Here is a 57,671-nt window from a genome sequence, read left to right on the forward strand (position 1 = left end):
CTCAGTTGAAGGAAAATCCGGAGAAGGACACACTTTTGATGTCCATAAAGTAATAAATGAGTTACCTAGCGAAAACACAAATTATGACGGGAGCTTAGCAAACAAACTTGGCGCAGACGACTATGGCATGAAAAGCTATATCTTTGTTTTATTAAAAACCGGCCAGAATAATACTACGGATAAACAACTTATTAACGAAAGTTTTAAAGGGCATATGGAAAATATCGCCCGTTTGGTAAAGAATGGCCAGTTGATCGTGGCAGGCCCATTTGGCAAAAATGACAGCAGTCTTCGGGGGCTATTTATTCTGAATAATATCGCTACAATTGAGCAGGCAAAGGAGCTTCTACAAACAGATCCCACGATCAAAAATGGACTTCTGGAACCAACGTACTATACTTGGTATGGATCAGCAGCGTTAGCTGAGTACCTCCCTTTTTCGGAAAAGATATGGAAAAAAGCACATTAATTTAAAGCACCGGATAAAGTTTCGGTTGTATTTGATCGCCAACAATAATTTTTTATTTCAGTGATTCCTGATGACAAACAGTTGTCAGTTGGCCGATCTATTTTTGGAGAAAAGATAAAACGCATGAAAAACAGATCTATTCCTTCTTTTAATATTATTGGAATTGCAATCAGGACAAGCAATCAGGACAGTCAGGCCGCTAAAGATATTCCTGATCTCTGGGCTCGATTTTTTGAAAATGATATCATGAACCGGATTCCAAACAAAGTCTCCAATGCACTCTATTGTGTTTATACGGAGTATGAAAAGGATCACACGCTACCTTACACCACTTTGTTGGGCTGCAAGGTTGCCCACCTCGATGATGTCCCGGATGACATGGACGGCATACGTATTGAAGAAAATGTCTACCATCATGTCGAAGTTGAAGGAAATCTGGAAGCGGGCATTGTTTACGACGCATGGCTGAATATCTGGGAAGCCGATCTTCCGCGTGCATTTTCAGCAGATTTTGAAGTTTATGGAGAAAACGTACAAAATCCCGAACAAGCTAAAGTTGATATTTTCATTGGGCTCCAATAAGCAAATTCACTGAATAACACCCATCGGGACAATAACAGCTCAATTTGTTAAACCCTGGCAACATGAACGGCTCCGCCAACCAATGTAACAATAGGTATGTCGGAGCCGCCTCGCTTTTATTTTCGCCAAAATATCTTTTACCTTTGTGCCGATTTAAAGCAAAATAATATGCAGGCCACCACCACACATCGCAGGAAAATTGTTCGATATAGCTACCTTAAATTAATGGGAAGTTCGGTTTTTGTGAGCGTGATCTGTTGCTTATTGGCCTATAGCCTCAAACATATCACGGGCTATGTTCAGGAAAGAATAGCGGAAAGCGTTGTACAACTGGATCACCGACTATTTATCATCTTGCCCAGCATCGGCATCACAGCAATATATTTTCTCCGGAAATATGCTTTTCAAAATAGAAAAAATAAAGGGATCAAGGAGATTTACACGACACTTGAAACACGGAAAGATCATCTGCCTTTTTTTAAAATACCATCCCATTATATCAATGGCTTTTTGACCGTTATTTTCGGTGGATCAACAGGGATTGAAGTCTCGACGGTAGTAGCAACGGCAACTGTAGGAAATCAAGCCTATAAACGCCTTCATCCCGCCTGGGCCTATAAGACGGAACTGATCTGCGCCGGTGTTATCGCTGGAGTGACATTATTGTTTGGCAGCGCATTGGGCGGTCTGTTATTTGCCCTTGAAGTTATTTCCAGAAAATGCAGCAAAACACTAATGATAAGCGGTATCAGTTCCATGCTTGTCGCTTCTCTTTTTGTTTATTATATGGATGCAGCTCCCCTATTTCACTTCGCGGCAAAGCAATGGCGGTGGCAGGCAATCCCTTATATTATCATTCTGGCATTAATAGCCGGTTTATTGGCACTGTATTTCACTAAAATTGTAATCTATGCAAAATCGTTCTTTGCCGGAATAAAGAATAATTTTATTCGGGTCAATTTGGGAGCAATCACCGTGGGCCTACTGATTTTCTTTCTGCCGCTATTGTATGGTGACAGTTATCATGGTCTAGGGGAAATCCTGGAGCGTAGTTTGCATGGATCGGTCAATTGGTTATACATTCTCCCATTGCTTTTGTTAGTGCTGTTAAAACCGTTGGCGGCAGCGCTTACCTTGGGCGCTGGCGGTGATGGTGGCGTCTTTGCACCAAGTATTGTAACAGGTGCATTGTTTGGTGTCTTTTTTGCACAATTCTGCAACCATTATCTCGGCACCCAGCTCATTATCATTAATTTCGCCTTGTTTGGCGCAGCTGCCATGCTTTCGGCAGCCATCCATGCTCCTTTTACAGCAATTTTTATTGTTGCGAGTATTGTTCCTTCAGGCTATATACTATTTGCGCCGTTGCTGCTGTCCAGTCTTGTCGCTAAACTCCTTGCCAAAAAGATCTACCCTTATAATGTGTACACCTACAAGGAAGTTGCCCATAGTTAATGGCCAATTCCCTTTTATAAGGAAATAACAAAAAAGCAGTTTCATTGATAAATGAAACTGCTTTTTCAACAAAGTAATCCATGCTAGTCCTCACGGCTACCATCGTCTGCCATACGGACAATCTTTGGTGAGAACTTAGCCACGATATCCACCAATTCCTCTTGGGAGGCCATGACAGTATGAATGTCTTTGTATGCCATAGGCGCTTCATCCATCCCCGCACCCAACAAAGTAATGCCCTGTTCAGTCAGAATATTTTTCAGTTCAACGGACGAAAGCGTTTTGATCGCCTGCGTACGGCTCATCAAACGCCCCGCGCCGTGGGAAGCCGATTGGATCGCCGCCATCTCTCCCTTTCCGCGAACCAAAAACCCCGGCGTTGCCATGGAACCGGGAATAATCCCCATGACGCCTTTTGCCGCAGGAGTAGCACCTTTTCGGTGTACCACAACCTCTTGGTCATTCCAGCGTTCTTTCCATGCGAAATTATGATGGTTTTCAATTTTTGCCAGTAGCTCAGCGCCCAAAGCAGCTTTTATCTTTTCGTGGATAACTTCGTGACAGGCAGAAGCGTAATCACCGGCCAGATTCATTGCCAACCAATACTCCTGTCCTTCCATTGTATCTAAGTCCAGATAAGCCAGGTGTTGGGCTTGATAAGGCAGTTTACATAAAGACTTGGCCAATTTGGTATAGTGTGCAGCCACGGTAGCCCCCAATCCCCGGGATCCGGAATGCGTCAGTAAGCCCAGGTAAACTCCTTTCTCAATATTCAGTACTTCATCCTTTTCATTGAATTCCACAATTCCAAATTCCACGAAGTGATTACCGCCCCCCGAAGAACCTAACTGCGTCCATGCTTTATCTTTTAACGATGCAAGCAGATTATTCTCCGAAAACAAGTTGTTTTCCAACACTGCGTGCTCCACGCGTTCGTGCTTCAGATACCCATTACCGGCGCCAAATCGCGTATGTTTCAGGATAGTTTCCTTTAATGTATCGGTATGTGTGTCCAAAAGGGATGCCGGCAGATCAAATATGGACAGGGCCATTCGACAACCAATGTCAACCCCTACGCCATATGGGATCACCGCATTATTGGTGGCCAGTACACCGCCGATCGGCAGGCCATAACCTTGATGGGCATCCGGCATTAATGCACCGGCAACGGTAACAGGAAGCTTCATCGCGACTTTCATCTGCTCCTTGGCTCCCGCTTCAATTTCAGATTCTCCATAAATGGTATATCCCATGGGATTTTCATTTAGGGCAATCAGGGAGGCATCTACTGCATCCTGGCCTAATATGGCATGCGCAAGTACACTGAATATCGTATCCTCCACATATTCGGACGGATTTTCCAGCACAGCTTTAAATTTGTCCAGCATTTCCGTTTTCGTCAAACCATGTCGCTTGCTGTTGATTTTCAAAGCAGCGCCCAATGTATGATTTTCTTTATATCCCAATGCAATCAGGTCATTGCCGTTGATTCTTTTATTTTCCATTTTTTATCTTTTTGTTATTGAGGGGAATCAATCGAATTCCAAACAGGTGGCAATAACCTCTTTACAATTGCCACCTGCACCTCTTTTTTTCCACTTTATTTACTTTCTATGCCCGTTATTTAACAAACAATTGCTTTAACTGATCGACAATCTGTCCATTTCCTGAAACAGATATGCTATTGATCTTTTCCGCGATTTTTTCTACATATTCCATTTCTTTCAATTTAAACAACATGTTGTTTTCCTCCATAAGTTTCGCCGTGTTGAGCAAACTTCTTGTGGAGGCGGTTTCTTCACGCCGCATAATAATATTTGCCTGTGCCCGTTTTTCCGCGATCAGCACCTGATTCATAATATCACGGACATCTCCGGGAAGAATAATATCTTTGACACCGCAAGTCAATAAGCGTAGCCCTAATCCGGCGATATAAGCAGTGGTATTTTCTAAAATATAGCTGCTAATCTCGGTCTTCTTCTCCATCAGTTCGTCCAAAGTCATTTGCCCGATATAGGTACGCAGATTTAACTGCATCACCGCATACAATTGCTTCTCGTACTCTTTATGATCCAACAGCGATTTCACGATATCCACGATTTGATATTGTAACGTGAAATTGACCCGTATCTGTGCTTTGTCCCGCGATAGAATCTCTTGTCCAACCACATCCAAGGTCAACACACGCATATCCGCTTTTGAAACTGCGATTGTTTTTGCATTCTTCCACCAAAAATATGTTCCCGGATTCAAAATTTCCGTAAACACGCCATCAACAAAAAGTAAGCCCTTCTCGTTTGGCTCCACTTTATATTGGCGGATATAGTATGCCAAGGTTTGCTTTTCGAACAATTGACGGTTGACAGAAACCGGTATTTCGATTTCCGAAATATCCTCCAATTGAAATTTACGTGACTGCAGACCTTTCCAGAATATATGCCTACCTGCCGCCAATGTCTTCTCAAAATTATTGTTTAAGAAAACCAGTGCAATGGCGGTATCCTCCACTTCGACAATGTCAACCAGTTCACGAAAGCCCTCCAGCAGCAGGAGCACATCAATGTTGTGGTTGGATGGAAATGAATGCGCCCTATTGTATAGCTCCAGATTTTCGCCGAAACCCAACCAGTATTTACCGGTTTCCAATACACGGATGACTTGGTTATTCTTAACCACCAATCCAATTTCATTGACATTGACTTGTACTCTTTTCATACTATCTTTTGTTTTATACTATTATCTAATGAAAAAACCTGCTATTATTTGTCCATCGATGCAGGGCGGAATTAAAAAGAGCCCATACAGATCTTTACACTTAGAAACTTCAAGACGGCTAGCACCGCTAGCTGTTATCCGCTCTTCCTGTATCGGCTCTGTATGAGATGTTTCCGATCACAGGCCCATCATCAACTGTCCCGAAGAGAAACAAAGCACTCTCCGGAACCAGACAAATTATAGCAAGCTTTAATTAACTGACCTTTTTAAAGAAGGTTAACTTTCAAATCCAGAACCTAAATTCTGTGCAATACCCTTATGCTATTCCATCCGAAAATGGAAGTGGGATTCGAACCCACACGGTTGAGTTGTTGTTCTAACCAAGCTGAACTATCCTGATTGCTCAGGAGCAGGAGTCGAACCTGCGACCTACAACGACAATGCCATGCTCTACCCTTGAGCTACCCCTTTCGGGGGAAGGATTCGAACCTTCATCCCTGGCAATCTTCTCTCATGCTTTTCATCTTATCAGTATATTGAATTCCCATCGGATACAACACTATCCTGCTATACAGAAACAGGAGACCGGGATGCAAATCAAAACCTGAGAGTATTTTCGTGCTCCCTTCACAGAGAGGCACATATCTTAAAAGCATTTTGCTATCATTTTCATCAAAGAACATTTATCATCGCTGACATGACAAAGATCGCATGGCGAATATGCAGGTAAACTGCGCAGTATAATTAAACATCAAAAAAACAACAAATAAAATCACAACTTATTGATAATGAGTTATAAAAAATTAAAACCAAGATCTCATCTAAGAGCCACCAAGTGGTAATGCGCAATTAGAATGCGTAGACAAGAAGAAGACAAAGCATAGTTGACGCACATGAACGATTCGAAAGCAAAAAATATCACTGAAATCCATGAGAACGACTTCCGATATAAATACTAATTTTACGTCTGCATAAACAACATGAATTCATCCTAAAATGAGTATAAAAATATTTTCGGCGATATTGGCTATATTGCTTGTCACCGCAGGCTGTACGGGCTCAGACAATACAAATAACCCTGCTAGGGAAATGCATAGAAACGAAAAAAAAATCTTGTTATCGGACAGTACAAAAAACAATGATCGGGTCGCGTCAAAAACAACTGCAGATCCGGCCAAAGAATGGCTGGAAACCATTTTTCGCTGCGAAGACGGAAAGTCCGGGAAATATTGTTATTATTTAGACAAGGAAAAGATCATCTGTACGGCACGTTTCACGGAATTTCTACAGGATGCCAATGAAATTTATGGCCCTTCCAATCTGACAGATGCCGAATTACCCGAAGCGGAAGCGCGATATAAAGCCAAATGGAAAAATATTTATCCCCTCTATACACAGGAAATGTGGTTATTTGGCCGAGGCAATGATGATGCATTAAGAATCAATAGCGTCCTTATCAAAAAGTTAGACACAAATAAATACAGTATATTTATAGACTATGGTGATAATATAAAGACACAAAATGAAGTACAGCTAGTTATTGAAGAGAATAACTATAAAATTGATTATTGCAAGACAAGCTATGCACAATAATGGCACTATAAAAAACAGTTGAGCTGATCTAAAAAAAGCCACTTTCTATTTTTGCATATAAAAAGTGGCTACATCATATTATAAATAATTGTATTTAAGTCGATTGAATAGGCAGCGAATGATGCCATTTTACAATATTGCCCTTATGCAACAGTCCGTCTACAGCAGAGATCCTGGATACTGCCTCAGCGGAACAGCTCGCATCCAACAATAGGAAACTTGCCTCATCACCTACATTTGGCCATGTTCTATTGCCTTTATCATCTAAAGGTAATTTCCCATTTGTAGCATAACGCAAACAACGGGATAGATCATATTCCGTTTCATAGCCATACAACTGTGCAGCAAGATTCGCTTTTTGCAGCATATTTCCACTACCGAAAGTTCCCCAATGATCCTGTACATTATCATTTCCCGTCAGCACCTCTACTCCTGCCTTACGTAATTGCGGTAATGGCATGAGCATATTCCGAAAAGGAACCGAACTGGCAATGCCGACTTTGGCTGCCGCCAAACGCTCGGCAGTGTATTGTAGATCCTTTGGAGACATATAGCCCAACGCAAAGGCATGACTGATAAATGTACGTCCCTGTAGCTCCGGATTCTCAAGTGCTTTATCTATTAAATAATGAATGGTTTTAACACCTGACTCTCCACCCTCATGCAAGTGAATATCAATTCCTTTTTTGTTGTCCAAGGCTAACTGAACAGTAAAGTCCATCGGTTTTTCGATACTTCCGTCTATACTATAAGGATCTAAACCGCCTATAAAGTCAACTTTGTCCCAAGCGGCAATTTCACGCATCAGTCCAGTTGAATCGGTGTAATATAATCCATGTTGCGGGAAAGCAACCAATTCCGCACCAAAAGATGCTTTCACATGTTCCAGCGCCCTAAGCAGATGTTCCAGTGATTTAGTACCCGAAGTCGGGTCAACGTTAAAGTGTGTTCTTGCAAAATGAGTTCCATAGCCTTGTAACAGCATAATTAGTTTTTCCGCTCTTTCCACCGACGTCTTGAGGAGTTCGGGGATAATTTCCTGCTCACGTGCAATCATATCCTTCACCGTCCTGTTTTTAGGAAATACAGCTTTCCAAGGAAGACCGTATAACGTTTTATCCAGATGGATATGCATGTCCCTAAAGGTGGGTAAAGCAAGTTTTCCATTGGCATTGAATGGTCCTGTTCCATCACCGGTTTGGGCCGGCCGAATTTCCTGTATTTTTCCATCCGTTATCGTTATGGAAAAAAGCGCGGTATCAGTTCCGATAATTTGTCCTTCCCGGTAAAGAAACCCTGTTTCCAACCGTACATTTTCCAGTGTATACTGCTCGCTGCGCTGAATTAATTCGTTCATGAAAATATCATTTTTTTCAAAACTAGGCTATTTAAGGCTTTCCGCTTTGTAGATATTATCACATCATTTGTAAATATTATGGCTGAGCCCTAAACTGGCTGGGTGTCATGTTCGTATGGCTCTTGAAAAACTTACTAAAACTGGCATTATCATAAAAGCCCAGATCAAAAACAATATCCTTAACGGACTTATCCGATATTTTCAGCAACCTCTTGGCTTCCAGCAATATCCGATCCTGAATCAAAGCAGAAGCTGATACCTGAAAGATTCTGTTGCTCAGGACATTCAGATAATTGGCAGAAATATTTAATTTATCCGCATAAAATGAAACAGAGCGTTCAGCTTTATACCAACAATCGATCAATTGCACAAATTTCGCAATGATCGGGTTATCCTGATATTGGTCATAATCGTTAAAATTGTCCGCAACAAATTTACTAATCAGCAATGCGATTACTTTGACCCTGGCGTAGATGAGTTCCCATAGAATTTCTTTTTCTTTCAAGTCAGTGGAAACAGCCCGGAATTCCTGTTCCAATGCCTGATACCCCGGCTCGGATAAAGTAATCACCAAATGCCGCAAATAATAGGATACCGGAAAGCGCAATGCTGGTAAAAGGCTTTCAAACCACGACCTGCTGATCATCAATTGCAACCCTTGTGTAGGGTCTGTCATCGACCATTGATGTACCTGCCCCGGAAATACGAGATGTAATTGATGCGCTCTTAAACTAAATGTTTCAAAGTCCACAGTATGCGTGCCAGTTCCTTTTTCAAAGAGCAGTAAAATAAAAAAATCGTGCTTGTGAGGTTCATCAATCTCCCGCTTTCCGGTTAATTCATGAAAAAGTAAATCACGGTCGGACATTATTCCATCGTAGAATTTCTGCAGATTTAATATTGGGAAATGGTCAGTAGGATGATGCATAAACAGGTTCAAAGATAAATCATAAATCCTGGAAAACATAAAATCGCGTATCTGTTTTAAACATTGCATGAATTTTCTCCCAATTCATAGGTTTAACGCAAAAATATAGTTACTTTGATTTCAGTTTATAGAAAATCAACGGTTGCACAGGAAAAAATCCTATATAGAACGAAAAGCAACCAACCGGGTTTTCAAATAGCTTTAAAAAAGTTTTTAATATGCAGATTGAAATTGATCATAATTTTTATGAAATCGTCAGCTGGAACAAAGATTATATTCAGATCCAGGGAACATATTCTCCCTATCGTATCTATGCCCCGCCCTATTACGATATTGCCTCTTTGAAGCAATATATCAAGCTCAATCCTCCGGTACATCAGGAAGAAGATCAATCCTATTCTTATCTTGAAAATCCTTATTATCTGTTCAAAACTCCTTACCTTGTTAAAGTTTTTTCGACGGTATCTCCTGCTACCATTGAACTTAAATCAAGTAGCATCCGGGTTTATCAACGAAAGAATGTAAACACCTTAAAATTACTCGAAGCATGGAGTATGGATCTTTTATACAATGAATTAATCAAAATGGTATCCTATTGGGAAGAGCAACTGGATAACTATGCGATCACGGCTGTACGTTTAAGTAAACGATCGAACTCGAATTATAAAATCGAAGGCAACGAGATCTGTTTTTCCTCCCGGTTGATTGATCTTGATAAAGAACAGTTGAATCTGATCGTTTTGGCAGCATTTTGTAAATTTTCTAAAAAAACCAAGAAAGAGTCCGAAGCTATTTATAACTTGTACATCCCCAATTGGAGGGAGTTTAATGTATACTAAACATGGCAGAAACCGCAATACAATTGACAGTCGCAGTAGACGGTAATTTTGACTCACTGATTGATGATTCCGTACAGTTTTCGAAACTATTAGGTCCTGAGCAACGACTCCTTATCAACGATCATGTCGTTAATCAGCTGGAAGATAAAGATGGCGCTCCGGCCCTGAGCGATTTTAGCATCGGAAACATCACATTTGATCCCCTCTCCTCAAAAGGCTCCTTTCGCGTTCATTTTAAAATTTCCAGACAGTTCTGTTGTAGTGACATTACGTCCTGTCAGACAGATTATATGGACTTCACGTTCTCAAAAAAAGGGCAAAAAATTGATATAACGGGATCCTATGTATTTTGGACAATCCAATAGGTACCAGGTCTTGAACTGAGAACAGGAGAATTCAAGTCCTGTATATTTCTATCAAAAATGAAAATTCCCGATCGCTATAAAATTAACACAACCTCTTTTCACTTTTACTGGACAAAGGGCATTGGTGCTAGTCTGCTAACTAAATTGCCTACCAGTCCAGATCTGGCTCATGCAGCACAATTTATACCTTTGTTATACCAATATGACAAAGCCTGTGACCAACTGGTGGAACATTTGCATCTGAAAATTGGTTTCGCAAAGGGACAGCAACTGATTCGGGACTATTTGCGTGGTAAAGCTATTGAAGCCGATTACGTTGGACTGATTTCAGAATTCATGGCTACACTACCCCTGGAACCGGAGTGGCTCGACCGACAAAAAATAGAGCAGGGAATCGAACTCAGTCAACGCTCGGGACTAACCGGACTTATTGTATTACGGGATTACTGTCTTATGGGCGGCTACGAATCCAGTGCGATCAATAAACCGCTGATTTTTACGGGAGCACTGAAAAAAGGTGCGGTAAAGCGTTTAACGGAAACCGTTACATTTTGGGTTGATATTACGGCCAATGATGCATTGAAAAAAGGCGGTATCGGTATAGAGGCCATTCTGTTGACCAGATGCATCCATTCATTTGCCCGATTGAATATATTGAAACATAATGATTGGAATTCTGATAAATGGGGCATTCCTTTAAACACCTGGGATATGCTGGCAACAAACCTAGGTTTTTCATTAGTTTATTTAATCGGACTCAAACAAATGAAATTCAATTTGTTAAACAATGAAATTAACGGCATATTTCATCTTTGGAAATATATCGGAACTTTATTGGGCATTCCATTGGATCTCCTTCCGGATTCGGAGGAGGAGGCCATAAAATCGCTGTACTATTGGACAATGACCCAAAAAGAAGGTGATAAGGATAGTGTCGCACTCGCTCAGGCTCTAATGGAAGAACCAGTAAACGCGGCATATCCAAGAAGCAAATTTGGCAGAAAACTCATGCGGGAAGTTCATTTGTATTATAACAACTATCTTTTAGGAGCTTATTCCTGCGCGTTGTTGGGACTGGAAAAAACGGCTATCGGCAAAATTGCCTACTTCAACATCCTCAAAAACAAAAAAGCAAACAGTCAAATCCTAAACGATAAAGTAAGGCAGCAACAGATAAGAAAAGGCCGAAAAGTTCATGAGGGAGTCAAACAGATCTATTTGACGTACAACTAACCTACATTTCGTTCGTAGGGTACTCTCGTGGCAATCGATCTGCCCAATGTGAGCTCATCGACATATTCCAGCTCACCTCCAAATGCAATACCACGTGCGATTGTCGTAATCTTAATATCAAATTCACGCAACTTACGGTACAGATAAAAAATCGTTGTATCGCCCTCCATTGTTGCCGACAATGCCAGAATAACTTCTTCTACACCACCCCGTTGAATACGATTGAGTAAACCTTCAATTTTAAGATCAGCCGGACCGATACCATCCATGGGCGAAATCAGTCCACCCAGCACATGATAAACGCCCTGATAGGAATTTGTATTTTCAATGGCCATGACATCACGTGTATCCTCCACGACACAAATTATGCTTTTATCCCGCTTGAAAGAACTGCATATTTCACAAGTCGAATGGTCCGAAATATTAAAGCACTCCTGGCAATACTGAATATCTTCTTTCAATCGGTCAATAGCGGCAGTAAAACGGGCCACCTCAGGATCGGACTGCTTCAATAAATGCAAGACCAGCCTTAGCGCTGTCTTTTGTCCCACACCCGGCAATTTACCAAATTCCGCAACCGCGTTCTCAAGAAGTTTAGAAGAAAAATTCATAATGCAAATGTAAGAATAATCGCAAAAAGTAGCTAGTATTAAAAAAATAGCTATATTGTATTCCTTTTTGAAAAAAATGGGTTTTAGAAATTAAATGTATAACGTTATATATGGACATTACAAAAGAAGATAAAATTATCCGCGCTTTTGAGAACAAAACATGGCAGGAAATTAAGGTTAAAGATTCATGGCAGATTTTTAAAGTCATGTCAGAATTTGTGGACGGGTTTGAAAAATTGGCTAAAATTGGCCCCTGTGTATCCATATTTGGTTCGGCACGTACACCGCGTGAACACAAATATTATCAGATGGCGGTAGATATCGCTGCCCTACTCACTGAACGCGGTTATGGAATTATATCTGGAGGTGGACCGGGGATCATGGAAGCAGCGAATAAAGGTGCCTATGAGTCTGGCGGAAAATCCGTGGGCCTGAATATTGAATTGCCATTTGAACAGTTTCACAACAAATATATTGATCGGGATAAATTGCTTGAGTTCAAATACTTTTTTGTACGAAAAGTAATGTTTATGAAATACTCCCAAGGTTATATCGTTATGCCGGGGGGCTTTGGAACAATGGACGAACTCTTTGAAGCGATTACCTTGATTCAAACAGGTAAGATTGCACGCTTCCCTATCGTATTGGTAGGTTCAGAGTATTGGAAAGGCTTAATAGACTGGGTGCAAAATACCATGCTGCAAAACAAGTATATCAGTGAGGAAGATCTGAAACTTTTTCGCATTGTCGATACAGCGAAAGAAGCTGCCGACCATATTTTCCGTTTCTATGACAAGTATTTATTAAAACCAAACTTCTAAATAGTCAAAATATTATATCAAAATGAGGAGCACCCGAAAATCGGGTGCTCCTTTTTATTTTAATTTTCCTCTATTGTCAAGCTAGTTTTGGTCGGTCCGCGTTGTCTCTCAAAAGAATGGCATCTATATCGAAATCTTGATACAAGATCTTAAGCGAAGGTAAATACCACGGATAATCTATTGTTGTAGATTATGAATAATAAGAGACAAAAAAAGGGCCTAGGCCCTTTTATATATAAAGATATGGATAAGATATACCGTAGCTACTTTTAGAAAACGCCCCATATTTGTTTGCTAATTCCGCCATTACAGTATGCTGAGGCTAAAATAGAACAAATTAACTCTATAGAGAAAAAAACAAGAGGGGACAAAGGGGGGGACAAATCACAAAAAACTGAAAAACAAACAATTACTATTATCCAACAAAACATTAAAAAAGTACTTTTTAACTTATCATCGGATCCAGCCTAGAGCTACGGCCGCTGTATTCTGTATGAACAATAAAGAAAATTAGCTGCTAGACACAAAAAAGAAGACCTGAGGTTGGGAGCCCCAGGTCTTAACTAACCAATTATTAACCTAAATTATGAAAAGTCTTTTTATTATTCTATACAGGGAATATTTCAACTATCAGACCAAAAAAAAATGTCGGCTTCTATTTCACATTTTTTTAACAAATTACTGAGATTGTTATGACGAAGCGTGTTGCTAATGTTCAGTTTGGCAAATTATAGCATGCCATCCCCGACTAATGGAAGAGCCTGTCAGAAGTAATTTTGTCATAGTTACTGACAGGTTCCGCTGCAACAAGGCCCATAGGATTATTATTCATGAAATGTACCTTATTTGGATATCTTTCGGCCATCTGTCGTACCAGTTCCAACATATAATGATTGCTAGGATACACCTTAACCTCTGCTCTGATATCATCAAGGCAAGCAAACTGACCATACTGATGGATATAACCCATGCCATAAAATCGTCCATTTTCAATAACAATACAGCTTTTTTCTTCGACATTCCGACCCTGATCTATAAATACATAGGAAGGCCTCCGCTTCGACCATTCATCTATACAACGTTCTACACGCGTATTATGCAATTCACGGTCAGGCAACTCACCCCGAATTGCGGGTTTAATTGACAAACTGGCAGTGCCAAAATGACAAAACTGGGCATCAATTTCACCTTCTTTCATAAAGGATTGCAACAATTGAATAGCATCATATTCCCGCTGAAACAACTGAATACAGTCCTGAACGCGGTTCATTTTACCAATTGCCAAATGGAGGTAACCACTTTGGTCCTCATAAGAAAATAAGGCAAATTTTGGCTCATAACGTTTGAGTGCCCGATTATATTTAGGCCAAAGCCGTTTAATTTCAGCGCATTCCAGCAACAGGGACATAAGCTCCGTTCCACAGCGTTCATAACTGATGTGATAGATCTCTTTTAAAAAATTTTGCCGTTGTGCCTGAATATTGTTACCAGTGAAATGTGACGATACCCGCTTCTTGATGTTGACGGCTTTTCCCACATAGATTACTTTTCCATTTCTATCGTGAAAATAATATACTCCGGGAGCATCCGGGAGCTGCTCAAACTCCCTAAGATTTAAATGTGGTGGAAAACGCTGATCAATAGCCTTATGTTTGATCATTTCCTGAAGGACCTGAGCTGTATCCAATGCGCGGAGATACCCAAAAAGGATCGCTGTCGCATCCGCGTCACCGCCTGCACGATGCCGATTTTCAATCGGTATATCCAGATAATCACACAAACGGCCCAAACTATAAGATAATAGCCCGGGCTTGATCTTACGGGCATAACGCACTGTACATAATTTAATTGAAGACCATTCTATTCCTGCCTCCTGCAGTTGAAAACGAATAAAGGAGTAATCAAAATTGACATTGTGCGCAACGAAAACCCGATCTTTCAATAAAGCGTGAATATCCGAAGCAACATCCTCAAACATTGGCGCATCTTTAACCATGTCATTGTCGATGCCGGTCAACGCAAAAATAGAATTGGGAATTTCTATCCCCGGATTTACCAAAGTCTCCCAACGATGCAATACCCGATTACCATCGTGTATAACGATCGCAATTTCAGTGATCCGACTGGATTTTGCATTTCCGCCCGTGGTCTCAATATCCACAATGGCAAATTCTTGTTTTTTGCTTCGATTCATAGTCATTCTCAAAACAAATATACTAACATTTTTAGTAGAAGCATACTTTTTCTAAAGTTTATTAACGAAGGGAGTCTCCAACCTATGATCGTTTGGTCAATTTTCGGCAATATTCAGCAGAATCAACAGTACAGGAAGGTTGTTGATTTGAATTTGTTTATTTTGTAGCTACTTTTAGATAACACATTAAATCATAATCAATGGAAGTAATACATAAAAACGACGAAAAACATGGCAGTTTTGAGGTAGTAGATCAGGAAAAATCAGTCGCGCAAATGACATACACCTGGGCTGGTCCAACAAAGTTTATCATTGACCATACTGAAGTCAGCGAAAACTACACAGGTAAGGGATTAGGCAAGCAAATGTTAATGGCCGCAGTTGCTTTTGCCCGAAAAGAACATCTCAAAATTCTTCCCCTATGTCCTTATGCAAAATCTGTCTTTGACAAAGAGGCGGAATTAGCTGATGTGTTTTTTTAGTCCAAAGAGAAAACATAAAAAGCAGGTTAACCTATCATTGAAAGAGATAACCTGCTTTTATTATTTAGACAGACTTTCACTGAAACCTTTCTGCGGATATAATAGCTTAAAACCGTTCTAAAAACTTAAAAATAAGATTTGCTCCTAATTTAGCCGTGCGGACATCGATATCAAAATAAGGGTTTAATTCAGCAATATCCATCGACTTCAAATTGGGCAGTTCGATGATAGCACTGTACAAATCGAAAAATAATTCATCAGGAACGATACCATTGAAGGCTAGTGCACTTACACCGGGTGCATAGGGTGCTGCAAATGCATCCAGGTCAATGGTCAGGTATACATAGTCCACCTGACGGGCAAAGTCCCGTATCTGTCTCCGAAGCGCAGCCAGTCTGTCCGCGACTAAATCCTTTCGTTCAATAATCTGCGTTTGCTTAGATTTTGCATAGGCAATAAGACCTTTCGTATTGCTGATTTGCTGTATACCAATGGCCAAGTAGTGAAATGATTGCCCCTGGTTGCTGAGGTCTCTTTCGATCTGAAAAAATCCAGTCCCTGAATTCCCCTGTCCTGCGGAAATTTCGCGCATATCCAGATGTGCATCAATGTTAATAATCCCGATCCGATATTTCCTATCGTTCAAGAAGCGCTTAACTCCAAGATAATGACCGTAGGTTACCTCATGTCCCCCGCCCAAAACAATGGGGAATCCCCCGCCTTTAAGAATGGACGACAGCGCATCTCCAAGAACAGATTGCGAAGATTCCAAATCGCTATCTATTAACAGAATATCACCAGCATCCTTAAGTTTAAGTTCAGATGAAAAATGAGCTGGTAAATTTGCAAGTACATTCCTTATTGCGCTTGGTCCATCCTTCGCACCTACCCGCCCTTGGTTCCTACCTACACCTTCATCACTACAAAATCCCAAAAAAACCAGCGATTGACTCACATTGGGGTCAGCGGACAAATCTATACAGTCCATCAACTGATGCCAACGCATCCAGTCTCTTTCTTCGCCATCAACCCGCCCCTTCCATACGGTCTGGTCTCCACGGACATATAAGTCTTTGTGATTAAGTAAAGGATTCATCAGTCTTCATTAAACAATTCATCGATAATATCATCGTCTACGAGTTGCGCACGGGTAACCAACAGCGTGCTATTGCTCGCCATCGCATTGTCCAAGGCTTGGTTTGCCTCCTTATTACGGGCCCACGCACGCCTTGCAATACCATTATTTACATCAAAATACAACATTTTCTCCAATTTAACGTCAGCAGCAGCCGAACCGTCAAGCAGCATCCCAAACCCACCGTTGATAACTTCGCCCCATCCAACACCGCCACCATTATGGATAGATACCCAAGTTGCACCTCGAAAACTATCACCTATTACATTATGGATAGCCATATCAGCTGTAAACTGGCTACCGTCGTAGATGTTGCTTGTCTCCCGATAAGGGGAATCTGTCCCGCTGACGTCATGATGGTCACGTCCCAAAACGACCGGGCCTGCCAGGTGTCCTTTTCGGACAGCTTCGTTAAATGCTTTGGCAATCGCAATACGCCCGTTGGAATCTGCATACAGAATACGTGCCTGCGACCCGACAACCAATTTATTTTTGCCCGCCTCCTTGATCCATTGGATATTATCCAACATTTGTTGCTGGATCTCCTTTGGAGCAATGGCCTGAAGGGATGTCAATACATCCATCGCAAGCTGATCTGTCTTTTCCAGATCATTGGCCTCACCGGAGGTACAGACCCAACGAAATGGTCCAAAACCATAATCAAAGCACATCGGCCCCAAAATATCCTGAACATAAGAAGGATATCGGAACCCATCCCCTTCGGTGTCCAATATGGCAGCTCCGGCACGGCTGCTTTCCAGCAGAAATGCATTGCCATAGTCAAAGAAATATGTTCCTTTAGCGACGTGCTTATTGATCGCATCCACATGGCGAACCAATGTTGCCTGTACAAATTGTTTGAATTTATCAGGATCAGCAGCCATCAGCGCATTGGATTCGGCAAAAGATAATCCCATCGGATAATATCCACCGGACCAGGGATTGTGAAGCGAAGTCTGATCCGATCCGACAGTTACAAAGATATGCTCACGGTCAAACGCTTCCCAGACTTCCACGATATTACCGATGTAAGCAAAGGATATTGTCTGTTTTTGAATCATTGCTGCCCGAACCTGCTTCACCAACTGGGCTATATTTTCAACCAGCACATCTACCCATCCCTGCTCGTGTCGTTTTTTAGCTGCCGCGGGGTTAACCTCCGCGCATACAGTTATACAACCTGCTATATTACCAGCTTTCGGTTGGGCACCACTCATTCCCCCTAGCCCTGAGGTTAAAAATACCTTTCCTTGAATGGACTCTCCAGCAGGCAACTGCCGACGGAAAGCATTCATGACAGTAATCGTGGTCCCGTGAACAATTCCCTGTGGCCCAATATACATGTACGAACCAGCTGTCATCTGTCCATACTGTGTGACACCAAGCGCATTATAACGCTCCCAGTCATCCGGCTTGGAGTAATTGGGTATCATCATCCCATTACTGACCACAACGCGGGGAGCATGTTCGGATGATGGAAATAATCCCATAGGATGCCCGCTGTACATGTGTAGGGTCTGTTCATCGGTCATCTGAGACAGATAGTGCATTGTAAGCCGATATTGTGCCCAGTTCTGAAAAACAGCGCCATTACCGCCATAGGTAATCAGTTCATGGGGATGTTGGGCAACCGCAGGATCCAAATTATTCTGAATCATCAGCATAATGGCCGCCGCCTGTTTACTTTTTGCCGGATACGCATCTATTGGCCGCGCATGCATCGCATAGTCTGGTCTAAAACGATACATATAGATCCTGCCGTACTCCTTTAATTCTGTCAAAAACTCCGATGCCAGTTCAGCATGCCATGATTTCGGAAAGTAACGAAGGGCATTCCTCAAGGCCAGTTTTTCTTCTTTTTTCGAAAGAATGTCCTTGCGCCGTGGTGCATGACTTACCATAGCGTCACGTTCTATTTTGGGTGGCAGCTGGGAGGGAATGCCCTCTGCAACTACTCGACTAAATGTATTGTCCATCATCGTTCAGTTGAAAATACTTCCTTACCATTTTTCCATACAGCCGAAGGTTCCATACTTCCTTGGTAATAAGTTATATTTTGATAATTATCGGTCTGAAATAAAGTAAAATCCGCACGCATGCCCTTCATTAGCTTACCACGGTCATGTAGATTCAGGGCCTGTGCGGCGCGAAAAGTCAACGCTGATAAAACCTCGGCATTGCTTAGTTTTTCCATTGTAGCCAATATGCAGGCGCTGGTCAGCAATTGGCCGATTGGTGCAGAACCTGGGTTCCAGTCGCTCGCAATCGCCAGACATGCGCCGGCATCCAGCAGTTTTCGTGCCGGAGTGAAAGCACAACCAATGCCAATTGATGCGGCTGGCAATGCTACAGCAACTGTATCAGATTGCGCCAAAAACTTGATTTCAACTGCTGTGGATGCTTCTAAATGATCAGCGGATCGCGCTCCCAGTTCCACAGCAACTTGACTACCGGACGTACTAAACTGATCCGCGTGAACCGTCAGATCAAAGCCCATTTCTTTGGCACGTTGCAAATATGGCCTGATCGTTTCCGCATCAAATGCTGTCTTTTCGATAAAAGCATCCACGCGATTGGACAATTGTTGTGCTTTCAATTCCGGAAAGAGGGTTGCCTCCATGAGGTCAAGATAATCTTTTGCCGTCCCTTCATAGTCCCTGGGCAGCATATGCGCTGCCAGGCAGGTAGGAATCAAGTCTGCCGCAGCCACTTGATTTGCTTTTTTTATCGCACGCAATATCTTAAGTTCTTCTTCAACCTGAAGCCCATAACCACTTTTAACTTCAATAGTTGTAACCCCCTGTGCCAATAAAAATGCAGCACGGTCAGCAGTAAGCTCCGTCAAATCCTCCTCCGCGCAAGCCCTTGTATGGGTGACAGTGCTCCAAATTCCGCCACCAGCTTCCGCAATTTCAAGATACGAAGAACCGGCATTTCGAAGTGCGAAATCATTTGCCCGCTGTCCCGCATAACTGATATGAGTATGACAGTCAACAAAACCGGGCACTGCAACCTGATCACCTTCAAGGCGAATAAGAACTGCTTTATCCTGCCATTTTTGGCACAGAAAATCAAAGTCACCGACCTCTTGAACAAGTTCACCTTCGATCAAAATTCCCGCCTGTTCAATAACCTGCAGTTTCGCATCCTTTACGGCGCCCTTCAACGGAATATTGTCCATTGTCAATAATTGCCTGAACGGACCTATCAGTTTTAAATCTTTTTCCATTTTCATGTAAGGCTAAAATGTTTCAAAACGTTCTACGAGCTCCATCGTTATGGCTTTCTGTGGATTGCTTTGACGGCGTAAGCTAATCAGCTCGCCTGATTTGACCAATTCCAATGCACTGCTCAACAAAGCTTCCATTGGCTGGTCGGATTCAATATGTGGAATAAACTGGCGTATGCGTCCATGAACAGCTTCCAATGCCGGAGTGGACTGCAGCGGGTGATGATAATCCTTCGCCTGTGCAGCACATAATAGTTCGACGCTCAGGATTTTATCCACATTATCTATGACTTGAAGCAGCTTTCTACCGGAAATAGAGCCCATACTCACATGATCTTCCTGCCCCAGCGATGTCGGTATGCTGTCTGCGCTAGCAGGAAAACATAAGCCTTTATTTTCACTTGCTATGGCAGCTGTACTGTACTGGAGAATCATAAAACCAGAATTGAGTCCTGTCGATTTCATCAACAATTTCGGAACCCCATTGGTTTGCCCTTCTAAGGATAAATAAACCCGACGGTCTGATATATTGCCTATTTCAGAAACTGCCAGCGTAGCATAATCCAAAGGCAAGGCAATGGACTGTCCATGGAAACTACCGCCACTGATCGTCAATTCATCGTTTATAATAACGGGGTTGTCCGTTACCGAATTGATTTCTAATTCGATCGTATCCTTTAGATGAAGCCAGGCATTACGTGAAGCGCCATGCACCTGTGGGATACAACGTAAAGAATAGGGATCCTGAACGCGCGAACAATCTTTATGACTTTCTAAAATAGCCGACCCGTAAAGTAAAGCATGGATATTTGAAGCCACATAACGGTTCCCCGAATGTGGGCGAAGCTCATGCAGTTCGGAAAAGAAGGGTTTTATCGAGCCATTTAAGCCTTCAATCATCAATGCAGCAATGATATCTGCATTTTGAAGTACCCTATTGAATTCACTTACGGCTTTGACGCCATGCGCAGCCATAAATTGTGTCCCATTGATCAATGCCAGTCCCTCTTTAGCCCCCAATTGAACTGGTGCAAGATTATGTTTCGCTAAAATTGCTTCCGTTGCATAAATCTCCCCATTGACGCTAACCTTGCCAAGGCCGATCAAAGGCAGAAAAAGATGGGACAACGGGGCCAGATCACCCGAGGCGCCGACGGAACCCTGCTTGGGAACAACAGGAACGACATCCTGTTCAATATGCCAGATAATACGTTCTATGGTACTGTACTGTACCCCAGAGAAACCCTTTGCCAATGCATGAACTTTCAATATCAACATCACTTTAGCCAGGTCATTAGCGATAGGTTCACCCATTCCAACAGCATGACTCTTCAGAATATTTTCTTGCAATAACTGCGTTTGATCCGCGTCAATTAAAGTCGTACAGAGCGGACCAAAACCTGTGTTAATGCCATATACAACTTGCCCACGTTCGACAATCTGTCGCACATAAGCGGCACTTCTATCGATATTTGCTTTCACTTCTGCCGAGATCTCTCCCTTAATATCCCCTTTTGCTATTGCTAAAGCAATGGAGCAAGTCAAATGTCCACTGCCGTATAAAAATTTTTCCATCGTTATTAAGCTTTTATCAAATTTAGCCGCTATATTTAATAATTAGAAATACCATTTTTATCATCAATTGATAACCATGAATTATCAGACAGAACTCAGACACCTTCTTTACTTCAAAGTGTTAGCCGAAGAGCTGCATTTCAGAAAAGCTGCGGAAAGGCTATTTATCGCCCAGCCAGGGCTGAGCCGGCAGATCAAGCAGCTGGAGGAGAATTACCGTGTAACGCTATTGGAACGGAACAAACGACATGTATCACTGACCGAAGCAGGCAATTATCTCTTTGAAGAAGTGAAAGAATTGTTTAGGCATTTAGATCAGATTGAGACCCAGCTCCAGAGCTTGGCCAATGGCAGGATCAGCACACTAAAACTGGGGTTCATCGGCTCAGCAGTACAGACAATATTACCACAATTACTGATCAACCTCAAACAAAAACAACCGGATATTGAGCTATCCCTACATGAACTTGCCAATGAAACACAATTGGACCTGATTCAAAAGAAGGAACTTGATTTTGGCTTTGTCCGTCTTTCCGATACGCCCATAGGACTACATAGCCTTCCTATCTATACGGAACATTTTAGCCTTGTATTACCAAAAAACCATCCATTATTAATACAGAAAAAACCAAATCTGTACGCGCTAAAGAATGAATCGTTTATCCTATTTTCGAAAAATTACAGCCATTCCTATTACGATCTGGTCATGAGTATTTTCCGGGATCATCAGTTTACACCGAAAGTTACCTTGCGTACCGTAAACGCATTAACAATATTTAATATGGTGGCTCAGGGACTGGGTGTCGCCATTGTTCCCGCTTCCTTAAAGAATGGTTATCAGGTTGACGTCTGTTTCCTGGAACTGGACAGCTTGCCCCAACGAACGACGCTTTCCCTGGCCTGGAATGCCGAAAACCGTAACCCCGGAATACCTTTTGTTTTGGATATTATCGCTTCCCAAAGCCCCGAAGCCATTATTGCTGAAACTTAGACTTTTTTTATCGTGGAAATATTTGATATATTTACTTAACTATATATTTTAAAAAAACAAATTATGATTTTAGAAGTAGCCGTACTACAAATTATCGAGGGACAACAGTCTAATTTCGAACGTGATTATAAAACTGCCTGCCAGTATATCAGCGCAAGCAAAGGATATATTACACATTCGCTCCGCAAATGCATAGAAAAGGATAATCAATACATTCTATTGGTTGAATGGGAAACATTAGAAGACCACACTGTCGGTTTCAGGGAGTCTGACTTGTTTAAAGAATGGGAAAAACTATTGCATCACTATTATGATCCGTTCCCTACCGTAGAACATTATGAAGTGTTAAAATAGCTTTTTTATCCATCTTTTTTCAATAATATCTACTACCTTTGTAGAAATTTTAAATTCAACTTTTAACCCCTGTGAAGCCTACAGCTTTACAGTAATGCACAGAATAAGATGTATACAAAAGAAAAAGCAAAAGTAAATAGTTTCACGGTAGACCACACCAAGTTGAAACAAGGGATATATGCCAAGGCTTCCAATACCAATAACAGCAACATTGAAAGCTACACGACATACGATATCCGCATGATCAGACCGAATTCTCCGGAACGTATGTTGTCTCCGGAGGTGATGCACACTTTGGAGCACTGTTTTGCAACGGAAATTAGGACAATCTTAGGTGACGAAGTGATCTATGTTGGACCAATGGGCTGTTGTACGGGATTTTATGTAGTCTTAGCAGGCACAGACAGAAGCCCTCAAGCAGTTGCCGAATTGATGAAAGAAGTACTCGAAACGATTTTGACAGCGGGTTATGAGGTACCTTTTCAAAATCCGATCAGTTGCGGAAACTACACGTTTATGGATTTCGATTCCTCAAAACAAGCCTGTGTCAATTTCTTACATTTGATCAATGCTGGAGAACTCGCTTTCGAATACCCTTATATTGAAGAAAACTAAATGATCCTTAACAAAGAGATTGAAACAATCATTCTGGTAGCAAATAAAAATGAATTATCTTTTACTACCGACAATAAATCGACCATCATCTATGAAATAGGTGTTGGGAAAGTGAACGCACTCTTATCTGTGGCAACGCTATATGAGGAGATCAAGGCACTAGGTATTACCCCGGTTCTACTCAATGTCGGCACAGTCGGATGTACACGGCACCCAATCGGTCACGTACTGTATCCAAATTACTATGCCCAAGGCGACGCTTATACTGATGGATTCTTTTTGGAAAATACGCTTTTATTAAAGGGGCAGGGTTCAATAGAATCTGTTTCCGGGGCGGAGTTTAATTATGCGGACGCCCTATTGACATCAGATCGTTTTATCAATGTAAATACAGCATTCTATCAAGATATTAAGCACCTGAATCCTTTGGCTTTTGATATGGAAGCTTACGCACTTGCAAATTTTTGTTTTCTCAAAAATCTCTCTTTTCATAGTGTCAAAATTGTTTCAGACAACTGCGATGGTACCGTAAAAGACTGGGAAAGCATTCTTGGTGAAATTTCCGGTCGATTGGGAAAAATATTGGATGAGTTTGTGAATGACCGACTCCACAAAGAAAAAATAAGTATACCTAGTATTTCATAATAGTGAATACACAGAAAAGACTTAAAGCGCTTGCTTTAGGTCTTTTTTTTTACCCTTCCACACCCTATTGAAAGATCAAAACAGGTCAAGATCTGCGCTGCATAAATTTCTCATTCCACATCAACGTAAAAAATTAAAATCGCGATTATTTGAATTATTCTAAACTATTTCTGGCCATGGCTTGTTCATATAACTAGATTAGGTACCCATCGTTATATTTATTATAACTCTTCTACACTGCAAATAAATCGATCTAATACTTTTATGAAGAATAAAAAGAAAATAATAATTTCAAATAGGCTGCCGATACAAATAGAACGAAAAAAAGACAAACTCATCATCAAACCAAGTACTGGCGGTTTGGCCACCGGCTTGAATTCTGCGTTTGATTCCAGCGAAATCCTCTGGGTAGGCTGGCCGGGAATAGTTCCCAAGGATGATGCTGAAAAGGAGAAAATCACCGAATTGCTCAAACCGATGAACCTGCTGCCGGTTTTCCTTTCAAAAGAAGAAATCCGAAATTTTTATGAGGGTTACTCCAATGAGGTCCTCTGGCCGATCTGCCACTACCAGCCGAGTTATATACACTTTGATCGGGAATACTGGTCCACTTATGTAGCGGTCAATAAAAAATTTTGCGAAACGGCACTATCCATACCGCAATCTCCAGATTTTATTTGGGTACAGGATTACCAGCTTATGCTGCTCCCGCAACTTTTACGTCAGGAAAACAAGGAACTCAATATTGGCTATTTCCATCATATACCTTTCCCTTCAGAAGAGCTTTTTATGAATATCCCACAACGGAAGGAACTGATTGAGGGGCTCTTGGGAGCTGATCTCGTTGGCTTTCATACATTTGCAGATAGTCAAAACTTTCTGAACTCCTGCAAGAAAATATTAAATGTCCCCTGTGGTCACAATCAGCTCAAACACAAAGACAGGCATATATTCATCGAATCTTTTCCAATGGGGATTGACTACGATAAGTTTGTACATGCCAGCTCCCTTCCGGAGGTAAATGCCATCGCGACGCAATTTCGCAGTCATTTTCCCGATCAGAAAATAATCATATCTGTAGATCGGCTGGATTATAGTAAGGGAATATTAGAAAGATTACGTGCTTTTCTCACTTTCCTGGAAAAATATCCGGAATCACATTCAAAAGTTGTATTGTATATGCTTATTGTTCCTTCCAGAGATAAAGTATCACAGTATAAGAAACTAAAAGATGAAATCAATCGAAAAGTAAGCGAGATAAACTCCATATATGGTAATCTAAGCTGGACTCCGGTACTTTATTTTTATAAATCTCTTCCATTTGAAGAACTTATAGGTCTATATCTGGCATCAGACATTTGTATGGTTACCTCGACGAGGGATGGCATGAATCTCGTGAGTAAGGAATATATTGCCAGCAACACCCGTAGCAACGGGGTATTGATCCTCAGTGAATTTGCAGGTGCTTCAAAGGAGTTGGTCGATTCACTCATCGTCAACCCTTATAATCGGACGGAAACTGCCGACAGCATCTATCAGGCACTTAAAATGTCCCCCGAGGAGATTCACGAGCGCTCAGAAGCCAACCGTCAAATTATACAGAAATTTAATGTGCAGCACTGGGTCCGTTTGTTTATCAGCCGCTTGGCGGAAACAAAAGCGATACAACGTGATGAATGGGCACGACGAATTTCCGACAAGGTATTTAGCAGTATTGCCGAACGTTACCGAAAAAGCCACAACAGGCTGTTTTTTTTAGATTACGACGGTACACTCGTCAAATTTCAAAATCATGCTCAGAAGGCAAGTCCTACCGTCCTCCTATACAATTTGCTGGATAGTATAATCGCTGATCCGCTCAATACGCTCGTCATCATCAGCGGTCGTGCACAGGAAAGTCTGTCCACTTGGTTCGATGGACGTTCCTATTATCTGGTTGCGGAACATGGAATCTGGTCCAATTTTCCAAATTTCAACTGGGCTTATAAAAAAGGACTAGCCCTCCACTGGATGCCGGAAGTCAAAAAAATCATGGAGAAACTCGCCGATCAGACTCCAGGCGCCTATATAGAAGCCAAACCGTATTCCCTGGCATGGCATTATCGTAAAGTGGAACTTGGACTCGGAGAACTTAAAGCTGCAGAATTGAAAGAAATTTTAAATCCGATGTTGAATGACTATGGGCTGCAGCTTCTCGATGGAAATGCCGTTATTGAAGTAAAAAATACTGAGGTCAACAAAGGAAAGGCGGCATTAGAAATTGCCGGTCATATCAAAGCTGATTTCCTCTTGGCGATCGGAGACGATATCACCGATGAAGATCTTTTTAAGTATTTACCACAATCAACTATCAGTATCAAAGTGGGCAGTAATAAATCCGCAGCAAAATATTATTTAGATCAACAGGAAGATGTACTTCAATTTTTAAATCAACTTATTATAAAACAATGAAGGAAAATACAACAGTAGACAGACATATTTATCAAACCGGTATCATCGGCAATTGTTCCTATATTGCTCATGTAGGCATCGACAGTAACATATCTTGGTTATGTTGGCCGTCCTTCGAAGATAGTTTTATATTTGGCGGTCTATTGGATAAAAGTCAGGGAGGGCGTTTTATCATAAAGCCAGAAGAGGATATTGTTGAAACCAAACAATATTATATCAAAAACTCCAATATACTCTGCACGGAAGTCCATACCGCATCCTTTGCTTATCGCATTACGGATTTTGCGCCGCGGTTTGAACAATTCGGACGCTATTTTAAACCTCTGATGTTAATCCGCAAAATAGAACCGCTAAGAGGCGCCCCAAGCGTCAATATCCAATGCCAGCCGACTGGAAACTACGGTCGGAATACCTTAAAACCTACGCGGGGAAGCAATCATATTCTGTACAGTAGCGCTGAAATTGGCGAACGGATACGCTTGACGACAGACGTGCCCATCTCCCATTTTTTTCAGGATGACAACTGGACGATTATTAATGAAAACAAATATCTTATATTGACCTATGATGCAGCTTTCGAATCTGCCATTGCAGGTACCTGTGAGGATTTCCTTCAAAAAACATTGGGGTACTGGCAACGCTGGATAAAACATTGCAGTATTCCAAATATCTACCAAAAAGAAGTGATCCGTTCGGCACTGGTGCTCAAATTGCACCAATATGAAGATACGGGTGCAATTATCGCCGCTTCGACCACGAGTCTCCCCGAATTTCCAGGCTCCGGAAGAAATTGGGACTATCGCTACTGTTGGGTACGCGACAGCTATTATGTCTTGACCGCATTGACACATATTGGTCAATTTGAAGAAATGGAAAGCTTTGCGAATTATATCGCCGGCATTACGCATCATAACCCAGGAAGGCTGCAACCCTTATATGGTATACTCGGAAATTCGGAACTCACCGAACACATCCTTCCCTATTTAGATGGCTATCAAGACAGTGGTCCGGTCCGTATTGGCAATCAAGCGTTTGAACATATCCAAAACGATGTATATGGCCAAGCCATGATTGCCCTACTCCCCTTATTTACAGATCAACGCTTTAAAATCCACGAGAACAAAAATGTATTGGGTTGGGTAAATTTTATTCTGGAAAAAATTGAGGCAACCATAGATGAGAAAGACGCCGGAATATGGGAGTTCCGAAATTTTGCCAACCATCACTGCTATTCCAATCTTTTCCAATGGGTAGGCTGTAAAGCGGCGCTACTTATTGCCCGTCAAAACGGCTATCAGGATATGGAACAGCGCGCAACTGTACTCCTCGAAAAAGCAGCCGCATATATCGAGGCTTGTTATGACGAAGAAAGAAAGGTGTACCAAAATGCTTTGGATAGCAAAAATTTAGATGCCAGTACCCTGCAATTAATTGTCATGGACTACTTAAATCCTAAATCCACACGCGCACGGCAACATCTTGAAGCGCTGGAGAAAGAACTTAAAGGGGAAAATGGACTCTTTTACCGTTACAAACACCAAGATGATTTCGGTAAACCCAAGTCTACTTTTTTAGTTTGCGCATTTTGGTATGTAGAAGCGCTAGCTTGCGTGGGAAGAGTCGAAGAAGCAAAAGAAATTCTGGAAAAATTGCTTACTTATAGTAATCATCTGGGACTGTTTAGCGAAGATGTCACTGAAAATAATGGTAGCCAATGGGGTAATTTTCCACAGGCCTATAGTCATGTAGGCTTAATGAATGCGGTGTATCGACTCGCCATTAAATTGGACAAACCAATCTTCTCATTATAAAAAACAAAAATGCGGTCAATAACTAATTGACCGCATTTCTTCTCATATGTAAGTTTAAAACGTAAAATCAAACGCTTACATTTTATCTAACCAATCTTCCACTTCCTCTTTTGTCTTTCCGGTTTTCTGCTGCAACTTACCTAACAACTCATCTTCCTTGCCCTCTGCATATAACAAATCATCGTCGGTCAAATCAGCATATTGTTGCTTTACTTTACCTTTTAACTCGTTCCAACGTCCTTTCCATGTTAAATTACTCATAATACTCCTTTTTAGTTCAAAAATGAATTGATATATATTTATATTAAGTTTTCTTTATATTCATTGAAATGATCACAAATTTCATCCATCCCAATACTCTTTCCCATTAAATCGATAAAACGATTCTTATAGAGTGAAAATATATATAGACCTGTCGCAATATTCCCGATAACGAATATACCTTCAAGTTCATTGCTCCTGACAATCTTATCTTTTAGATGACACTCTTTTAGCAAAGGAATAGTATACGAAGACCATTTTCCCATTCGATCCTTAAGGACCAATCCGATATCTTTTGTTCTAGCCATTGTTTTTTATCCTTTCTGATCTGTATATAGAACAGTAGTCAGCGATTAAATGTTTCAAAGTTTGACTGGCTACTGGCAGAACAAGTGTTTTTATGCCGAAGACAGGTATTTATACTTACAAAAAAAGTTTCCACCCCAACTGGGGTGGAAACGTACTGTTAAGATTGCTAGTTCTATTGATTTTATCTTTTTCCCGGTAAATAGATCTGGAAGCCCACGCCTACCCCGAGACCGCTTGCACCACTGCCGGTATTGATACTCGCTTTGCTATAGTTATAGCCAAACGTTGCTTCCAAAGCCACCGTTCGCGTGATAAAATGGGCATACCCAACATTTGCTCCTACGGCCAAAGAAGCACTTTTGCCGATGGAACTTCCGGAAATACCAATATCACCTTGTCCGAAAAAACGGCCTGTAGACGATCCAGCGTTTGGAAAATAATAACGTACAAATGGTGCTATACCATAGGTCCATTCGTTATCTTCGTCCTTTTTTGTATGTAATCCTAGGTTTGCCTGAGCACCTATTGCCAGCCCGTCAGATACAAAATAACCAGCACGTGGCTGGAGTGCAGCATTAAATGATTTTCCTTCAAAACTATAGCCCAGACTTCCGATTGAACCACCTACCATCCAATTGCCCTGACGAATAGGCTCAATACCGACTTCTGATGCCATCTGCGGTGTGGTTTCAATCTTCTGTGCATTTGCCTGTAAACAAATGCCGCCTGTAACGAATAAAAGTAGTGCAAATTTTCTCATAGTATCTTTTTTAATAAATTACTTTAATTTAATAACAAGATGCATGATTGAAAAGTTTTGTATTTATTATTAATTTCATTTTTGATGTAGAAACAATCTTATCCATATAATAACAAACCTATTTCACATAAACACAACCATTCGAATCCGGTAATTGTTCTTTTTAAAAAAGGAAATAGAAATATGAGAACAACAATTCATTTTCGTAGTGGTATGCCATTAAAGTTCGAAGATGCTTTCTTGCTTTTGAACGAGATAGACCCTATCGGTAATAATCCGGGCACAGATAAAGGCATACCAGTCCGTAGACCTCCTAGAGTTCCTGACCTGGAAGAGGTGACACCTGACAAATACTATCCGGAAAACGCGGAAGGCCCGGATCCCACAGAGGAAGAACAACGCGACAGAGATGATCTGGACCACATAGATCCGGACCACGAAAAACATCCGGAGAAGCCGGATCATAAAGAGGAGGATATCTATCCTCCCGATTCAGATCAGGAGGAGGACGTCGAGGAAAAAGGCTTATAATTAAAAACTAGAAGAAGCATTATGACTAAAAATCATGGTAAACAGATCAAAGATGACGCGAAATATGAAGCTTTGCGCCGTGAAGGTTACAGTAAAGAAAAATCTGCCCGCATAGCCAATACGCCCGACTCGGAAAAAAAAGGCGGAAAAAGCACAGCGCTGGATGAAAGAAGTAAAACAGAATTACTTGCGGAAGCCAAGAAAATCGGAATAAAAGGCCGTCATAAAATGACTAAGGAGAGCCTGATCAAAGCGATTCGCGCCTAGTAAAAAACTCCCTACGTAACGGGAGTTTTTTATTAGGGGGTTCTGTGAAGTCGCCGATGGCAAAACTTAATGTTTGACATGCATTGAACTATCCTTTTGAGCAGAGTCCAGTAAGGTTGTATCTTTCTGCATACTCATCTTCTGTTGCTCACTTAAGTTATACCTTGTTTCATCGGCATTACTTGGAGTTATATTATCTGATTGTTCACTTCCCTCCGTATTATCTCTCGGAGAATTTTTACAGGAAAACAATGTTGTGCTACATAGTAGCCCGATTCCAATAATAACCATTAATTTTTTCACCTCTTTCATATGTAATTTATTTTATGTGCTGATTCTTAGTAAAGGAACCCCCTTCATTAAACTTTAGTTCAATAAAATTGAAAAACTGTCCGGGTTGCCCCAAAACCTGGACAGTATGGGGTATTAAATAACAGTGACCTATATCCGTAATTAAAACATTTATTAAGGAAATAAATACCCGTTTGAGGGGCCACAAAAAGAGCGTACATCTATTTTATTGGTATACTATTTTTTGAATAAACCGTCTTTTTTTGTAGCTGATAAGCTACAATGTATAAAATTTCCGGTATACGTATTTTCCGCATTTAGCTGTTTAAACAAGGGTATACATTCCAATTTTGACAAAAATTAGCACTCTAATTGCACCGATATGTTCGGAAAATCAATCAATTTAAATAAACGATAGATATCATGAACAATTCCAATTTAAACTTGCTATTCGAAGAAAAAAGAAGTCTATTAAAACATTTCGCAGGAAAATTCACCACTGATCCTGACGAAAAGGAGGATTTGATTCAAGAAACACTTATTCGTGCATTGAAGTCGATCGATGACTTTATTAAGCATCCCAAATTAATGTCGTGGCTGTATGTTATTATGAAGAATGTCTATATTAACCAATATCGCAAAGCCAAAAGAACCAGTGATATCCATGAGACCTATATAGGTTTGGAAGCATATAATACGACAGAAGCGAATAAAGGTGAGAATAAATTCGTATCGGATGATATTGAGAAGGCCATGTGCGGTCTTTCCGAAGACAACTATCAGATCTTCCAGTTATTTTTGGAGGGTTACAAATATCATGAAATCGCGTCTTATTTTGGGATGCCGGAAGGAACCATAAAAACGAGAATTCATATGACTCGCAAGAAACTGCAAAAACAGTTAAAAGTATATCGAATCCAATAAAACCAAAAGTTCTTTTGAATGTTAACATAGTAGAGTTTTTCACATTAATTTGACAATACATTAAAAAAACAGCTATATGAAATCTAAAAAAACAGCATTCAATCAGCAGTATTTACCGATTTTGCTGATTATTTGTGGCGGTCCCATAGGCAAAGGAAATAACAAAACGATCGTTCAACCAGAGGCGGCCAGCTCTATAAACAAAAAACAAACCAAGAGCAACCTGGAAGAGGAAAAAAAACCTTCCTACTCTGGTAAAACAAAATAAGATCTGCATCAGCTAAAAAGAGGCCGCTTTATTCAGATAAAGCGGTCTCTTTTTAGCCGAATGTTTTGATAAATCAACGAGTCATGACAAGCGGACTTCTATTCTCTTCTGTTTTGCCAGACAATTTTACCTTCGAGCAGCATTGCAGGGTGTATCTTTTTTTAAAGGCATCCTGGAAGTTACCAAAGGGTAAAAATACGCATACTGCTATTTTTTTCAACGGAACAGCTCCGGCATAAGTTCTTAGATTGAAATTAAATCAGATATCTTAAAACGCTAAAATAAATGGAAACGATAACAATAAATGATAGCACATTGATCAATGATCTCATACAGATCAACAATGATCGCATCGCCGGGTATAAGAAAGCAATTGAGATTGCCGACCGTCTTCATATCGACACCTTAAACCCTATTTTCGTTGATTATATGAATCAATCCGAACTATTTATTGAAGAGCTTAAGCCTTATCTGGAACAGCATGCCAAAGCAGCTACCGATGGTACAATGATCAGCGGTAAGCTTTTCAGAATATGGATGGACATTAAATCTGCCGTCTCCGGCAATGACCAAAAAAGTCTGCTTTCAAGTTGTGAACAGGGGGAAGATGCTTTTACAAAGACCTATAAAGATGTTGTTGACAATCAAGATTGGGAAATCACGCACGACCTCCTCCTGCTGATCGAAAAGCAGCTGGCCATACAATTGGAAGCACACGAATACATCAAAACACTAAGGGATAAAGGATTATAATCACCTATCGTCCAAATTAACCATAAAGAGATCCTTATTTGTCGATAATGAGGATTTTTTTATTATTCAACGGCATAAGTTCAACAATTGTTATCTAAATAAAGCGTCTATATGAAGATCAAAAATAAACAAGGCTATACAAGGCGAAAGATTAGAAAAACCTTTAAATATTTTGATAACTCAGGCCAAGAAATTACGGATCCAAAGATATTGGAAAGGATACATCATTTGGTCATTCCGCCAAATTGGAAAGATGTCTGGATTGCAAAGAGTGCAAGAAATGATCTCCAGGCCTATGGTTTTGACCAGAAAGACCGCAAACAATATATCTATCATCCAAAATTTGTCCATCAAAAACAAACCGATAAATTTAGACATGTGCTCTATATGGGTCAGTACCTTCAGGATCTTAGAAAAATAAGCTCCCGACATTTGAAACATAGGGACTGGACGATGGAAAAACTATGTGCAATTGCTTTTAAAATAATGGATAGTACGCTTATACGAATTGGCAATAAGCGTTATACACTGGAAAACAAGTCGTATGGTCTCAGCACCCTTGAAAAACGGCATGTCAAGATAACGGACAATACCATCACATTCGCTTACAAAGGAAAAAAAGGTGTTTTTCAGGAAAAGACCTGGCGAGACAAACTACAGGCAAAATTACTTGGCGAACTGCTCCAGCTAAAAGGAAAAAACCTATTTCAGCTCGATAAAAAAATAGGCAAAAGCAATTTTTGCGGACGCACTTTTAATGCCTATCTGCGTAATCATTGCCCGGGACAGATCACCTGTAAAGATATCCGTATCTGGGGAGCCAGCAGAGAAGCGTTCGATCTATTATCCCGATCAAAACAGGGAGATGATCTAAACACGCGAAAAAAACAACTAAATGAGGTAATAAAGACGGTCGCCAAACAATTGGGCAATACCAAAACTGTATCACAAAATTATTATATCCATCCGGTTATACAACAGGTATATATGGAAGGAAAATTCCCTTTCATCAAAGAAAAATTGACAGGGAGTAAGCTCGAATATAAACTATTTCGCTTTCTGTTAAAATATAGCTAAACCCTTAACGTCCAAACCTGAACCACTCGGACAGGGGATGTTTCTTATTTTCCAACCAATGGGCGACCATTTCCATTGCAGTGACCGAAAATGTAATTCCATTGCCCCCAAAGCCACAAACGAAATAGGTGTTTTTAAATTGCTTATGTTCACCGATATAGGGTAAACCGTCTTTGGTCACGCCAAAGGTTCCGGCCCAGCTAAAATCTGTGAAAAAAGGCCTATTGAAAATTTTGTGAAAAGATCTTTCCAACTTATCGGTCTTTTTAGCGATCAATGCATCACGCTTTTGCGGGTTACGAAATTCCTCATCTTCGCCACCGATCAAAAATCGACCATCATCGGTCGTCCGCATGTAAAGATAAGGATCGGAAGTATTCCAGATCAATAAGTCTTTATATCGCTGATAAAGAGACGGATTCACTTCGGATACGATGGCAAAAGTGCTGAGTAAGTCCACAAATTTTTCTGGGATTATCCCTACTGTCTCATAACCGATGCAATAAATTATTTTTTTTGCGCGGATCGTTGCACCTGTAGATACCTCTGCCGTATGGCTGCGCAGATTGCTTTTTACAGAAATAAGCGCTGTCTTGTCAAAAACTTCCAATCCATGCCTGACATTGTGGGTCAGCAGTTCGTGCGCAAAACAAAAGGCATCTATACTAGCCCCTTGTTCGGAGAGTATTCCGCCGTAGGCTTTGTCGAGATGGTATCTGGTTTTGATTTCATCCTCGTCAAGCCATTTAACTTTAAACCCAGCAGCTTTCCGGGCATCAAATTCTTGTTTTAGCCAAGTAATATCCTTTTTGCGCGAAGCATAATATAATGAATCCTTTGTCCGAAAACCAGCTTTGGATCCGATCTTGCGTGAAAGCAATCCGATATTGTCTATTGCTTTACTACAAGCTTCATAACTGGCTATGGCACCTTCCTCGCCTATTAATTCCATTAATTGATAGAGCGGGGTGTCGATCTCGTATTGCAACATAGATGTTGTCGCCGCCGAACTCCCATTAACGATTTCCCGCTTGTCAATCAGCACGCATTTCTTTCCCATTGATATACACTGGTGAGCAATCAGCGCGCCGGTGATTCCGCCGCCAACAATTAAAACGTCGCAGACCTTGTCCTCACGCAAGGCGGGATAAGTTGCCAGGAGTCCATTTTTTATTAACCAGAAAGGTTCGTTTGATTTTAAATCCATATTGTGAGATAAGCAATGCCCATATAACCAATTTCAGAAAGAAAAGTTTGAATTACTTCGTCGGGCGTGGAAAGGGAAAGAACAAACGCACTATTTTTTTAGAATGGCCCAAACTATTTCAACTTAGTAGCGGTTATCTCTTGAGAATAATCGTAATTACGCAATCTGGCTATCAGATAGCGATAAAAATAACATACTATGCGAGCCATTTGGACAGGAGCAATCGGATTTGGTTTGGTAAACATCCCGATAAAACTATATAGCGCAACAGAAAGCAGCAGCCTTGATCTCGATATGCTAGATCGAAAAGATTTAGCCAATATTAAATTCAAACGCGTCAATGAACAAACGGGCAAAGAGGTGAAATGGGATAATATTGTCAAGGGATATTTTATGAAAGATCATTATGTGGTATTGGAAGATGCTGATTTTGAAGATGCCAGTCCGGAAAAATCAAAACTCGTCAATTTACATGCATTCGTCAAATTGGCAGATATCGACAGCATCTATTTTGAGACACCCTACTATCTTGAACCCCAAAAAGGTGGTGAAAAAGCGTATCAACTGTTATTAAAAGCTCTGGATAAAACAAAAACAGCCGGACTTGGCGCTTTTGTCATGCGTAATGTAGAGCACCTTGCCATCATAAAACCGTATCAAAATGTTTTGGTTTTGAACAAAATCCGTTATCAACAGGAAATAAGAAGCCTTGATGAACTGAAGCTGCCTGCTGAAGTCAAAATACAAAAAGTAGAAATGGATATGGCCACGCAACTTATTCAACAGCATAGTCAGGCTTTTGATCTAAGCAACTATAAAAATGAATATAGTGAGGAGCTGTTAAAGATTATCAAACAAAAAGATAAAGGTAAGCGGCCTACAATAAGAAAAATAAAGGTTGAAAATACAAAGGCCAATGACCTGATCGCCAAACTAAGAGCAAGTTTAGGTTAACTAAAAAATTTATTCAATGATACGTAAACTCAAATCAGGAAAATACCGAATTTACGCTAAGCATCCAGATAAAGAGACCAACAAGCGAAAAAACCTGGGCACTTTTGACAGTCTGGAAGCCGCTAAGAAACATGAACGGGAGATACAATATTTTAAACGTACTAAATAGTATTTTTGTTCAGTTTTGTCAGGTAAAAAATGTTTTGTCTGCAACAAATGGAACTGGAAAATATACATTCAGTAAAATTATTTTATTTTAGCATACCGGAGCTATTTCCACCAATTAATTGCTACACACATTGATATGATAGTTAACGAACAAGTTTCCATATTAGCTGTTCTTGATCACTCGCCTCTTGCCACCGCGGTTTACAATAGCCCTTATCTTCATATTGCCTATGCAAACCAGGCCATGTTGGATATGTGGTGTACAGATCGCACGATTCTGGGCAAGACATTCTGCACCTGTTTTCCGGGTTTCAAGCAGGAAGGCTTTTCTTCGATTCTCAAAAAAGTATGGAATACAGGGATTACCTATCAGGCAACGGATACACCCGCAGATATTATCAATGGTAGTACAAAAACGACCCGTTACTTCGATTTTGAATATAAAGCACTTGTGGACGAAGCTGGGAATACTTATGCTATTTTACATACGGCGCATGACGTCACCGCACGCAAGCTGGTTTATAATCAGATAAAAAAACAAGAGGAAGAAATCTCATTTAGCCACCAATTGGATTTACTGGCCAATACCTTATCGCATGATCTAAAAAATCCCTTAGCCGTCCTGAAGATGGGCAATGATTTCTTGATGCGAAATCCGGATATAGACCCCGAGAGGAGCCAACAATGGAATAACAATATTGCAAATTCAATTCAAAATATTGAGGCCATTATAAATCAAACCCTACAGGTCAGTAAAGCACGTACAGATACGCATCTCGCAGAGCATATTGCCATGGATCGAACGATACATAATTGCCTGTCCGAAGTAAAACTACTCTATCCGCAATTGACCCTGTCATTTCGCTTAGGTCATCTCTATCCTTTACATGCCAATCGCACCATGGTCTATCAGATCTTTATGAATTTGATTGCAAATGCCGTAAAATATGCCAAGAAATCCTCACTTGATTACTTACACATTTACAGCGAACAGACAGATAAGGGGATCGTGTATTTTCTGGAGGACAATGGGATTGGTATCCCCGAAGATGAACTAAGCCGGGTATTTCTTGCCCATGAACGCGCGAGTAACAGCACGCATATGGCCGGCTCAGGCATTGGTTTATCTTTGGTAAAGCAATTGATCGAAAGATTGGGCGGTTCCATCAACCTTTCAAGCCAATTAAAGAAAGGCACCATTGTCCGTTTATTTTTTCCCTATCCTTAGGCTACCCATCAGTGATTCACTATTTTCATTCAAACCATAATAGACCGAACACTGTTCTTAATTAAAAAGGCATGAAAAATATTATTCCTGAACAGAAAGAAGGAAAGAAGCTTGATTGCTTTGAGTCAGTTGATTTTGAGAGTGCTGCAATGGCCGACTTGGCCTTTGAGACTGTATGCGCTTATCTCTTGGATGTCAATTACTGGTATGACCTTGCAAAAATCCCCACCACGACTTTTCAGTTGACCGACAGCAACGGTTTTCCGATAGACCGTCCGCTGGCGCTACATGACTACATTAGACTGAATATTCCCGGCCCCGGCCTGCCTAGCAGTGAGGGCTATGACTGGGTAAATGTAGTTAATATTACCCAAGATGTAACGAGTGAATATAAGTTACTTGCTTTGACCCTAAAACCCTGTCCTGATCCAAAACATCCCGATAACAAAGATACCGCCCATTTTTTTGAAGGGATCTCCTCTTCTACCTTCCTTGTAGAACAACGACGCAACAGCATATTAATTCAATATGCTGGGCGTAATGAAATCATTAACGTGGAAAATCATAGCCTAGGTGACAATATCAGGAACTTAATTATTGGGTTGGCGGCGAAAATTGGGGCCTCTTATCCGCAATGGAAACTCCTCGTTAAAGGTCTTGCAGATCGAATACGTCCTGAATAGACTATAAATTGGAGCAACGATGAACAAGCAAACAAATAATATAATTATTTTTTAAGAAAATAAATTCAAATAAAGAAATTTGATAAATAAAAATATCCTATTAATCACCAATAGACAATCCACTTGTATCAATTTTTTTCGTATATTTAGGCATATATCTTAAGGAGTTTTTGGGTTACTATGAACACTGATTTTCAATCTAACAATCAAAATGCGATCAAACTTCAGCATTTTGGCAGTCTTGTTGTTTTGGATGAACAATATACTATTGTAGCTCTGAGCGAATTCGCAGCTGAAAAAGCCAATCTGCCTACTGACGTTCTATTACGCACGAATTTTTTCGAAAGTTTTGCCAAGGCTTTTGGTGATGCTATCCAAAAGATCGCAAATGTGCTAAGTGAATTGCGTGAAAATAGTCAGTCACGTCATATCCTGCCCATAAAGGTATTCCAGGAACGTATCTATTTCAAAATCAAACTATACCAAGGTCACTTTTATATTGAATGGGAACGACAACATAAAAAATATATTTCTGCAAAAAAAATAAACGAATTTAACTTTTTACTCGACACAATCCAACCTAATAACTGGGATAGGGTTTGCTTAGCAATCAATAGATTACTAAATTACGATCGTGTTTTTGTCCTTCAGATTCAGGAAACCGGATATAGTGAGGTGATCGCCGAACATACCGCTGAAGGTAAGCCTTATTTCAGGGGAAAAGAGTTTTCCAAAGATTTCATGCCCCAAGAAGCGATGGAATATTACAGCAGCTATTCGTATCGTTATGTTCCCAACATCAAAAAAGTTGATCAGCATTTTGTGTATATGGAAGATAGCATAGACACACTCTCCAGTCTTTTGCGCCCGCTTCCTCAACTGCATCATCTTTTTCTCGAAAAGATCAACGTCCAGAGCGCATTGTTTTTCCGTATTTGTATAGATAATGAATTCTGGGGACTTGTGGTGGCTCAAGATGCCCATGAAAAAGAGGTGGATCTACAACAACGGAAACTGTGTACTTTTGCCATCCAGGCTGCAACCAATAAGTATGAAAGCCACGTAAAACAAAATCTGCTCGAAAGAACAGAACTTCTTAATTCGGCAGAAAAAGAGCTTAAAAAAAGTCTGTCCGAGAACAAAATGGTTAACTGCGCATTAGTCCAGCACATAGATACGCTCACCCAACTGGTCAATGCAGATGGTCTTTCCATTTTTAATCAGGGCGATGTCTTCAACCACCGCCATACACCGCATAAATCAATGTTTTATGAAATCATTCAATTTCTCCAACAACATAGTGATAAAGCATTGTTTAAGGATTACAACTTTAGATTAAATCACCAGCATCATTTCAAAGAAAAATTAAATTTTGCAGGACTGATGTATCTCAAAGTTGGCCTCGAAAATGATTATTATCTTGTATGGTTCAGAAAAGCAAGTCAAAGTCGTGTGATGCAAATTGGACAGGTCGAAAAAGCTTCTAAAGAACCCGGGAAACTAAAAATTTGGGAAGATGTTCGTTATGATGTCGCCAAACCTTGGAACGATGCAGAAATCAATTTTGTCTTGCGTCTCAATCAGATTATTAAAGAATCCATATTTAGAAAACTTAAAGAAAGACAATTACTTAATGAAGAACTTCTGAGTCTGAACAATGAATTGGAAATGTTTACCTATACGCTATCCCATGACCTGAAAAATCCCTTGTCAATTCTAAAAATGGGCATTCAATTTCTACAACAGCATTCCGACAATATTGATCTTTCCAAAACCAACAAATGGTATCAGAATTTCAGCAGAAGTGTGGCCAATATTGAGGATATCATCAACAATATGGTACAATTAAGTCAACATCGGGCAAGCGTTCTGGACAAAGAGCCGCTTCCTATGGCTTACACACTACAACGTATCTTTCAGGAAAATAAAACATTGTATGATGCAGCAGACTGTAAGCCCCATTTTGGGCAATTGCTACCAATATGGGGAGAAAAAAGCGCTGTTTATCAGATATTTACCAACCTTATTGTAAACGCCATTAAATATTCTTCTCAGTCCGACAAACCTACGATCAACATTGAGAGTAGCACCAAGGATGATATGACCTATTATTGCATCAAGGATAACGGCATAGGCATCCCTGAAGAACATCTACCACATATCTATGAAATGTTTACCCGGGCAGATAATGTCGGTGGGATTCCTGGAACGGGGATCGGCTTATCACTTGTCAAGCGTGTCATGGAGCGTCTTGGAGGAAGCATTAAAGTCGAATCCAAGGTTGGTGTCGGGACAACAGTTCACCTTTATTTTCCTATTGTTGCACCTTTTCCGGATCATATGCTCAACGATTGACACAATACGGTCTTGACAATAGAAACACTATAGAAATACGGGTATAGATTAATTTTTCTTCACTAATTTTCGGTAGATAACGAGTGTCATAACAAAAATAAAGATAAGGATAAAGAGCCAAATACCCGGTTCTGTATACCACTCGTTCGAATTTCCGGTATTTAATGCCTCCGTGCGTTCCGACTGTTGCGCTATCAGAGCAATGAATGCGATATTTAAAGCGTCTAATATGATCATGACAATTTTATCTCGAGTCCAACGTTAGAAGAACCATTTTCATCGGGAAGTAGTTTGAACCGAATTAGTTTAAACCAATTGCCCATTTTGATTGTTCTTTTATTAAATCAATAGGTATAGAAGTACACCTACTTATTCAATCATTAAAAACAATGGAAAAGATTTTGCAACATTCGATAGTGAAACAAGGTTTGATTATTGCATATTATTTTAGTAATAGATGGTATCGCAAATGTTTGTTTAGTGAAAACAGTATTCCTGTTTCAAACAATACCGATCCGATGGTAGTAACCGAACCGGATTTAGGTCATACTCACCGGCAAAAGAAAGCTGATTTAACTTGCGCTCCTACACCGGAGAACGACAGCAACGAAGAAATAAAGCAACCATGCAAAGAAAAATAACCAAGGATTCAAAGTAACTTTCAACGTCATTCTGACTCGATTTGTAATTGATTATCTTTATTAAAGCGAATATCCCGGATAAAGACCATCCGCTTATCTCCTGTTTTTGTTGTCCGCCCGTGATAAACACAACGCAGTTTACCATTGCGATCTTTAAAAATACTATTGTGCCCCGTACCTGAAATAACTCCGCCGTGATCGGTATTTTTTTGTATAATCGGATTGGTTTCTGATTTGCTGTAACTTCCCAAAGGAGAGGTGGAGGTAGCATAACCGACGGCGTAATTTGCGCCCGCAAAATAATTAGCGGAGTACATGATATAATATTGGCCTTTTGCTTTTAATAAAAATGAACCTTCCGTCCATCTTCTGTTGATTTCACCTGAGGATACGGAACGACTTTCCCATTCGGACTGCTTATCATTCATCTTTAGCGGCGGTCGTATTAACAGTGCAGGACGCCCAATGACCTGCTGCATACTGCTGTCCAATTCAACGCCATAGACCCAACTTTCCTCAATATCTTTATATCCCCATTTAGATTTAGCCCAGTCGGCAATTTCAGAAGCCACGGGATGTTCATAGCAACAACGGGAGTAAAACAAATAATTTTTGCCGTCGGTATCCCTAAAAACATTGGCATCGATAATGGGATAGCCGGGGTCAAATAACGGCTTGCCTGTCAGGTCTAAAAATGGTCCCGCCGGATTATCCGCGACCGCCACACCAATGCGATAGTTCTCCAATTTATCCTCGGGGTTTTCCTTCCAGTGCGCACTATAATACATGTAGTATTTATCATTGACCAGGTACACCTCCGGCGCCCAAAAGTCTTTGGTCCCCCACCCTTTAGGCTGTCTTCCATCATACACCTTCCCTACTTCCTTCCACTGGATGAGATCTTTTGAACTGTATGCTATAAACCCATTTTCCGTCCCCCCTGTTCCATACAGATAATATTGATCACTGGGTTTATCATAGAGAATGAACGGATCGCCGAAAGCGACATCAATGGAGGAAGCAGATTTATCTACAACCTCAAGTAATCTAAATTTAGTACTGTCAAACTTAGGCGTTATCCTCCCACTCCCTTCCCCTGAGATAAGATCGACAGGTACTATCGCCGTACGTCGAGGAGCAACTTGCTGTTCAGAAAAATGCGTATGACAGACATAGTACCACTGCTTCCCTTTTTGGAATAAATCGCCATGACCGGTACCCGAAAATCCACTGTTATTTTGGCTTAATAACGGATTTGTTTCTATTTTTTTCCAGGGGCCAAACACATTGTCAGCAACAGCTACACCTACCGCATAATCTTTATTTCTAAAATCATTGGCCGAATAAAACATGTAATAACGTTTACCCTGTCGTAAAACCGTAGGGCCCTCGCTGACCGGCCAAGAGGATCCAGCGGTATTCTCCCAAGGGAGTGCCGCATGTAGGCACTCTTTTAATGTTTCTTCCTTAATCCCCGAGTAGTCATCTTTCAATTCAGCGACGAAGATGCGGTTTCCTTCCGTTAACCTGACATGGAACAAATATTTTTTACCATCGTTGTCCCTAAATACATAGGGATCGATCTGCTTTCCGCCCTCCATAAGAGTCTTAGGCACGTTTTGTTTAAAAGGACCTATAGGAGAATCGCTGACAGCAATCGCAATTTTCTCATCGGCAGTATATGCCATGTAAAACTTCCCCTGCTCATACCACACCTGTGGTGCCCAGAATCCCTTGCTTCCAAATACATCCTCTTGAATTAATGCGAATCCTGCTTTTGCGCCTATTGGCCCCTGCCAATGTTTTAAATCTGCTGACTTGTACACCTTAAACCCCAATTGTTGATCACCATCTCCATTCGTGCCATACAAATAGTAATAACCATCATGATGGAATATCGTGGGATCAGCCTGAAAAATTCCATTTTTGGGTGGCCGCGCCCCTCCTTCAGCATCATGCATAACGGAGACAATACTATCCTTACCCATCCCGTAGCCTAAGGGCAGTATGGCGTAAAGCATAAAAAGCAATGTAATATATTTCATCTGTTTCACCGGTACAATTTGCGTACAGCTTAAAATTGAAGAAATATTTGCTATATCACAGGCGATATCGTATCAATAAAAGATCAATTTGTATCTTTTTTCGGTTTTTACTTTTAGCCGATGTACTATTATACGCAGTATTTTTGTCGTAATTGCCAGTTATCCTAACATAAACCAATTGTTCGATAAAAGAACCACCGATCATGGAAAATTAATTTAATATTCCATGATCGAAGGCAAACTTAACCAAATGTGCGGTATTTTTCACGCCAGCTTTATCTATTAGATTTTGACGATGCCCCTCCACGGTACGTTTACTCAAAAAAATCTTATCAGCAATTTCAATATTGGTATAACCTTCTGCAATAAGTCCTAAGACCTCGAGCTCCCTTTCGGAAATCTCGAAATCAGTTCGTATTCCCATCGGATGCTGCGCATAGCGTTGACCGGAGCGTATCTGTTCAAGCAGTAACATTGAAATCTCCTCACTCATATATCTACCGCCAGCAGCAATGTGATTAAGTGCAAAGAGTAACTCGTTATAACCGACATTTTTTAGCAAATACCCTCTAAGACCATATTCAAATGCTTCAATGACATAATTAATTTGGTTCAGCATCGAGAGAATAACCACTTTTATATCTTTATGGTGTTGGTGCAACACCTGTAAAAGTGCAATCCCGTCCATTTCCTCCATGCTAATATCTGTCAATACAATATCGGGCAGACGATCTAGGTTCGAATCCAGATAATCCAGCGCTTCTTTACCATTGGACGCCTCGCCAACAACCTCAAAACTATCTTGGGACTCCAGAAGCAATTTTATACCATTACGTACCACCATATGGTCTTCTACCAATAGGATTTTTGTCATATCGTCTTTTTAAATCGTTAATTTAAGTGTCATACCTTTTTCAATGGTATCGTTAATAATTTTAGCACTGTATAACTCCATTACTTTTTTTAGTCGCATTGGGCTATCTGAACTTCTGGTTTTTTGTAGTATATTATCCGCTTTAAAATAAGGCAATACTTTTATAAATACAGCGAAATCAATGAGCTGTACAGATATTGAAATCGTCTGAATAGGCATCTCGTCTTTCAGATATTCAAATAGTGCGGTAAGCAGTTTAAAAAGATGCACCTGAATATGATGATGAAGTTCCTTTAAATCTGGATCGAGGATAATATCTATATTAAAACCTAACTTTTGTTTATACGAGGCCACGACCTCATCAATTGCATGAAATATTCCCAAATCATTCAAAATTGGATTGTAAAGCACAATGGCTTTGTTTCGCAATTCAATCACCAACGAGGTTAGAGAATCACGCAAACAACGTAGTTCTTCAAAGTCACCATGCCGATTTGTAAAATTCTGTAATGATATACGCATTCCATATAATTCCTGCGCGAGTTCATCTCTAAAATAACGCCCTATACGTCCTAAGTCTTCCTGCTGGTTCCGGATTATGGATTTGTAAAAATCTTCCTGACTTCCTCCCCAGATCTGATTTAGATCCTGCCCCCCATCATTTTCCTGTGATTGATCTATATATAAATTTTTGTCATCGTTCCCCATAGTATATTGCTTTTCGTAATATGACTAATAACCATTATCAAGCTTGAACAGTTTTTAAAATCTGATAACTCCGTTAAAGATTCCTGTATAGTTTATAGTACTGCGTATAAATACGTAGTACTACGGGATAAAGGATGGAGCTTCACAAGGAAAACACTTGTTGTCAAAGTAAAAAACACCTTAATTTATCCTTAACTCCGAGAGCAGCCTTCAGCAACAGAACGAAAATAAAACACTGTAAAACAATAGATTAAATCAGAAACAAAATTACATATCTCGAATTTAAATTTAAAAAAAACAATTTTTACCTATTTTTTCTAGCACCTTAATTGCAGTAGTCTAGGCACTAATAAACACTTAAAATTGATAATATGGAAAATACAACAATCGATCAACTGTTTAAGGAAAAGAGACCTACATTAAAATATTTGGCAGCGCAATTTACAAGCGATCCAGATGAAAGAGAAGATTTAGTGCAGGAAACTATGGTTAGATCACTATCTTCCATAGAAAAGTTTTTAAAACACCCAAAGCTTATGTCCTGGTTATATATTATTATGAAGAATACGTATATTAATCAGTATACACGCAATAAACGGTTGGAAAATTACCGCAACGAATACATAAGTACAGGTTATATAAATGAGATCACAACAAATCGTGGTGAAAATAACTTTGTGGCATCAGACATACAGCATGCGCTCAATAAATTACCAAAAGATTATTACAATGCTTTTGCATTATTTTTAGAAGGCTTTAAATATTATGAAATTGCGGAGCACTTGCAAATCCCGGAAGGAACGGTAAAAACACGTATCCATATGGCTCGAAAGTCTTTACAGAAGCAACTAAAAACTTATGCTAAAAGTATTTATTAAAAACAGCAACTTTTAAAGAAAAGCAGACGCAATTATCGTGTCTGCTTTTTTTATATATTTTTTTTATTTTATACTGCTCAGGCCCGCAGGTTCTGTCACCAATATTTAGTATATTAGAATAGTTACTTATAAAATCCAGCTTAATAGTCGTTACAATATGAGACATAAAATAAAGTTATTATCGCTAGTCGTCAGTAGTGGTTTATTATTGATGATATCCTGCCAATCTGTTTCCAGTGACAATAGAGACCGGATAAGGGTCAGCGGTGAGGGAAAGATTAGAATAATGCCTGATCAAGTTACACTTACCATCAATACAGCATTTACAAAACCGCGGATGGTAGATGCCGTACGGGAAACACAAAATACTGTTGACAGTGTCATCGCCATACTTGGAAAATATGGGAATAAAAAGAAGGACATCAAAACAAGTAGTGTTTCGGCAAACAAGGACTATCAATTTATCGGAAATACAAATAAATTTGTCGGTTATCAAGCGCAACAGACCATCGATTTTGTTTTACACGATCTATCCAAATTCACGGAATTAACGGGTAGATTACTCGAAACAAAAATCAGTGGAATTGGTTCCATTTCATTTGACCATTCAAAAGCCGATAGTATTCTTCGGGAAGCCGATCTCATCGCGTATGACGATGCACTAAAATCAGCCCAAAAGTTGGCTTCACGAGCAGATGTAAAGATTGGAAAATTGCTTTTTTTATCAAATGATGGTAGTGCGTCGAATGAGTCGACAGGGTATAGAACAGGAATGGCCTTGGAAACATTTAATAAAGCTTATGGTGGCGAGGGTTTTAAGATAGCTCCAGAGGTGCTTGAATTTAAAAGGACAATATATACCGAATTTGAAATAAAATAGCTTACCCACCGCAAAATACGATTGAACACGGGCATGTCTTTTGAAATCAGTGACCAATGATAGCGTAAAAAGATCTGCTTTCGAATAAGTCGGAAGCAGATCTTTTAGTTCAACTGCAATTAAGGAATAATGGTCAATACGGTATTTACACTACGTGCATGAATGGCGGGATCGTACATACATCCTATCGTAGTGATTCCCGAATTAAATATGCCCGGATTGTTGGCTTTAACCTCATACTCATAGGTGGATTTCCCCTTTGGCAGGCGATCCATAAAGTAATTTGTCGAAGCATCTTTCAAACTAAAGTAATACCCCTTACGCCATTGGTATCCAGAAGGGCTATACACAGGCTCTACACCAGCTGGGCGGCTATCTTTTAGATGAACATATTGAATGGGCTCATCATTGATCACTGTAATCCTAACTTTGATCCGTTCGCCCAATTTGGCCTCCTTGGATTCTACCCATTCCCCTTTTCGCTCCACCAGATATACTTTCTGAACCGAAAGCGCATTTGTACTGGATTTTACCTGATCAAGATCAGCAAAATACTGATGGACAATACTTCCAGAAATAACTCTGTCATTGTGGTTTTGTATTTGAATAGCCTTATCAGTTTGCAGTTCCGCTCGATCAAATTGCTTACTGACTTCTCCCAGAACATTGTTACTTAGGTCAGTCTCTTCCCTATTGATCAAAACACGCACGGTGTTGCCAGTAACAAAATCCTTCGGATTGTCCGCTAATAATAGCGCATATACGGCATCAACTGTCATCCAGGTGCTATACCAATGATTGACCTGTTTGTTATAATAGATCCATTGAGTAACTTGCTTAAGCTTCGCCGGGTTATTTAGTTTGTAAGCTTCGACGAGATAAGATTGTAAACTGATCTTATTGTATTGATTCAAATTACTTTTCCAGTACATCCCCTTTTGTGCATCGACAATAGCTTCTTGATCAAGTCTGTTTTTGATTTCCATACTTTGTTTACCTTGTCCAAAAAGCTGGTTAACAATCCATGCTTTAGCCGCCAGTCCCGCATTTCGACCGGCACTGCTTAAGGAAGAATTAAGCAATTTGCGCTGCACGGATCGGAGCGAATCTTGCGGGAAAGGATGGAATTCAGTCCAATATCGTCGCGCAAATAAATAGTCTATCCCGGCATCAACACTGGCTTTGGACGAAAATATGGCCGGATCGCGATCAAGGTATTGTGTAAGCTTTACTGCAAGGTCACGCATATCACTGTTGATTAAAGTTCTGTCCAAATAGAGTACCTTCCCGATAATTTCCAGCATACGGATGCTAATTTCGTTATTGGCTTGCCCCCCGTCAAACCAGGCAAACGAACCATCTTTAGATTGATTATTTTTTATCTTCTGTTCAACGGTACTGATTTCCGATTGTATATCAGCATTAAAAAACGCTGCAATTGCTTTCAACCGTTCCTTATCTCCCTGCATATCCCGTAGCCAGGGCATTTCTTCCATTTTGAATTCATCTAAACTGCTATTCTCTTCTAATCGTCCTTTTTTTGATCCGGCATCCAATTTTTTGAAATAGTCTGTCACTGCAGGATAATGTAGCTGTATGTATTGCGCCATCTTGAGACCAAACCACTTGCTGCTCAATTGTTCATTACATTCGTAGGGATAGTTTTTCAAATAGTCAAGTGCCGCAAGTATTTCCAGTATAGGATTGCTTTGCACTTGCACTCTTCCCATGAGGTTATCCTTAGTATTTCCTTTTAACGTATATGTTTTGGATTCTCCTGCTTTTAGGATAATTTTCTCGGAATCAGTAACTAGAATTTTATTTGGTAATACCGGAATTTCAATAATTTCACCGTCAGAAAACTCATTGCCAGCCGCAAGGATGCGAATCTGTATTGTTGGATATTCAGCGGGGATTTGCAAAGTCCATTCCACGGTTGTGTTATTGGATGCTGCCACACTAAAGTTTTTTAGCACGGAATCAACGCGAAAAGCTGCCGAGACGACCTGATTATTTCGTGGATCAATAAGTTCTATTTTCGTATCTCCCTGGATGCGCTCCTTAGTCAGGTTTTGAATTTGTGCCTTGATCGTTATCTGGTCATTGGTTCTAAAATAGCGTGGAATATTCGGGCGCACCATCAGCTGTTTTTGTGTTTGCGTAAAATAGGTACCTCCAGCTGATGCCAGTTCCTGTGTATGTGCAAAAAGTAACAATTTCCATTTTGTCAATGCTTCGGGACTGTCAAATTCGAAATTGATATTCCCCGCTTCATCGGTATATAAATTGGGATAGAAGAAAGCGGTTTCCTGAAGATTGGTTCGGGCCTTAATCTGCTTGAACTGATTATCTGCAGCGGCATCCATTTCACTAGCAACCATTCCAAATTCGGCAAGTTCCTCATTTACTGTAATCCCCATAACTGGCGGTTCATTCAACAACGCGGAAGCGGGTAAAGGCCGAGACTGCTTTGTTGCACGGGCAGCACCGCGGATTCGTATTGTGCCAACTTCAGCCCGCAGCGCGGGGTCCCGCAACTCGTCGTACATGCTCACGGTTGACATGTACGCTTGGTTATCTATTACTTCATACAAGGAGTCGTCCCGCTCCAGAACGCTTCCCCTATAGCCCCCGCGGTTCGATAACAAACCATAGTCATAAATCTGATCCCGTTGATTATCGGCATTGGGACCGTAGTAATAAGAGATAAACATGTCTCTCGAACTGATCTGTTGTCTAAAAGCATTGTTGATGTAGTAATAATTGGTCCTTGGATAATAAGGATAACGCAACTGAAAAGAACCGAAAGCATTACGGGCAAATGCGTCCAAGGAGGCGTCATACATCGTTGCCAACACTTCTGTCGCTATTGTTTTATCCTCCTGTTTTACCATAAAGCTCCATTTTTCTTTTTGACCGGGCATTATTTTATCCCGAAATGTCTTGGTTTGAATCGTTAATTCCTTATTCTGTTGAAAAATAGGAATCATAATTGGTGATAGTGTCATTTGATTATTGACAACAAAAAGTGCATTCAGCTGCAATTGGCCGGTGGCATCTTTTTCATCCAATACAAATTGATAGTCAATACGACCATTTTTCCAATTCAAGACTTTTGTATCTAATTTTTGCGAATTTCTTTCCCGCATTAACAACAGTTTTCTTGCATTTTTCACATCAGTCTGCAACATGATGGTGACCCGATCACCGATCTTATATTTGTCTTTGTCCAACCGGTAAGTGAAAAACTCCTGCTCATTTATTTTGCGATCTTTCGACCGGTATAAATTCGAATAGCCGACCGCGCGTACGGTATCACCTTCCTGTATGCTGATGGCTTCGATCTCGTATCTTCCCCAATTGAATTTTAATGAGTCCAAAATGATCTTACTCGTATCTGCGTTATCAAAATCATAACTGGCTATCTTGGTCTTTTTCTCTTCTTTTTGGAGCAAGACCGAATCAAAATAAAGTGGAAAATACTTACTATATAGCTCTTTTGAAAGCAGGTGATATTCTGCGCTTCCAAAACGTTCCCGGTATTCCGCTGTCAAAGGAATGCTGGCATCTTCCAACTTATAAATCGTGACCTTTCCGCCGAATTTCATTGGAAAACCATTTTGATTTTGTTTTAAGATCGTAATATCGCGCCATTTCTTTTCTTCCATAAGAGCAGGAACCTGGATATGCAGCTGCCATGGACGGAACGAATAAACATAACTAGCGGAAGCCGATTGCATCTCCCCTGTCTGATTAACCACCTCAGCCTGATATGTCAATACATAGTCTTTCAGTCCGGCAAACTGGCTATCCATCAAGGGTACCCGAATGGAAAAATTTCCTTTTTCATCAACTGTTGTTGTCGAATCGCTATAAACAATATTCTTTTCTTCCTTCGCATGATAAAATGATACTTTATACTTGACTGTGGCACCGGCTAGCGATACGCCAGCCAAACTCTCTGCTTTGCCAACAAATACCGCAGTATCTTTTGCTGTATAAGTCAATTTATTTGGCTCAAAAATTACTTCAAATGTCGGTCGCTTATATTCTTCGACCCGGAAATAGTGTTGATCAAGCTGTTTTGAGTCATAAAATACCAAAAGGTTATAGCTTCCATTCAGTGCCTTTGACGGCAACTGGAAACTTGCGTTGGCAGATCCAAACAGATTCGTTGTCAAGTTGATCGAGTCGATTTTCTGGCGATTGGCATCCTGCAGATAGATCTTAACACTTTGCTTTTCTAAAACCTTGCCCTGCTGTACATGATCATCGTAAAGAATTGTTTTAAAATAAACGATTTGCCCCGGTCGATAGATTGCCCTATCCAACAAGCTGACTGCACGCTTATTCCGCTTGTTATTGCTTTCGGCGGATTGGCGTAAGTTGTTTTGGTAATAGACTTGATTTTCATTATCCAAAGGAATTAATGTTTTTTCCCCAGATAGCAACAATGCATGATTGCTTAGGTAACCTTCATTTTTGGGCGAGTAGCTCGACTTAAAACTGAATTCGCCAACAGCATTGGTCTTCAATTGCGCGATCAATTTAGGAAGAACATTGTCTACAAGCTGGTATAACGATGCGCTTTGATTGGCATAGGGTGCTCCGGTTTTTCTGTTCAATAACAAACCCGAATAGATAAACTCATCGGTAGATTTTACAGCGATATTTCCCGGCATAAAGACATCTGAAATGATAAGCTGAGATACAGCGACATCCTGCTCCTGCCCATTATCCTGAAACAACTTATTATTCCCGACCAAAATGGTATAAGTACCTGCTTTAAGGGGGTTAATTTTATAAATTGTATTGTGCGTCGTATAATCACCAAACACTTTCAATGGCACTTGTTCCTCATAGACCAGCGCCGCATCTAGAGTCGTCCGATAACTGAGAGAATCATATTTTACCGTATAGTTCTTTGAACGCTTAGGCATCAGGCTTGTATTATACACCCTGATATAAAGGCTATCTACATTTGTGTGGTAGATTTGGACCGGTACGTATTCGTCAGTCGGTGCCGTTTTCTTGTAATTTAAGGTAATGGAAACCTTTTTGATTTCCTTCATTAAATTAACCGCATTCGAAATCCATGGCGATTTTGGGTACTCTTTTAAGGCTTTTTCAAGATAGGTAACTGCCGTAGGCTTCTTTCCGATATCATTGAAAGCCGTCGCTATCTGATACAATAAAAAAGCGTTATAGTCACTTTTATTGCTTGCTATATTTTTCAGGTACTCGTCAACTCTTTCTTCGATATGATTCCATTTCCAATCTTTGGACATGATATAGCTACGCGCATCCAGATAATTATTTTCGGTACTGATCGTTAGCAATCTCTCTTTAAGTTTATCCTTATTAGCCCTGTCGACATCCTTTAATGTATTCAAAAAATCCAGGTACTGGTAGCTTAGAAAATGGTACAATGTTGGATTCAAACTGAGGTTCCGGGTTTCGACAAACAGACCTTTCCAGCGTGTTATGGGTTGGGTACTTAATCCGTTTGCATCCGAAATTGACAGGCGAAAAATAGAATCAATCATCTGTATTTTACCTTTTGCGTCTTTTGCCACAAATTTGTTCTGGCTTTTACTTGCATATTGGTTGATATTGGAAAATAGATAGCTTGCATAAAAATTTTGAAGGACCGCTTTCTCTACCTTTTCAGCAGTCCGGATATTGTCGTCAAAATGATTCTGAATACGCAGAAAAGAAGAATCCTCGGATTGGTTTACCTCCAATACTTTGCTTTCCGCCAAAAATGCCCGCATCCATTCAGCATGATCTTTGGAGCGTCTGGCTTCGGCTTTGATATCGGCTAATAAGGGTAAGGTCTGCGCATAGTTTTTTATGGAAATAAGCCTTTCGACTTCGTTCCACTTTGCCAACTGCTTGTGTGAACCAAGCTCCTGTGAAAATCCCAAGACCGGGATACATATCAACAATAACCAAATGTATTTTTTCATAAAATATGACGCTAAATATTTATTAAATATCCTGTTTTTTTTCGAAAGGATGCCATAAATTGGCATATTCCATAACTGTTTAAAAAAATACTTCCCCCCGAGGGCACACATGCTGAGGCAAGGCTGGTACTGTACAGTTTGATTGATAGGTAACACTAAATGATTAATCAATATTTTTTTATATATTTAATAAATAATTCATATCCAGTTAATATCAGTTTCGTTCCTTTATAATAGGATAATTAATGGAGTCAACACTTTAATGTATCAGTTATGAAAACGATCAACTATTTTTTCCAAAGGATTATATTTCGAATCTTTTTAGGTCGGTTCAGTTCATTCTATTCACCACTAAGATTCCATAAAAATTAATTCATATTCAGGTCGGTCGATATTACTGGCAACTATATTTCAATAAATGCGTTTAACCAAAGATGCCTTTGGCAAAGATTTTATATGGGGCGTGTCTACCGCTGCCTATCAAATCGAAGGGGCACATGATCATCAGGGCAAAGGTCCCTCCATCTGGGATATCTTTGTAAAAAAGAGAAACCGTATATTTCAGAATCAACATGGCGATCAAGCCTGTGATTTCTACAATCGCTACATACAGGACCTTGCTTTAATGCAGGAAATGCATATTCCAAATTATCGATTTTCCCTATCCTGGAGCCGAATCTTACCGGATGGCATCGGGCGATCCAATCCATTAGGCATGGATTTCTATGATCGGCTGATCGATCTTTCATTGGAATTGGGAATCAAGCCTTGGGTTACTTTATATCACTGGGATCTCCCACATGCCCTTGAAAAAAAAGGTGGTTGGGTAAACCGTGATGTCAAGGAATGGTTCGGCGAATTTGTTGGCACCTGTGTGGCACGTTATGGAGATCGCGTCAAAAACTGGATGGTACTCAATGAGCCCACCGTATTTACAGCTGCCGGTTACTTCTTTGGTGTGCACGCTCCGGAAAGAAAAGGTTTGGGCAACTTTCTTGCTGCCGCCCATCATGCCGCATTAGCACAGGCTCATGGTGCCAGAATCATAAAATCCTTACAACCAGATAGCCTGGTAGGAACCACTTTTTCCTGTTCCCACGTGGAGCCATTCACTTCAAGAGAAAAAGACGTTATTGCAGCAAAAAAAGCCGATGTATTGCTCAACAGATTGTTTATTGAACCGCTACTGGGTATGGGCTATCCAACGCAGGAAATCAAAATTCTCAATCGAATTGAAAAATACATGAAACCGGGCGACGAGAAAGAATTAAAATTTGACATGGACTTCATCGGTATTCAAAACTATACCCGTGAGATGATTCGTCATGCCATTTTTGTTCCCTACCTCCGGGCCAAAATCGTAACAGCCAAGGAACGTAAAGTCGAAATGACCGAAATGAACTGGGAAGTATATCCTAGCTCCATTTATCATATGTTAAAGAAATTCAGCAGCTACCCCAATATGCCGCCCCTCATTGTCACTGAAAATGGTGCAGCTTTTCAAGATCGAATGGAAAACGGACAGGTGCATGATCCCAAAAGAGTGGATTATCTACAGGAAGCAATACAAAATGTCCATAAGGCAAAAGAAGAAGGGGTAAATGTGAAGGGCTATTTTGTCTGGACCTTTTTAGACAACTTTGAATGGGCCGAAGGATATCGCCCAAGATTCGGTTTGGTTTATGTCGATTTTCAAAACCAGCAACGCATCATAAAGTCATCAGGACATTGGTATGCTAATTTCTTAAAATAAACATTACTTATTTAGTGAGCCCGTTTCCATATATTGACAAATTTCAATAGCAAAGGTACCAATAAGATGGCCAGCAGAATGCTGATTGCGCTGACGGCTATATTTCGTCCATTATCGCCTAAGAAGTAAATTGAAAGGCCACCTAATGCACATGGAATACCAAAAACCAAAATCTTAACCCATGCCAGCTCCCCTTCTTCACGGTAAATATGTTGTGCAGGAATAGCCGCTATTAATTCAACGTGATTGGCATTGAAATAGGCTAAAATTTGTGCCACTTCAGATGCCGATAATTCCCGTGGCCGCAAAACCTCCCCTTTTACAACAATAAGCAATCCATTTCTGTCCTGCTGAATGGAATCAATATCTTTCGTCATAAAGTACTTTTTATACCCCATGGGGTTAAGTGCATAGCCTTTGTAATCATTGCTCCCGGGACAGAGACACGAAAAGTTGTCCGCATTCAATGAAAAAATAACATCACGACGATCCCCCCCGAGCTTCTTTACCGAGCTTATCACCCCCAGGATACAAGTTAATGCCAGAAACTGTAAGATGAACATCCACAAGGACAGCTGTATCCCCCAAGACAAGAGTAGCCCCACAAGAATCAAACCAACGAAAAACCATTTCAAATGTTCCAAGATTATTATCTTACGGTTCAGAAAATAGGTTATAATCACACAAACCACAGGTGCTAAACTCGATTTCCAATCCCAGAAAATTGAAAAGATCCCCAACAGAGAAATAACGCCGAACATAATCGCCGTGGCATAATCCCCTTTTTTGCCTAAATTCTTTCGCTCAATCTGAATACTATTTTTCAAGTGTCGGTACGTTAACAAGAAAGCGTACTTTCTTATGCATGTCTATATCATTAATTGGATAAATATAAATATCTTTATCCAATTAATGAATATTGAATAGGAACATAACATATCTAAATTCGCCTTATGAAGACTTTTCAGTTTAAATCACACAACGTTAAGAAAGGCTTAATCTTTGGATTTGCCTATCTGTTTATTGTTTTTATCATTTTCAGTATCATCTATGGCGGAATCAATGGAATGGCCGACGCTGTCAATAATTTCGGATCAGCCAAAGGACTTGGCTTTTTGGTTGCTATCATTGTAATAGGTCCATTTGTTATGCTATTGCAGATCATCAATCCAAAAATAGAAGTACTTATCGATCGCCAGCATATGATCATCAAACAACATAAAAAAACAGCTCTAGATATCCACTTAAATGATATTTATGAAATGAAAATAAACCATTCACTGGTAAATCAGCTTCAGATTTTTGGACAGCAGGCACAGTTGCTTGCAAAGATCCACCCGCAACACGACACACAGGTCATTTACAAGATCGCAGCTGAAATCGCACAATATGAAATCTTTTTACAGCAAAAGGGTCAGAAGAAGGTTTTTGGCAATCCAGTTGAAACGATATCCTACACAAGAAAATAGATCGCGCTAGCACATGGTTGAGTTGCTCCGGATATAATCGAGATATTTAGCAAAAAAAAGATGAAGGTATACTATCCCAATAATCAATGGACTTTTTATATGATAAGCCCCTTAATCATCTGCGGCGGGCTTTGTTATCTCCTATTTTTCGCTGATTATTTTTCTTGGCCTTTAATTGGATTCGCGTTATTTTGTTTCCTCTTTTTTTGCTATTGCCTGTACGAAAGATTCGCCACCAAATTAACGATTTATACGGATCGCCTGGAACTCCGTCGAAACTTTCAACAAGCGCAATCATTTCATTATGCGGATCACGAATTTGTCATAGGCCCGACTTACGATACCTTCACTCAACGGATGTTTTCAAAAAAATACGCTGGTAGGGCGCGATTGTTCTTCATCTATCCATTGGATGAACACGGGAATCGAATAAAGATGCTTTCTACTGCGCTTGAACTGGATATTACAAAAGGCCATTATAAAAAAATCCAAAGAGATCTAGCAGAAGGCTTGAAAAAGCTCGATCTATCGGCCCATTTGTGTTACAACCATAATGATACCATTATAATTAGGAACAGGTGATTCAAATCGAGCAATATCAGCTCGCTAACTTACTTCAGTTCGAGCAGCTCCTTACCAAACTTTTTCTCAATAAACGGATTCAACTGTGGGATGCCAAATTTAGGGTTGTCCAGCCAAAATTTATTGGCATACCTACTTTTCAAATCCAGCCAAATACCTGACGTCAGCTCTTTCTTTACGGACTTGAATTCCTCTTTGGTAATGAATTTACGTTCCTGTGTATAAAATTCACTCAAAAAGTCAAAAGGGACAAATTCTGATTTACGTCCTCTTTTAATAGCCCCTACGTTCATCATCACCTTACTGACCAATTTACTTGGCTCGGGCTTATCAAGATTGGTCTCTGTATAATTTTCCATCGTCACGCCTGTGTATTGTTGGCCTTTAAGCTTGAAGAAACTGACTTCCTTTTGGCTATTGGGTGGAATGATATCAAAATAGACCTGCACGTCACCACGCGTTGTCTTTTGTATATATCCTGTATTCAGATTACCCGTTCTGATTAATTTCCTTTCCTTGTCCTGAACCAGCACAAATTTGGACGGGAGATCATTGACCACAGACTGTGCTTTCATCCGCATCACATGTGGATTCCAGCTCCAAAAATTGCCCATTACTTCCTTAAAATTCCTAGTTGTGAGGGAGTCCTCGAAAATCCGATAATCCAAAACCCGATGGTAGACCTTTCCTTTTTTATCTTTCAATGGAATATAATACGCAATAATACCATCGTAAAAATAACGTGCTCGCTTGTTAAAAAAAGTTGTATTTCTAAAATAACCCTTTAAAATCAGATAATCATATTTGCTCTTATCCGCAATAGCGATCTCATCTATTTTAATACTTCGGGGGATCAATTTAACCAGCTTCTCTTTACGTAACGAACCAATTGTTTCCTGATAATTATTATAGGAAATATGCTGTAATATAAGTACCGAATTTGCATTTTTCCGGAGCGAATCCAGTGCGATCTCCCCTTTCGTATCTGCCACGCCCAATAATGTACCGTCTTCAGTGTAAATGTTCACTAAGGGCACAGGTTCACCACTCAGACTATCAATGATGCGGATTTGAGCAAATAGTATGTTGCAACTAAAAAAAAAGCTTAACAGAAATAATATTTTTGGCATAATTCAAATGATTACCCTAAAATATAAAATATTCACCACAATAAAATGCCAAAAATCGTTAAAGTATAATCTAGAACGATAATCCATTATAGCAAATATAGTCTACTAGCTACCTTTTATAAGTGTTTTTTTGCCCTATATCATCATTCTCTATAAACTTCTTTTTATATTTAGCCATAAATCTAGTGGTCTATTATGGATAAACGCATTTCAATAGAGGAGCTTGAAGGAAACGTATTCTTTTGGTATTATTATT

At 40.2% G+C, this 57,671-nt stretch carries 54 protein-coding genes and 1 tRNA gene (2 of these 55 cut by a window edge); 32 read left to right on the forward strand and 23 right to left on the reverse strand.

Annotated features, from left to right (window positions below; all coding sequences use genetic code 11):
* From B4G94_RS05260 to B4G94_RS05270, 3 genes are all read left to right on the forward strand, one after another.
* Positions 1-469 carry the 3' portion of a DUF6265 family protein gene (locus B4G94_RS05260; RefSeq protein ID WP_286857574.1) on the forward strand. It extends 392 nt beyond the left edge of the window, so 469 of the gene's 861 nt are visible here — the last part of the coding sequence; the start codon falls outside the window, past its left edge; the stop codon is at positions 467-469.
* A gap of 123 nt (positions 470-592) precedes the next feature.
* Complete coding sequence (locus B4G94_RS05265) at positions 593-1,051, forward strand: GyrI-like domain-containing protein (protein WP_286857575.1); 459 nt, start codon at positions 593-595, stop codon at positions 1,049-1,051.
* Between the two features lie 168 nt (positions 1,052-1,219).
* Complete coding sequence (locus B4G94_RS05270) at positions 1,220-2,506, forward strand: chloride channel protein (protein ID WP_286857576.1); 1,287 nt, start codon at positions 1,220-1,222, stop codon at positions 2,504-2,506.
* A gap of 83 nt (positions 2,507-2,589) precedes the next feature.
* Here the strand turns inward: B4G94_RS05270 and B4G94_RS05275 are convergent, their stop codons facing one another.
* The 3 genes from B4G94_RS05275 to B4G94_RS05285 all read right to left on the reverse strand — a co-directional run bounded on the left by B4G94_RS05275 (position 2,590) and on the right by B4G94_RS05285 (position 5,687).
* On the reverse strand, positions 2,590-4,011 hold the full coding sequence (locus B4G94_RS05275) for an RtcB family protein (protein ID WP_286857578.1): 1,422 nt from the start codon (positions 4,009-4,011) through the stop codon (positions 2,590-2,592).
* Between the two features lie 115 nt (positions 4,012-4,126).
* A complete protein-coding gene (locus B4G94_RS05280) occupies positions 4,127-5,221 on the reverse strand; it encodes a slipin family protein (protein WP_108631806.1) in 1,095 nt (364 codons plus the stop codon).
* A 403-nt stretch (positions 5,222-5,624) separates the two neighbouring features.
* A tRNA-Asp gene (locus B4G94_RS05285) sits at positions 5,625-5,687 on the reverse strand.
* Positions 5,688-6,217: 530 nt separating this feature from the next.
* Between B4G94_RS05285 and B4G94_RS05290 the strand changes: the two genes are divergently transcribed.
* The gene (locus B4G94_RS05290; protein ID WP_286857579.1) at positions 6,218-6,814 is read left to right on the forward strand and encodes a hypothetical protein; all 597 of its coding nucleotides are present in this window, start codon (positions 6,218-6,220) and stop codon (positions 6,812-6,814) included.
* A gap of 94 nt (positions 6,815-6,908) precedes the next feature.
* Here the strand turns inward: B4G94_RS05290 and B4G94_RS05295 are convergent, their stop codons facing one another.
* Both B4G94_RS05295 and B4G94_RS05300 read right to left on the reverse strand, forming a co-directional pair.
* A complete protein-coding gene (locus B4G94_RS05295) occupies positions 6,909-8,171 on the reverse strand; it encodes an amidohydrolase (RefSeq protein ID WP_286857580.1) in 1,263 nt (420 codons plus the stop codon).
* 76 nt (positions 8,172-8,247) lie between these two features.
* Positions 8,248-9,138 carry an AraC family transcriptional regulator gene (locus B4G94_RS05300; protein ID WP_286857581.1) on the reverse strand — a complete coding sequence of 297 codons (891 nt, stop codon included), beginning with the start codon at positions 9,136-9,138 and terminating at the stop codon, positions 8,248-8,250.
* Between the two features lie 179 nt (positions 9,139-9,317).
* Between B4G94_RS05300 and B4G94_RS05305 the strand changes: the two genes are divergently transcribed.
* The 3 genes from B4G94_RS05305 to B4G94_RS05315 are packed head-to-tail and all read left to right on the forward strand — an operon-like array spanning position 9,318 to position 11,536.
* Entirely contained in the window at positions 9,318-9,938 is a 621-nt protein-coding gene (locus B4G94_RS05305) for a hypothetical protein (protein WP_286857582.1), read from the forward strand.
* 2 nt (positions 9,939-9,940) lie between these two features.
* Complete coding sequence (locus B4G94_RS05310; RefSeq protein WP_286857583.1) at positions 9,941-10,303, forward strand: hypothetical protein; 363 nt, start codon at positions 9,941-9,943, stop codon at positions 10,301-10,303.
* 57 nt (positions 10,304-10,360) lie between these two features.
* Complete coding sequence (locus B4G94_RS05315) at positions 10,361-11,536, forward strand: oxygenase MpaB family protein (RefSeq protein WP_286857585.1); 1,176 nt, start codon at positions 10,361-10,363, stop codon at positions 11,534-11,536.
* On the opposite strand, the gene recR is transcribed toward B4G94_RS05315, so the two are convergent.
* Entirely contained in the window at positions 11,533-12,147 is a 615-nt protein-coding gene (gene recR, locus B4G94_RS05320; protein ID WP_286857586.1) for a recombination mediator RecR, read from the reverse strand. The genes B4G94_RS05315 and recR overlap by 4 nt on opposite strands.
* A 116-nt stretch (positions 12,148-12,263) precedes the next feature.
* Here recR and B4G94_RS05325 point away from each other — a divergent pair, with 116 nt between their 5' ends.
* Positions 12,264-12,968 carry a TIGR00730 family Rossman fold protein gene (locus B4G94_RS05325; RefSeq protein WP_165309629.1) on the forward strand — a complete coding sequence of 235 codons (705 nt, stop codon included), beginning with the start codon at positions 12,264-12,266 and terminating at the stop codon, positions 12,966-12,968.
* Between the two features lie 748 nt (positions 12,969-13,716).
* On the opposite strand, the gene B4G94_RS05330 is transcribed toward B4G94_RS05325, so the two are convergent.
* Positions 13,717-15,162: an exonuclease domain-containing protein gene (locus B4G94_RS05330; RefSeq protein WP_286857587.1), complete on the reverse strand. Its 1,446-nt coding sequence runs from the start codon at positions 15,160-15,162 to the stop codon at positions 13,717-13,719.
* 200 nt (positions 15,163-15,362) lie between these two features.
* Here B4G94_RS05330 and B4G94_RS05335 point away from each other — a divergent pair, with 200 nt between their 5' ends.
* Complete coding sequence (locus B4G94_RS05335; RefSeq protein ID WP_286857589.1) at positions 15,363-15,644, forward strand: GNAT family N-acetyltransferase; 282 nt, start codon at positions 15,363-15,365, stop codon at positions 15,642-15,644.
* A 106-nt stretch (positions 15,645-15,750) separates the two neighbouring features.
* Here B4G94_RS05335 and hutG read toward each other — a convergent pair whose 3' ends face one another.
* From hutG to hutH, 4 genes are read right to left on the reverse strand one after another with little or no spacing between them, the layout of a single operon-like run.
* The gene (gene hutG / locus B4G94_RS05340) at positions 15,751-16,740 is read right to left on the reverse strand and encodes a formimidoylglutamase (protein ID WP_286857590.1); all 990 of its coding nucleotides are present in this window, start codon (positions 16,738-16,740) and stop codon (positions 15,751-15,753) included.
* Positions 16,740-18,758: a urocanate hydratase gene (locus B4G94_RS05345; RefSeq protein ID WP_286857591.1), complete on the reverse strand. Its 2,019-nt coding sequence runs from the start codon at positions 18,756-18,758 to the stop codon at positions 16,740-16,742. The genes hutG and B4G94_RS05345 overlap by 1 nt, the downstream gene beginning before the upstream one ends.
* A complete protein-coding gene (gene hutI / locus B4G94_RS05350) occupies positions 18,755-20,008 on the reverse strand; it encodes an imidazolonepropionase (protein WP_286857593.1) in 1,254 nt (417 codons plus the stop codon). The genes B4G94_RS05345 and hutI overlap by 4 nt, the downstream gene beginning before the upstream one ends.
* A gap of 12 nt (positions 20,009-20,020) precedes the next feature.
* The gene (hutH, locus tag B4G94_RS05355; RefSeq protein WP_286857595.1) at positions 20,021-21,583 is read right to left on the reverse strand and encodes a histidine ammonia-lyase; all 1,563 of its coding nucleotides are present in this window, start codon (positions 21,581-21,583) and stop codon (positions 20,021-20,023) included.
* Positions 21,584-21,659: 76 nt separating this feature from the next.
* Here hutH and B4G94_RS05360 point away from each other — a divergent pair, with 76 nt between their 5' ends.
* The 6 genes from B4G94_RS05360 (at position 21,660) to B4G94_RS05385 (ending at position 28,450) form a co-directional block, all read left to right on the forward strand.
* Positions 21,660-22,574 (forward strand): LysR family transcriptional regulator, encoded by a 915-nt coding sequence (locus B4G94_RS05360; RefSeq protein ID WP_286857596.1) that lies wholly within the window; start codon positions 21,660-21,662, stop codon positions 22,572-22,574.
* A gap of 63 nt (positions 22,575-22,637) precedes the next feature.
* Entirely contained in the window at positions 22,638-22,928 is a 291-nt protein-coding gene (locus tag B4G94_RS05365) for an antibiotic biosynthesis monooxygenase family protein (protein ID WP_104382017.1), read from the forward strand.
* A 108-nt stretch (positions 22,929-23,036) separates the two neighbouring features.
* Positions 23,037-23,543: an S-ribosylhomocysteine lyase gene (locus B4G94_RS05370; RefSeq protein ID WP_108631822.1), complete on the forward strand. Its 507-nt coding sequence runs from the start codon at positions 23,037-23,039 to the stop codon at positions 23,541-23,543.
* Positions 23,544-24,188: a hypothetical protein gene (locus B4G94_RS05375; RefSeq protein WP_108631823.1), complete on the forward strand. Its 645-nt coding sequence runs from the start codon at positions 23,544-23,546 to the stop codon at positions 24,186-24,188.
* A 264-nt stretch (positions 24,189-24,452) separates the two neighbouring features.
* Positions 24,453-26,639, forward strand: a complete 2,187-nt coding sequence (locus B4G94_RS05380; protein WP_286857598.1) for a bifunctional alpha,alpha-trehalose-phosphate synthase (UDP-forming)/trehalose-phosphatase — start codon at positions 24,453-24,455, stop codon at positions 26,637-26,639.
* Positions 26,636-28,450: a glycoside hydrolase family 15 protein gene (locus B4G94_RS05385; RefSeq protein WP_286857599.1), complete on the forward strand. Its 1,815-nt coding sequence runs from the start codon at positions 26,636-26,638 to the stop codon at positions 28,448-28,450. The genes B4G94_RS05380 and B4G94_RS05385 overlap by 4 nt, the downstream gene beginning before the upstream one ends.
* Positions 28,451-28,525: 75 nt before the next feature.
* Here B4G94_RS05385 and B4G94_RS05390 read toward each other — a convergent pair whose 3' ends face one another.
* From B4G94_RS05390 to B4G94_RS05400, 3 genes are all read right to left on the reverse strand, one after another.
* Entirely contained in the window at positions 28,526-28,711 is a 186-nt protein-coding gene (locus tag B4G94_RS05390) for a CsbD family protein (RefSeq protein WP_104382022.1), read from the reverse strand.
* A 38-nt stretch (positions 28,712-28,749) separates the two neighbouring features.
* A complete protein-coding gene (locus B4G94_RS05395) occupies positions 28,750-29,019 on the reverse strand; it encodes a hypothetical protein (protein WP_165306690.1) in 270 nt (89 codons plus the stop codon).
* 182 nt (positions 29,020-29,201) lie between these two features.
* Positions 29,202-29,780 (reverse strand): hypothetical protein, encoded by a 579-nt coding sequence (locus B4G94_RS05400; RefSeq protein WP_108631827.1) that lies wholly within the window; start codon positions 29,778-29,780, stop codon positions 29,202-29,204.
* Positions 29,781-29,963: 183 nt separating this feature from the next.
* Here B4G94_RS05400 and B4G94_RS05405 point away from each other — a divergent pair, with 183 nt between their 5' ends.
* Both B4G94_RS05405 and B4G94_RS05410 read left to right on the forward strand, forming a co-directional pair.
* Complete coding sequence (locus tag B4G94_RS05405) at positions 29,964-30,311, forward strand: hypothetical protein (protein WP_108631828.1); 348 nt, start codon at positions 29,964-29,966, stop codon at positions 30,309-30,311.
* Between the two features lie 21 nt (positions 30,312-30,332).
* On the forward strand, positions 30,333-30,578 hold the full coding sequence (locus B4G94_RS05410; protein WP_286857600.1) for a DUF7218 family protein: 246 nt from the start codon (positions 30,333-30,335) through the stop codon (positions 30,576-30,578).
* A 66-nt stretch (positions 30,579-30,644) separates the two neighbouring features.
* Here the strand turns inward: B4G94_RS05410 and B4G94_RS05415 are convergent, their stop codons facing one another.
* Positions 30,645-30,890, reverse strand: a complete 246-nt coding sequence (locus B4G94_RS05415; protein WP_108631830.1) for a hypothetical protein — start codon at positions 30,888-30,890, stop codon at positions 30,645-30,647.
* A 402-nt stretch (positions 30,891-31,292) separates the two neighbouring features.
* Here B4G94_RS05415 and B4G94_RS05420 point away from each other — a divergent pair, with 402 nt between their 5' ends.
* From B4G94_RS05420 to B4G94_RS05435, 4 genes are all read left to right on the forward strand, one after another.
* Complete coding sequence (locus B4G94_RS05420) at positions 31,293-31,793, forward strand: RNA polymerase sigma factor (protein WP_108631831.1); 501 nt, start codon at positions 31,293-31,295, stop codon at positions 31,791-31,793.
* A 76-nt stretch (positions 31,794-31,869) separates the two neighbouring features.
* A complete protein-coding gene (locus B4G94_RS05425) occupies positions 31,870-32,061 on the forward strand; it encodes a hypothetical protein (RefSeq protein WP_108631832.1) in 192 nt (63 codons plus the stop codon).
* A gap of 285 nt (positions 32,062-32,346) precedes the next feature.
* Entirely contained in the window at positions 32,347-32,814 is a 468-nt protein-coding gene (locus B4G94_RS05430; protein WP_108631833.1) for a ferritin-like domain-containing protein, read from the forward strand.
* 111 nt (positions 32,815-32,925) lie between these two features.
* Complete coding sequence (locus tag B4G94_RS05435) at positions 32,926-33,891, forward strand: DNA topoisomerase IB (protein ID WP_108631834.1); 966 nt, start codon at positions 32,926-32,928, stop codon at positions 33,889-33,891.
* Positions 33,892-33,895: 4 nt separating this feature from the next.
* On the opposite strand, the gene B4G94_RS05440 is transcribed toward B4G94_RS05435, so the two are convergent.
* Positions 33,896-35,098 carry an NAD(P)/FAD-dependent oxidoreductase gene (locus B4G94_RS05440; RefSeq protein ID WP_286857603.1) on the reverse strand — a complete coding sequence of 401 codons (1,203 nt, stop codon included), beginning with the start codon at positions 35,096-35,098 and terminating at the stop codon, positions 33,896-33,898.
* Positions 35,099-35,296: 198 nt separating this feature from the next.
* Between B4G94_RS05440 and B4G94_RS05445 the strand changes: the two genes are divergently transcribed.
* The 5 genes from B4G94_RS05445 (at position 35,297) to B4G94_RS05465 (ending at position 40,486) form a co-directional block, all read left to right on the forward strand.
* Positions 35,297-36,052, forward strand: coding sequence for a Ku protein (locus tag B4G94_RS05445; RefSeq protein ID WP_286857604.1), 756 nt, complete (start codon positions 35,297-35,299; stop codon positions 36,050-36,052).
* Between the two features lie 16 nt (positions 36,053-36,068).
* Positions 36,069-36,221 carry a hypothetical protein gene (locus B4G94_RS05450; protein ID WP_165306685.1) on the forward strand — a complete coding sequence of 51 codons (153 nt, stop codon included), beginning with the start codon at positions 36,069-36,071 and terminating at the stop codon, positions 36,219-36,221.
* Between the two features lie 135 nt (positions 36,222-36,356).
* A complete protein-coding gene (locus B4G94_RS05455; protein WP_286857606.1) occupies positions 36,357-37,448 on the forward strand; it encodes a PAS domain-containing sensor histidine kinase in 1,092 nt (363 codons plus the stop codon).
* A 71-nt stretch (positions 37,449-37,519) separates the two neighbouring features.
* On the forward strand, positions 37,520-38,131 hold the full coding sequence (locus B4G94_RS05460; RefSeq protein WP_286857608.1) for a hypothetical protein: 612 nt from the start codon (positions 37,520-37,522) through the stop codon (positions 38,129-38,131).
* Between the two features lie 180 nt (positions 38,132-38,311).
* Positions 38,312-40,486, forward strand: coding sequence for a GAF domain-containing sensor histidine kinase (locus tag B4G94_RS05465; protein WP_286857609.1), 2,175 nt, complete (start codon positions 38,312-38,314; stop codon positions 40,484-40,486).
* A 48-nt stretch (positions 40,487-40,534) separates the two neighbouring features.
* On the opposite strand, the gene B4G94_RS05470 is transcribed toward B4G94_RS05465, so the two are convergent.
* Positions 40,535-40,723: a hypothetical protein gene (locus B4G94_RS05470; RefSeq protein WP_286857610.1), complete on the reverse strand. Its 189-nt coding sequence runs from the start codon at positions 40,721-40,723 to the stop codon at positions 40,535-40,537.
* 152 nt (positions 40,724-40,875) lie between these two features.
* On the opposite strand from B4G94_RS05470, the gene B4G94_RS05475 reads away from it, so the two are divergent.
* On the forward strand, positions 40,876-41,127 hold the full coding sequence (locus B4G94_RS05475; protein WP_286857611.1) for a hypothetical protein: 252 nt from the start codon (positions 40,876-40,878) through the stop codon (positions 41,125-41,127).
* 26 nt (positions 41,128-41,153) lie between these two features.
* On the opposite strand, the gene B4G94_RS05480 is transcribed toward B4G94_RS05475, so the two are convergent.
* The 3 genes from B4G94_RS05480 to B4G94_RS05490 form a co-directional block, all read right to left on the reverse strand.
* The gene (locus B4G94_RS05480) at positions 41,154-43,172 is read right to left on the reverse strand and encodes a glycoside hydrolase family 43 protein (protein WP_286857612.1); all 2,019 of its coding nucleotides are present in this window, start codon (positions 43,170-43,172) and stop codon (positions 41,154-41,156) included.
* A gap of 211 nt (positions 43,173-43,383) precedes the next feature.
* Entirely contained in the window at positions 43,384-44,046 is a 663-nt protein-coding gene (locus tag B4G94_RS05485; protein ID WP_286857614.1) for a response regulator transcription factor, read from the reverse strand.
* Between the two features lie 9 nt (positions 44,047-44,055).
* Positions 44,056-44,754, reverse strand: a complete 699-nt coding sequence (locus B4G94_RS05490) for a hypothetical protein (protein WP_286857615.1) — start codon at positions 44,752-44,754, stop codon at positions 44,056-44,058.
* Positions 44,755-45,125: 371 nt separating this feature from the next.
* Between B4G94_RS05490 and B4G94_RS05495 the strand changes: the two genes are divergently transcribed.
* Both B4G94_RS05495 and B4G94_RS05500 read left to right on the forward strand, forming a co-directional pair.
* Complete coding sequence (locus tag B4G94_RS05495) at positions 45,126-45,632, forward strand: RNA polymerase sigma factor (RefSeq protein ID WP_108631844.1); 507 nt, start codon at positions 45,126-45,128, stop codon at positions 45,630-45,632.
* Between the two features lie 157 nt (positions 45,633-45,789).
* Complete coding sequence (locus B4G94_RS05500) at positions 45,790-46,512, forward strand: SIMPL domain-containing protein (protein WP_286857616.1); 723 nt, start codon at positions 45,790-45,792, stop codon at positions 46,510-46,512.
* A gap of 119 nt (positions 46,513-46,631) precedes the next feature.
* On the opposite strand, the gene B4G94_RS05505 is transcribed toward B4G94_RS05500, so the two are convergent.
* Positions 46,632-52,481 carry an MG2 domain-containing protein gene (locus B4G94_RS05505; protein WP_286857617.1) on the reverse strand — a complete coding sequence of 1,950 codons (5,850 nt, stop codon included), beginning with the start codon at positions 52,479-52,481 and terminating at the stop codon, positions 46,632-46,634.
* A gap of 418 nt (positions 52,482-52,899) precedes the next feature.
* On the opposite strand from B4G94_RS05505, the gene B4G94_RS05510 reads away from it, so the two are divergent.
* Positions 52,900-54,234 (forward strand): GH1 family beta-glucosidase, encoded by a 1,335-nt coding sequence (locus B4G94_RS05510; protein ID WP_286857618.1) that lies wholly within the window; start codon positions 52,900-52,902, stop codon positions 54,232-54,234.
* A gap of 11 nt (positions 54,235-54,245) precedes the next feature.
* Here the strand turns inward: B4G94_RS05510 and B4G94_RS05515 are convergent, their stop codons facing one another.
* On the reverse strand, positions 54,246-55,061 hold the full coding sequence (locus B4G94_RS05515) for a hypothetical protein (RefSeq protein ID WP_286857619.1): 816 nt from the start codon (positions 55,059-55,061) through the stop codon (positions 54,246-54,248).
* Between the two features lie 126 nt (positions 55,062-55,187).
* Here B4G94_RS05515 and B4G94_RS05520 point away from each other — a divergent pair, with 126 nt between their 5' ends.
* Positions 55,188-55,703, forward strand: a complete 516-nt coding sequence (locus tag B4G94_RS05520) for a hypothetical protein (RefSeq protein ID WP_108631849.1) — start codon at positions 55,188-55,190, stop codon at positions 55,701-55,703.
* Between the two features lie 611 nt (positions 55,704-56,314).
* Here B4G94_RS05520 and B4G94_RS05525 read toward each other — a convergent pair.
* Positions 56,315-57,415: a hypothetical protein gene (locus B4G94_RS05525; protein ID WP_108631851.1), complete on the reverse strand. Its 1,101-nt coding sequence runs from the start codon at positions 57,413-57,415 to the stop codon at positions 56,315-56,317.
* A gap of 195 nt (positions 57,416-57,610) precedes the next feature.
* On the opposite strand from B4G94_RS05525, the gene B4G94_RS05530 reads away from it, so the two are divergent.
* Positions 57,611-57,671 carry the 5' portion of an Imm19 family immunity protein gene (locus B4G94_RS05530; protein ID WP_108631852.1) on the forward strand. It continues 599 nt past the right edge of the window, so the window shows 61 of its 660 coding nt (coding positions 1-61); the start codon lies at positions 57,611-57,613; its stop codon lies off the right edge, out of view.

It is taken from the genome of Sphingobacterium sp. UBA7625 (assembly GCF_002484085.1).
Lineage (GTDB): Bacteria > Bacteroidota > Bacteroidia > Sphingobacteriales > Sphingobacteriaceae > Sphingobacterium > Sphingobacterium athyrii.

What these genes read in the sequence shown, in the direction of transcription:
- B4G94_RS05520 (WP_108631849.1), top strand. Translation starts at nt 55,188, where the DNA reads ATGAAGACTTTTCAGTTTAAATCACACAACGTTAAGAAAGGCTTAATC.
- B4G94_RS05465 (WP_286857609.1), top strand. Translation starts at nt 38,312, where the DNA reads ATGAACACTGATTTTCAATCTAACAATCAAAATGCGATCAAACTTCAG.
- B4G94_RS05400 (WP_108631827.1), bottom strand. Translation starts at nt 29,780, where the DNA reads ATGAGAAAATTTGCACTACTTTTATTCGTTACAGGCGGCATTTGTTTA.
- B4G94_RS05370 (WP_108631822.1), top strand. Translation starts at nt 23,037, where the DNA reads ATGTATACAAAAGAAAAAGCAAAAGTAAATAGTTTCACGGTAGACCAC.
- B4G94_RS05295 (WP_286857580.1), bottom strand. Translation starts at nt 8,171, where the DNA reads ATGAACGAATTAATTCAGCGCAGCGAGCAGTATACACTGGAAAATGTA.
- B4G94_RS05430 (WP_108631833.1), top strand. Translation starts at nt 32,347, where the DNA reads ATGGAAACGATAACAATAAATGATAGCACATTGATCAATGATCTCATA.
- B4G94_RS05435 (WP_108631834.1), top strand. Translation starts at nt 32,926, where the DNA reads ATGAAGATCAAAAATAAACAAGGCTATACAAGGCGAAAGATTAGAAAA.
- B4G94_RS05275 (WP_286857578.1), bottom strand. Translation starts at nt 4,011, where the DNA reads ATGGAAAATAAAAGAATCAACGGCAATGACCTGATTGCATTGGGATAT.
- B4G94_RS05525 (WP_108631851.1), bottom strand. Translation starts at nt 57,415, where the DNA reads ATGCCAAAAATATTATTTCTGTTAAGCTTTTTTTTTAGTTGCAACATA.
- B4G94_RS05265 (WP_286857575.1), top strand. Translation starts at nt 593, where the DNA reads ATGAAAAACAGATCTATTCCTTCTTTTAATATTATTGGAATTGCAATC.
- B4G94_RS05480 (WP_286857612.1), bottom strand. Translation starts at nt 43,172, where the DNA reads ATGAAATATATTACATTGCTTTTTATGCTTTACGCCATACTGCCCTTA.
- B4G94_RS05475 (WP_286857611.1), top strand. Translation starts at nt 40,876, where the DNA reads ATGGAAAAGATTTTGCAACATTCGATAGTGAAACAAGGTTTGATTATT.
- B4G94_RS05460 (WP_286857608.1), top strand. Translation starts at nt 37,520, where the DNA reads ATGAAAAATATTATTCCTGAACAGAAAGAAGGAAAGAAGCTTGATTGC.
- B4G94_RS05485 (WP_286857614.1), bottom strand. Translation starts at nt 44,046, where the DNA reads ATGACAAAAATCCTATTGGTAGAAGACCATATGGTGGTACGTAATGGT.
- B4G94_RS05410 (WP_286857600.1), top strand. Translation starts at nt 30,333, where the DNA reads ATGACTAAAAATCATGGTAAACAGATCAAAGATGACGCGAAATATGAA.
- B4G94_RS05360 (WP_286857596.1), top strand. Translation starts at nt 21,660, where the DNA reads ATGAATTATCAGACAGAACTCAGACACCTTCTTTACTTCAAAGTGTTA.
- B4G94_RS05385 (WP_286857599.1), top strand. Translation starts at nt 26,636, where the DNA reads ATGAAGGAAAATACAACAGTAGACAGACATATTTATCAAACCGGTATC.
- B4G94_RS05280 (WP_108631806.1), bottom strand. Translation starts at nt 5,221, where the DNA reads ATGAAAAGAGTACAAGTCAATGTCAATGAAATTGGATTGGTGGTTAAG.
- B4G94_RS05270 (WP_286857576.1), top strand. Translation starts at nt 1,220, where the DNA reads ATGCAGGCCACCACCACACATCGCAGGAAAATTGTTCGATATAGCTAC.
- B4G94_RS05470 (WP_286857610.1), bottom strand. Translation starts at nt 40,723, where the DNA reads ATGATCATATTAGACGCTTTAAATATCGCATTCATTGCTCTGATAGCG.
- hutH (WP_286857595.1), bottom strand. Translation starts at nt 21,583, where the DNA reads ATGGAAAAATTTTTATACGGCAGTGGACATTTGACTTGCTCCATTGCT.
- B4G94_RS05315 (WP_286857585.1), top strand. Translation starts at nt 10,361, where the DNA reads ATGAAAATTCCCGATCGCTATAAAATTAACACAACCTCTTTTCACTTT.
- B4G94_RS05305 (WP_286857582.1), top strand. Translation starts at nt 9,318, where the DNA reads ATGCAGATTGAAATTGATCATAATTTTTATGAAATCGTCAGCTGGAAC.
- B4G94_RS05510 (WP_286857618.1), top strand. Translation starts at nt 52,900, where the DNA reads ATGCGTTTAACCAAAGATGCCTTTGGCAAAGATTTTATATGGGGCGTG.
- B4G94_RS05455 (WP_286857606.1), top strand. Translation starts at nt 36,357, where the DNA reads ATGATAGTTAACGAACAAGTTTCCATATTAGCTGTTCTTGATCACTCG.
- B4G94_RS05500 (WP_286857616.1), top strand. Translation starts at nt 45,790, where the DNA reads ATGAGACATAAAATAAAGTTATTATCGCTAGTCGTCAGTAGTGGTTTA.
- B4G94_RS05310 (WP_286857583.1), top strand. Translation starts at nt 9,941, where the DNA reads ATGGCAGAAACCGCAATACAATTGACAGTCGCAGTAGACGGTAATTTT.
- B4G94_RS05415 (WP_108631830.1), bottom strand. Translation starts at nt 30,890, where the DNA reads ATGAAAGAGGTGAAAAAATTAATGGTTATTATTGGAATCGGGCTACTA.
- B4G94_RS05290 (WP_286857579.1), top strand. Translation starts at nt 6,218, where the DNA reads ATGAGTATAAAAATATTTTCGGCGATATTGGCTATATTGCTTGTCACC.
- B4G94_RS05425 (WP_108631832.1), top strand. Translation starts at nt 31,870, where the DNA reads ATGAAATCTAAAAAAACAGCATTCAATCAGCAGTATTTACCGATTTTG.
- B4G94_RS05390 (WP_104382022.1), bottom strand. Translation starts at nt 28,711, where the DNA reads ATGAGTAATTTAACATGGAAAGGACGTTGGAACGAGTTAAAAGGTAAA.
- B4G94_RS05445 (WP_286857604.1), top strand. Translation starts at nt 35,297, where the DNA reads ATGCGAGCCATTTGGACAGGAGCAATCGGATTTGGTTTGGTAAACATC.
- B4G94_RS05330 (WP_286857587.1), bottom strand. Translation starts at nt 15,162, where the DNA reads ATGAATCGAAGCAAAAAACAAGAATTTGCCATTGTGGATATTGAGACC.
- B4G94_RS05490 (WP_286857615.1), bottom strand. Translation starts at nt 44,754, where the DNA reads ATGGGGAACGATGACAAAAATTTATATATAGATCAATCACAGGAAAAT.
- B4G94_RS05300 (WP_286857581.1), bottom strand. Translation starts at nt 9,138, where the DNA reads ATGTTTTCCAGGATTTATGATTTATCTTTGAACCTGTTTATGCATCAT.
- hutG (WP_286857590.1), bottom strand. Translation starts at nt 16,740, where the DNA reads ATGAATCCTTTACTTAATCACAAAGACTTATATGTCCGTGGAGACCAG.
- B4G94_RS05375 (WP_108631823.1), top strand. Translation starts at nt 23,544, where the DNA reads ATGATCCTTAACAAAGAGATTGAAACAATCATTCTGGTAGCAAATAAA.
- B4G94_RS05365 (WP_104382017.1), top strand. Translation starts at nt 22,638, where the DNA reads ATGATTTTAGAAGTAGCCGTACTACAAATTATCGAGGGACAACAGTCT.
- hutI (WP_286857593.1), bottom strand. Translation starts at nt 20,008, where the DNA reads ATGGAAAAAGATTTAAAACTGATAGGTCCGTTCAGGCAATTATTGACA.
- B4G94_RS05495 (WP_108631844.1), top strand. Translation starts at nt 45,126, where the DNA reads ATGGAAAATACAACAATCGATCAACTGTTTAAGGAAAAGAGACCTACA.
- B4G94_RS05345 (WP_286857591.1), bottom strand. Translation starts at nt 18,758, where the DNA reads ATGATGGACAATACATTTAGTCGAGTAGTTGCAGAGGGCATTCCCTCC.
- B4G94_RS05335 (WP_286857589.1), top strand. Translation starts at nt 15,363, where the DNA reads ATGGAAGTAATACATAAAAACGACGAAAAACATGGCAGTTTTGAGGTA.
- B4G94_RS05440 (WP_286857603.1), bottom strand. Translation starts at nt 35,098, where the DNA reads ATGGATTTAAAATCAAACGAACCTTTCTGGTTAATAAAAAATGGACTC.
- B4G94_RS05420 (WP_108631831.1), top strand. Translation starts at nt 31,293, where the DNA reads ATGAACAATTCCAATTTAAACTTGCTATTCGAAGAAAAAAGAAGTCTA.
- B4G94_RS05405 (WP_108631828.1), top strand. Translation starts at nt 29,964, where the DNA reads ATGAGAACAACAATTCATTTTCGTAGTGGTATGCCATTAAAGTTCGAA.
- B4G94_RS05505 (WP_286857617.1), bottom strand. Translation starts at nt 52,481, where the DNA reads ATGAAAAAATACATTTGGTTATTGTTGATATGTATCCCGGTCTTGGGA.
- recR (WP_286857586.1), bottom strand. Translation starts at nt 12,147, where the DNA reads ATGAATTTTTCTTCTAAACTTCTTGAGAACGCGGTTGCGGAATTTGGT.
- B4G94_RS05450 (WP_165306685.1), top strand. Translation starts at nt 36,069, where the DNA reads ATGATACGTAAACTCAAATCAGGAAAATACCGAATTTACGCTAAGCAT.
- B4G94_RS05395 (WP_165306690.1), bottom strand. Translation starts at nt 29,019, where the DNA reads ATGGCTAGAACAAAAGATATCGGATTGGTCCTTAAGGATCGAATGGGA.
- B4G94_RS05380 (WP_286857598.1), top strand. Translation starts at nt 24,453, where the DNA reads ATGAAGAATAAAAAGAAAATAATAATTTCAAATAGGCTGCCGATACAA.